Here is a 57,671-nt window from a genome sequence, read left to right as displayed (position 1 = left end):
ACATTAAGAATAAGCCAATGAAAGTGATATGAGTAAACCATAATGAGAATCGTTTCATGTTTGCAATGTGCTTGATCATGTTATAATATGGGTAGGAACTAAAGGAGAAGTTCATTCCCCTTTAGCTTAGCTCTCATCGGCGTATACGTTGGCGTTGTCTCTTTGGTCGGAGCCGCTTGCGTATACGCTTTTTCTTTTTGCTTGTCCCATTCTTCAGGTTTCTTATCTTCTCAACTATTGTTAGACTGTTGATTGTAAGAACCGTTAAAGATATGAGGAAAGCAACTATGATACCCACTTTCTCAAGCACTATGTACACCTCCTTTCCTATGACTCTATTATAACATAATCCATGATTTTTATATACATATTTTTTATATTTGTTGTAAGTTATTTATGTGTTGATGGATGGTATTAAGATGCCTTGTGTGCTGTTTGATTGGGAAGAAATACAATTGGATTGGGAATTGATTAAGGATGCTTAGAGACGTGTTATATTGGTTCTGAGAGCGTGTAAGTGTGTTTAGATTAGATTGGATGATGAGTGTTGTGTATATATGATGTGGGAATCGGATGAGGTTAGTGTAGAGTGATTAGATTAGTGTAGGATATATGATTGGGTAAGATATGGTTATGTATAGTGATTAGGATAAAATAAATATGTCTTCGATCCCCTCGGATTCGTTATAAATACGATTATTTTTAATGAATGGTTATTCATTTTTAAATTGAAAAACAATTTATTTTTTTAAAATTAATTCTTGTGTTTGGCCTGGAATTATGTTAGCACTGTTGTAGGCCTACCAAAGTCATCAAATGCACGTATAATGTTCCTTATAAACGTATTACAATACCAATATATGGGGGTATATTTACATCTAATGGTAAAATTAAGGGAACGGATGTACCCATAGCACTTCCATTTCCACACCCTATCCAAATTTTCATTTTCCTAATTCCACCTCAAAATCACCCTTTTTCACATCGTAATCGCTATCGTAAAAGCCTTTTATATCAACGTTTTCCCCTTTTCAAATTACCTCGTTTTCATCAATATTTAGATAAATCAGCCACTTCCCCCCTACTCTCACTTATGTTTTACGATCGTTTATCCCCTAATCACCATTCGATACAGCAAATCCCCTTATGTTTACTGGCTTTTTAAACTCTTTAATATTTTTTACGATAAGCATGTTTTTAGATTACGATAATCCCCCTTCTCTAAATGCTTCAGAATTCACCTCTATAACCTGGAGCTATTAACACACTAGCGAAAAAACAATAGACAAATACAAATAATATGTATATAATAAATCCATAAGTGAGGAGGTGAGATAATGCAAAAGGATTCAGAGAAAGTAACGTACATGTTTAGTAATTTAATTGGATTTTTAGAGACTGCTATTATTGAAGGAACTGCTTCACAAGAAGAAAACACTCTTTATGAGGACTATAAACTATTTGGAACAATCGATAAAAAGAGCTATACATACAAAAATCTTGTACATAAGTATCTAAAAAGCGATTATTAAATCAAAAAATATGCATAAAAGTAATAAGGGGAGAATTTATTGAAAGGAAAAAAAGACGGCCTAAATAAACAAGTACATATTTACAGTATTGACACTTCTGCTTTTTATAATGATCAAGAAAACAAATTACATAACAAGATTTTAAAATCATATAGGTACAGAGATCATCTCAGAAAACTTGAACATGTTGATAAAAAACATAAGAAGTACATAACGCAAAGGATTATTTCCTTAAAAGAAAAGCTTTATAACGCCTTTAACGATCATAATCAAATAAGAACACTTAGAACAGATTCTCTGAAAGATAATAATGTGATTTCATTATTTGATTCAGTCTTAACTCGAACGCTGGGAATCAAAGAAAACTCTCTCTCTGAAGAGATCATGGTTGTCCAAACTTATCACTTTCAAATTTTAAGGGACATTATTGATAAAGGATTCATACATAACAATGAGAAATACGTTTATTTCACTAGCAGTGCCGGTCAAATAAGAACAAAAAAATCTTGTTTTATCAAACAAAGCACCTTAGATAAGTATCAAAATGCTTTAACTTGTGGTCTTAGTGTGGAGCATATCAATGCTCAAGGTGGAAGCAGCATAAACAAATGGAATAGCTACATGGCCTTATCGAATAGCGCCAGCAGTCCATGGGAAATTGATATTGATAAAGCAATTGTCGTAAATGACTTAGAAACAAATGTTTCCAGCCTAGTTGATTATATTGACCGGGATACATATGAAATCACACGTAAGATTATGGATATTCCTATAGAACATACAGATGGTTGTGGAATGATGCTCCCTAGTATGAGTCAAAAAAGCTTTATGGTCAGATTACCTTGGGTTAAGGGTCTACTTGTTCCATTTGACTTTAGAAAGTTTGCTGAAAAACACAGTTCATTTATAGTTAAAGACGTCTACGGTAAAGAATGGGACATTATTAAAGATGATATCCAAATAATTTTTACGAAAAGCCAGTTTAAGATGTGGAAGTACTATGATTCTTGGGATGATTATCGCTATAAATTTAAAAAGTATGGATGTTTAGGAGCTAAATTAAATGAAGAAGATCCATCTGTTGAGGGAAAACTGACTTACCAGATGCTACAAACACTCACTGATATCACAGATGAGGAATTAAAACAAATCAGCTCAAAGACTGTTAGTGAGATTACTCAATTAGGCACTGATAAAGAAACAATGATGAAAGTTTTAGGGGCTACCGAGAAAAATAAACATAAGACAAGCCTTCAAGAAGCTCTACTAATATATCCTGAGCTGCTAAATGATGACCACACCAAAGAAATCATTAAGAATAAGAAGAAGAGTATGATTAAGGACGCCAAATCAGGGAAATTACTTGTCAGTGACGCCAGGTATACATATTTATGTCCTGATCTATACGCTTTTTGTGAAAGATTGTTTCTTGGAATTGAGAATCCGAAAGGACTCCTCACCGGAAGCGATGTCCATTGTTCTTTATATGATGAAGGGTATATTGATATCCTCCGCTCTCCTCACCTATACAGAGAGCATGGAGTTAGGTGGAACAAAAAAGATGAGGAATATGAAAAGTGGTTTATTACCCCAGGTGTTTATACCAGTATTCATGATCCGATATCGAAACTGCTGCAGTTTGACAATGACGGGGATAAGGCCTTAATTATTTCTGATGAGCTGATCGTCAATATTGCCAAGCGTAATATGGAGAACATCGTTCCTTTGTATTATGAAATGTCAGTAGCCCAGAAACAAGAGATTAATAGCAGAAACATCTATGAAGCACTAACTCTTGCTTATGGAATCAATATCGGGGAGTACAGTAACAACATCACTAAGATATGGAACAGTGACAATATAAACCTGGACGTGATCAAATGGTTATGCATGGAGAATAACTTTACTATCGATTAAATTTATAGTCGCGTCGCATAGCGATATGCGGATGAAAAGTCAGTGAACCTAGAAAACTAGGGTGTGCATTCAGCGAAAAGTAGCGATAGGAAATGATCGTTAATGAGTGTGCTAACAGGGGAATTCTAATTAATACATTTTACATTTTGAACAATGATATTTAAAACAAGGGGGTGACAAAGTGAAGTTTATAAATGAGGATGAGCATAAATATTTGAGTGGGATATATAAGATTGAGCAGATAAGCACCGGCTTAATATATGTGGGGAAAACTAAGATGAAATTTATTAAGCGTTACTGGCATCACACTTGGAAGCTGAAAAACAATTCGCACTGTAATCGACATTTGCAGAATAATTGGAATAAATATGGAGAAAACGATTTCCAATTCCATGTTTTACAAACAGTTGATCCAAACTCAGATATGAACGAATTAGAAACTCACTACATAAATGAACTAGGTGCCTATTTAAATGGCTTTAACATGACCACCGGCGGAGAGGGCAAGAGTAATTGTAAGATGTCTGACTCCACCAAAAAGATTATTGGGGAAAAGAATAGGATTAATAACATCGGAAGAAAGCTTAGTGATGAGACTAAAGCCAAAATGAGTAAGGCGAGAATTGGCAGAAAGCTCTCTCCGCAGCATAAGGAAAAGCTTTTACAATCTAGAATGAATAAAAGGCATTCGCCAGAATCTAGATTAAAGATGCGTCAGTCTCATTTAGGGTCAAAAAATAAATCCTCAAAAATAAATGAAACGAAAGCACACGAGATAAAAGTTCGATTGATTAATGGGGAAAAGATGTCTGAAGTATCAAAATCAATGCGTGTTTCCTACCCCATCGTTAAATCAATATTACAGTGTAAAGTATGGAATCATATTCATGTTACTGGGTGGGACGACTTTATTCTTAAATACAAAAGCAAGAAGAAAAGCACTCTTACTCCAGAAGAAGTATTTTGTATAAGAGAACTTCTTAAAAAAGGGTTATCAGCACCCCATGTTGCAAAAATGTGTAACATAAAACCCAATGTTGTTTATGGAATTAAACAAGGAAGAACCTATAAAAATGTGAAATGAATGTAGAATGTATTATATGAAAACCCTGTGCCAAGCGTTTACATCATGCTGAGAAGTACTTGTAAATGAAGGTGCAACGACCATCCTTTATGGAGTAATAATAAGGTGAAATTCCTTATTATGAAGCGCTGACCATCTGTCTAGTACAGATGATGATATGGTCTATTCCCTAATAAATATCGGGAAACCGAGGGTATCAAAGTTCGCAAAAACCTTATTCATGCCCACCCGCCCTGATCATGTTGATGAGCAAATCAAAGACTACATAAAAAATAAAGTGCCCCACTTCTTCATCAATGCAAAGGATAAAGAAGAACATAGCGTAGAATCGATTAATGAAAGTACAGTAAATAAGTTAGACTCAATTATTCCTAATGAACGAATCAACTTTAACGCAGTTGCAGGAAAATTTGATTACCGTTTCTTACTTCGAAATAAAAAAGTGAAACTTGATGAAACGGTTATCAATGAGTACAAACGTCTTGACCGAAACAAAAAGTGGCTCATGAATAATGAAGAAATTAAACCAGGAGAAAAGCTATACGTCTATAAGATTATCAAACAAAGATTAATGGAAATACATAACGATGAGCAACTTATTACAGATGTTTTAGTTAAGTACCTATATAAAAAGAAGAGTAAATTCAAATCGACTTTGTGGGAGTGCTTTGGCGAACATATATTGGAAAATTTAAAGATTAACTTAAGGAATTTTAAGGCTTGTGGGAATTGCGGAAAAATGTTCAGTCCCTCTTCTAATAAATCTAAATACTGTAACAATTGCTCAAAAAAAATGATCTTAGATAAACATAAACGCTACAATAAAAAAAGATAACGACCAATAGAAAGTGCCTTGAGCCTTACTCCCCCAAGGGATACAGCATTTCTCGGCAAAAAAAGATCAACAAAAAAGCACCTTGAACCCTTGGTACGACTGGGCTGAAAGCCCCTTTTGAGATAATCGCCATAAGGGAGAAAGAAAGCTAATTTCCACATAAAAGGGCGAGTAAGTCTCCCATTTTTTCAAAAAACCACAAACGTTACCGTAATTATACTTTAACACAAAAATAAACGAAATCACTAGGAGGATTTAAAACATGAACAAAACAGAATTTGTTGGAGCAGTTGCAGAAAAATTAGGTGTTACTAAGAAAGAAGCTACTCCTAAAGTTGAAGCAGTATTTAATGTCATCGTTGAAACACTAACAAAAGGTGAATCAATTAAGGTTCCTGGAGTTGGAACATTTGAAGTTCGTGAACGTGCAGCTCGTAAAGGGAGAAATCCCCAGACAGGAGAGGAAATTGATATTCCGGCTACAAAAGCACCTGCATTTAAGCCGGCAAAAGCACTTAAAGACGCAGTCAAAGCTAAATAATCAGTTAATGAGGACGACAGGAAAGGCTACCTGCACGCTTTGTCACAAAGAGCTTATGCTCCTAAAAGAGGCAGAGTTAGAAGTTATGGAGGAAATTGTCGACCTCCCCTCTTTTCGCTTATCTTCATCTCCGGGTTAATTAATTATAGTTTTTTTTGATGGCATGGGGGTGCCGTCAATAATTAGTTGATTACTGATATTTGGGATATCAGTTCTCGACTAATATTCATTTATGAAGATACAGACTAATCAAATGAATATTAGTGGAGATTTCTCTCCAGTGTTGACTAGCTTTTATTGATTAAACAATATCTACTCCCTTGTTTTCTGTATCATTCTGACACAAAACTGCGGCTGGTCATTGCAGTTAGTCGGATAATAGTCATTTATGAGGGTGCGAGGTTAACTCGAATGTCTGTATCTTAAGGAGACAGGTAAATGGCTATTATCGGGCTAAACATGTCGGTAAGACCTTTGCTACTCAAGTTTTTTATGTAGGGTGAATCCCATCACAGTCTGTCTTACTATGGGTGACATGTAGCCTGGATATTAATTGCGGTGTATTGCTTCGGCTTGCACTTAGGGAAGGGTAGATGCGTCTCCCTTCCCTTTAAATAATGCCCTTGTAAGCTTTGATGCTTATTATGCGGTCAACAAAATTTTTCCGGGTAAACGAGGCTTTGAAATTACATACCCTCGTAAAATAAGTGATATGGTTTTGGGCGCTTGATCACCGCTCTCATTTCACAGAAAAGGATTATTTTCGGTCTTGCCTTTTCATTTTCACTTAGGAACATATTCGTTACTTTTCCTTCAAGAAACTTACCTTTCCCATGCACATACCTCCTTACACGGGTCAGAGAAAACTGTGCAAAATAAATGGTGAGCGCTTGAGACGCTTTGTTTCTCAATAAGGCGTGTAACCTGACAAGAGAGACTGAAAATGCCATTGAGAAGGCTTGTAATGGGTCTTTCCTTCTCATTCTTGGTGTTTCGCCACCATAATGTGTCGAGGTTTAGAGTTAGTATTTCATTGTCTGATCGAGAGTAGCCGATTAATCCCGCGTGGGGGACACTAAAGATACCGCGATACGTCCAGCTTTGGGATTCCTTCCAAAGCCGCTACTAATAAAGGCTTCACTGTGAATTCAGAGATTTTACACAGTTCTTAAATGAATTAGCTCATTTGCCAGGCGTAGAAGGAGCCAGATGGTTTTCGCACAGCGATTACCGGTTTATATGCTCATGTACCATGATGTACAAGGAGTTCCTGAAGACGTTATTATGGCGTCTTTTGATATTTCGACTTACTTATAGTTTGTCGACTGCAAAGGTTTCAGTCGCTGAACCCGTAATCAGCGTAACCCCTGTCGATCTGAAGGGCTTGCGTCCCAACGTTAGCTACTGACGTAGGTGAAACGGGGTTAGAATGTAATCAGAACAAGGTCATCTAAATCGTTAGAAGGCCTTTTTGTGCTTGCGTTTTACTGATCAGCCGGAATGTGCTTCCGAGCCTTCCGGTACGCAAGTTATCAATAATCTCCTTCGGGCGTTTCCCCAACGCCTATCCGACTTATCTTTTCATCTCCTTTATACCCCCTTTTCGGACGTTACCGATGCTTCGGATCATCGGGCTTCCGAAGGAGCTTATTGTACGTAAAAAACAAATATTGGAGGAATTTAATTTGGCTAAAGGTAAAAAAGAATACTCTTTTAAAAAGTGCACTGTAAACGTTGATGAAGATCAAATTATTGAGTATAAAAATGATGGCATACACATTCACTCATTATCTAAGTACTTAAGAGAAATTGAAAGCAAAACAGAACCGATTGATTTCACTTTAAAAAGCGACAGTGAAGTTGTACCTCAAGAAACTGAAGGACTCTCTGAGTAGGTGGTGACTGAATGACAGCTATTTTAAACCCTGTGTTGCACCGTGAAAAGGAAGAATCCTTTACTGACTACCACATCCGACTTTTTAAAAATAAAGATACTTATCACATTGATACTAAAACCATTGCCACTCTCTTAAACAAAGATCAAGGTACAAATTATGATGAGAGTAAATGGCGCAAGGATTATAAGCAATATGAACGATGGAATGATTACATAATGTCCAAGAATTTGGATGAAGAAATCCTAAGGAAATACGAAGAAGTGCGACTTCAATCTGAAAAGGAAAAGATTAGAACTCGTGATCAAAAAAGAGAATACAGAAAAAGTATAGCGAATCAAGCTCGCTTTGAAAAAATCAAGGATGATGTAGTCCAAGCTATTGTTAATTTAGAATCAAAAAGACCTCTACGTTTCACTTTCCCCCTCCCTGCTGCTGCTGAAAAGCATGGGCTTGCTTTATTCAGTGACTGGCACTTCGGAATGGAAATCGATAACCGCATCAATAAGTTCAATAAAGAAATATTCGATGAACGAGTTGAGCATCTCACAAACAAAGTAATTGAGTATGGAAAGAAGAATCATGTCTCCACATTACACGTTGCAAATCTTGGTGATTTAATTGGAGGTCTTATACATGTTTCAACAAGAGTTCAGGCTAATGAAGATGCTGTAGAGCAAATTAAATATGTGTCAGAAACGCTTGCTGAGGTGCTAGCTATGTTGGCCAGCGAGTTTCAAGAAATTAAGTTTTACAATGTAGCTGGTAATCACGGTCGTCTCTCCCCTTCTAAGAATGATGTGGGAATAAAAGAAAACTTTGAATACCTCATTAATTGGTACCTCGAAGCTAGATTAAGAGATATTAAAAACATTTCCATTGAACCGGAACAAGATGGTTTTATCCCCGCTAAAATCAACAATCATGAAGTCGTATTTGTCCACGGTCACTATGATCGTGTTGATCAATGCGTAACCCGCCTACCTCAATTACTTGGCTATATCCCTTCTTACATATTCGGTGGTCATATTCATCACAACTTTGAAAAGGAATATGGCAGCACAACAGTTGTTGTAAACGGAGCGCTAGTTGGCGCTGATGATTATGCGATGCAGGGTCGCTTTGGAACGAAACCGTCTCAAAAGTTCATGGTCTTTGATGATGACGGTGTTGAAGCTACATACATTATTCGTTTTAAAAATGAAAACTAAAGGAGGAATCTGCTTGGATTTAGCAATGCATGAAGTGTATAACCTTCACTTGTATGATAGAAAAACTGAGGAATCTTTAGTTGATTTAACAACACTTCAAGATGTTGAAATTTTTTATAGTGATGAACATGAAACGTATTTGATTTTTGCAAAGAATGCTCTGCTAAATTTTGAGGCACTTAAATTTTTAGGTGATTATAAAGCTCCTACCTCCTTTGAATCAAAGTTGGGAAAGAAACAATATATTTCTGTTTTAACTGAGACGCCTAAGCATGAATTCAAACTATTGGCTGAAACTGTCGGTTCTCGCCCTGAGTCATCAGAGGCCCATAGAGTTACCTTAGAATTTAACAATGTAGAAATTATTTCTAGGGCTGAATTAAAAGGTGTTAACGGAGAAGTATCGGGTTTAGACTTGATTTTTAAAGTGAACCCAGTTGATAAAGAATTTTTTAAAATTCACTATTGATAAAACTTTAATTTTATTCAGATTGGAGTAGTGCAAGTGGCTGATTACAAAGAAGTTTACGAGTCTTTCTGGAAGCAAATCATTGAAGATGAAACAGGAAACATTAACAAAGATCAACTAATGAAAGAGCTATGTGATTATAAGTATCTATTGGAATCTATTCCTGCTGTTTATGAAGAAGTGACTTGTAATTCTGTAAGTAAGCCATTTGTTGATCCTAAATATGTTATTGAATCTCATAGAGATGCCTTTATAAATAAAAGAATTGCCCTAGATGATTTAAGAAATATGAGTGTGGTAGCAAAACACTATTCACCTTACGAGACAGTTGTAAGCCTAGGAGCTATTGAAGGTTTATTAAAGTAATACAAAAAAAACGATTGAGGATGAAGAAAAAAATGACGAATGAAGACTTTAAATATCTGAATAAGCACTTAGAAACACTTGCCCAACTCAAGCAGTCTGGATACAAATGTGATAAAGAGATATCTACTGTTATTAATAAATTACATAAACTAATGGGACTTGCATCAAAATCAAAAGTTAATTTTTACACTTTAGGTAGCAATGTTGAAAATGAAAACATTGCTGACAATAAAATTGGCGTAGATTTTCCAAAAGGAAATAGGTTGTTAATCGTCGATCCCCAGACAGACTATACTACAGTTTTACTTGTTAATGTTAAAGACTCCAAATTTGAAAACATTAAAAGAAGAATAGCCCCTCAGACATTCGGATATCAAGCAGACCTATTAGTTCAGATTTTAAAAGAAAAACGCCCTGACAAACTGTTGATTGATACATGTGGAATTGGTAAAGGGTTAATGGACATGGTGATTGAAAAGTTAAAAACACAAGATATCGAAATGTCTCCCAGTGGTGATTTGACCTATAGTTAAACACCTTTTTAGAACGCCCAGCGAAGATTGCGGTACTCCCCTTCCGCTCTATTGCTGGGCGTTTCGTAAAATGTGTTTACATAAACTTTATGGAGGTGAAATATGTCTGCTGAAAAAATAAAATGCTCATGCTGCGGCAAAGAACAAAATGCCAATCAATATTATATATCGGAATCTCCTTTCAATTCTGCAACAGGCAAACTGTCAGTATGTAAGAGCTGTCTCCAAAATGAATTCCAAAAAGACAAAGATAACTTAAAGAATGTTCAAAACATCTTAAGAATGATTGACCGTCCTTTTGTTTACGACTTGTGGGTTTCCGCTGTTAATGAATCAGAGTCCAAGAAAAAATCAGCTGGAAATGTGTTGGGTACGTATATGAAAAATATCGGAATGAAAGATTACAAGTCAAAAACTTGGGCAGACAGTGAGTTTGACTTTGAAGAGGAACAAGAATACACAACACAATTGTTACTAGCTAAAAGTACAGAAGATATATCTAAGGATGACATAGATGAATTAATGCAATTCTGGGGTCGTGGTCTTGATGTTGAAGATTACATTTGGCTTCAGAATGAGTACATTGACTTCACAAATAGGTATGAATGTGATTCTAAAGGAATGGAACTTCTTATAAATGAAATATGTTTGACTCGGCTAGATATCCGTAAACGGCGTGAAAATGGTGAAAAAGTCGATCAGCAGCAAAAAACTCTTCAAGATTTACTTGGATCAAGTAATTTAAAACCAGTTCAAGAAACTGGAGCAAGTGGAGTTGAACAAGAGTCTTTTGGCACTCTGATCAAAAAATATGAGAATGAGAGACCTATTCCTGAGCCAGAGCCTAGATGGAAAGATCCTGATAAAATCGGGAAATACATTAAGGTATTTTTCCTTGGGCATCTGTCCCGAATGCTTGGTTTGAAAAATCAATATTCAGAGGAATATTGGGAAGAAATGAATAAGCATACTGTTGAAGAACCTGTTGAAGAAGAAGAGGATCGAGAAAATGACCTCACATAAAAATTTTACAACAGATCGCAACAAGCACAGTCGAGGAATCAATATCTTTAAAAAGGGAAACAACTTTAAAAAGAAATCAAAATCTGAACGGTTAATGGATGGTATCGGCGCATGGACTTCTTTCTATAGAGCAAACCCACATCGGTTTGTAAAAGAATACTTGGGTATTACACTTAAATTGTTTCAATGTATTTTAATTTACATGATGGTACATAACCATTATTTTATGTACTTGGCCAGTCGTGGGCAGGGTAAAACTTGGTTAACCTCTGTATATTGCTGTGTGCAAGCCATACTCTTCCCAGGTACTAAAATAGTTATCGCATCGGGCACAAAGGGACAAGCTCGTGAAGTCATAGAGAAAATTGATGACTTACGCAAAGAATCACCTAATTTAAGGCGAGAAATTGAAGATTTAAAAACCTCAACAAATGATGCTAAAGTGGAGTTTCATAATGGCAGCTGGATTAAAATCGTAGCCTCAAATGATGGCGCCCGCTCCAAGCGTGCAAACCTCCTTATTGTAGATGAATTCAGAATGGTTGATTTTGAAATCATCAGTAAAGTACTTCGAAAATTCCTGACAGCTCCCCGTTCTCCTAAATATCTCGAAAAAGAAGAATACGCTCACTTAAAAGAACGAAACAAAGAAATTTACTTGTCTTCCTGCTGGTACAAGGTTCATTGGTCATTTAACAGATTCATAACTTACTATAATGCCATGATGAAAGGATCAAAATATTTTGTGTGCGGTCTCCCTTATCAGATCGCAATTAAAGAAGGCCTTTTGGATAAAGATCAGGTTAGAGATGAAATGGCCGAAGAAGATTTTGATCCTATCGGTTGGTCTATGGAAATGGAAGCTCTCTGGTTTGGTGAATCTGAAAAAGCTTATTTTAAATTTGAAGACATTGAAAAGAACCGCAAGCTTGCTTCCCCCCTCTTCCCCCCTGACTATTACAGTCTGATCAAGGATTCCAACTTCAAATATGAAGGCAAGAAACCAGGAGAAATTAGGCTGGTAAGCAATGATATCGCTGGAATGGCCGGTAAGGATAATGACGCCAGTGTTTACACTGTATTCAGACTGATCCCAAACTCCAATGGATATGATCGTCATATTGTATACATGGAGAGCATCGTAGGCGGTCACACAGGAACTCAAGCAACAAGAATTCGACAAATATACGAAGATTATGATTGCGATTATATTGTATTAGATACTCAAAGTATCGGACTTGGTGTGTATGATGCATTATGCCAGCCTCTTTATGATAAAGAACGTGCAAAAGAATATGAGCCATTTTCATGTATTAACGATGAAAGAATGGCTGAGCGTTGTACTTATCAAAATGCCGAAAAAGTAATTTATAGCATTAAAGGTAATGCACAATTGAACAGCGAAATTGCGGTATTACTAAAAGATGGATTCAAACGAGGAAAAATCAAAATTCCTATCAACGAAAATGAAGGAAAAGAATACCTGAAAAGATTTAAAGGCTATGAAGGGTTATCTCCTGAAGTTAAAGGAAAATTCCTTTCAAGCTATGCACAGATTACTCTTCTGATAAATGAAATGATCAACTTAGAAGCTGAGTATAGCGATAACGGACAAGTTAAGCTTAAAGAGCCAAAGAGCAAACGAAAAGACAGATATAGCTCAGTGGCTTATGGCAACTACATTGCCACAGTATTAGAAAGACAGTTAAACAAACAAACTGAATATGACGTTGAAGACGAACTAGTTTATTTTTAAAAGAAATGAGGTGAAACATGGTAACCTTAAATAAAGTTGACATTGAGTCTGAAGAGTATAAGCAAATGCTGAATGACTATTCAACTTATACTTCTACATTTGCTTCCGGCTTTATCTCAAATATGTTTTCCAATGGAATTGTTACGGAAATTGAGGCCGAACAATTAAAGAATTATTTTTCTAGCCCCGATGAATTTCAAGAAGAAATTGAAGATCTTGCGGAGTATTTTTATATTTCGACTGCAGAGATACACCAATTGTTCGAATTGATTGAAGCCCTCCCTACCCTCAACTATAAAATTGACTCCTTTAATAAAGTTAAGTCTTCAGATAAGCACATTTCTCTTTTGAATAAATCCTTACATAAGGTCAAACATAAAAGACTTACTAGGGATCTGTTAAAACAGGTAGCTACAGCTGGCACTCTTGTTGGTATATGGCTTGGGGATGCTAAGAACCCCTATCCGTTTATTTTTGATGAGATTAAATATGTATTCCCCTCATTTAGAAGAAATGGGGACTGGGTATGTGTTGTTGACATGGAGCTGTTCACTAAGTATAAAGATGATCACAGAAATGAATTGTTAAAAAGCCTCTCCCCTTATATTAAACAAAGCGATTATGAAAACTTCATGAAAGATCGAGAGAAATATCGATATAAGGAACTGCCACAAGAAAGAACTTTTCCACTACGCACAGGAACTCTAAAAAGAAATCAAGGATTGGGAACATCTTGGGTTACCCCAGGTTTATATGATGTTCTCCATAAAAAGAAGCTTAAGGATGTTGAAAGATCCATCGCAAATAAAATTATTAACGCTGTTGCAGTTCTAACGATTGGAACAGATAAAGGCAATGGCGAATACACAAACATGAAGCTGCCTAAAGCAGTTAAACAAAAAATTCATGGTGGAGTTAAAGCAGCTTTAGAAAAGAACCAAAAAGATGGAGTAACTGTAGTATCAATCCCAGACTATGCCGATATCAACTTTCCTGATGTTAAAGCAGATGGATTAGATGGAGCAAAATTTGACCATATCAATAGCGATATTCAATCTGCTTACGGCTTATCCGGCTCCCTTTTAAATGGTGATGGGGGTAACTATGCAACGTCGTCGTTAAACTTGGATACATTTTATAAGCGTATTGGAGTTTTAATGGAGGATATTGAGCAAGAGGTTTATCAAAAGTTATTCAACCTTGTTTTGCCTGCTGCCCAAAAAGACAACTACTATATGAATTACGATAAGGACAAGCCGCTCACTCTCAAAGAAAAAATGGATATCTTAATTAAATTAAATGATAAGGGCTGGTCTATTAAGCACGTAGTTGACAATTTGGCAGGAGTGTCTTGGGAAAGTTACCTTGAACAAACTCTATATGAAACTGAAGAGCTGAAACTCCAAGAAAAAATTAGACCTTATCAAACTTCATATACCTTCACTGGGAATGAAGTTGGCCGCCCAAATGAAGGTAATAAAAACAACGACAACACAGTGAAGTCAGCTACATCCAACGGTAATGACAATCCTATTTAAAACTTCACTTTTGAAGGGAGGTGAAATTATTTGACAAAGAAGCAAAAGAAAAAACTATGCCAACTTCAATTGAATGAGATTAAAACATCAGATGACCCAACAAAGTTGTCATGTAGCTTTGTCATTTTTGATTTCGATGTCTCTCACAATAATGCAGTAATTTCTAAGGATGTTGCTCTTGAAGCTGCTTCAACAATTATTAATAAACCAATTGTTGCAAAATATTACGAGGTTGATGAATTAAATACTTCTACAGATGCATTGGGAACTCATGAAGCTTATCTAGACACAGACAAGCACGGAGAACTTGAAGTAAAAAGAGATACTGCCCCAATCGGTGTCTTTACATCCGAGGGATACATAACTGAAATTGAAACCCCAGATGGTAAAAAAGAAGTATTGGCAGCAGATGCAATACTTTGGAGCTCTCGATTTAAAGATGCATGTGAACTTTTACTTGAATGGTATGGTAGAGGCATCAACATTAATACAAGTTGTGAGATCCTTTATTCAAATTACACTGTGCAAGATGGTATCGAACACCTACAGTCCCCCATCTATTTCGAAGGTCATGCAATTTTAAATTCAGAGAAACGTGGAGAGCATGACATTGTCCTCCCCGCCTACGATTCTTCCAAACTTCTAAGCTTTAATGAACTTCAACGATTTGAAAGATTAGTGGCTCAAGCAGCTACAAGACAAAATAATGAGGAAGGTGAAAAAATGAATAAGTTTAGAAAAGTGTTTGAATTGTCTCACTCTGACGTTCGGACGCTTCTATATAGCCAATTAGATCCAACCCTTGATAAAGAATCAGATTCATTTATTGCAGATGTATATGATACGTATTTCATCGTAAACGTGTATAGCTGGTCAGATGAAAATAGCTATGACAAATACTTTAAGTTCAATTACACAAGAACAGGCGATACTGTTTCAATTGATTTTGACAGTAAAACTGAGGTATTCATGACTCGCAACTGGGAGGAAGTTGTTCCTGAACCTATTCAATCACAACTTAACCAGAAAGATGAACAAATTAAAGATTTAACGAAACAAGTAAATCAAATCAATAAGGATAAGGTAGGAATTGAACAGCAATTCAACACTGCCAGTGAAAAGCTTGTGCAATTAAATTCTGAAGTGGAACAATTGAAGCCTTATAAAGAAAAACACGAGAAAACTTTATTAGAGCAAAAACTAAGTGAGAAAAATGAATTCTATAAAGCGAAATTTGAAGCTTTAAATGCTGAGGAAAAATTCAGTACAGAAGAAGTACAAAACCTTATCCATGCTTCCATTAAACAAGGTGAAGAAGGAGAAAAAGCTGTATTACAACTTAACACAATGTTAGTTGATTTAGTTAGTGTTCCTGCTGAAACTAATACAACCATTAGAGAATTTTCTAGCAAACGGGAAAATTTAATCCCTAATGATGACTCTTTTGAATCCCGCTTTTCACAATAAATTTTAAAATCGGAGGAATAAAATATGGCTACAAGATTACAAAAAGCCCTTACTGAAGTAGGGAATCATACTACTGGAAACTTGAATTCTTTAAAAATTAAAACAGTTGCTCACGGTGCAAAAGTAACTGGATCAGATATTGACAACTTTATGCTTGTTGAACTTGGATTTGATGCTGAGGGAAACCGTACAGCTTCGAAGTTATCAGATAAAACAAAAAAATCATATTTAATTGCATCTCCTGAAGCACGCTATCTTGGTGAATCAATGAGAGATTTTTATAACGGTGTAGGAGAGCATGCTCGAATTGTTATCCTTGAGCCAGCTTATACCCGTTTTGATGTTTCTGCATTTTCATTTAATACAGGAGTGACTGAGGTTAAACAAGGTCAAGTAGCTCACTTTGATATTGCTACTCAAAAGTATATTCTTAGTGATCCTGCTTCCCCTCATGAGGATTATGCTGATTCTTCTGCTAAGTTCCTCGTTGTAAATAATGAAGATGACCTTGTTTACACAATGGGACAAAAACTTGTTCGCCTTGAAGTAATCGAGGCCTAATACATAACAAATAAATTTCAATAAAAGGAGTATTTTAAATGAAATTAGATACTGTGAAAATCAAAGGCTTGTTTAGCCGTGTATTAAATAACAAAATGGACGGTACAGACCAAGCTGATATCCAAACTTACATTAAGAAAGTATTTGGTGATGGCGGTACTACACCTGACCCTTCCATGCTCCATCAATTTAATAACCTTGTCGTTGAACAAGCTGATGAAATTGCGAAACCAAAAGTAACACAGCTCCTCTCCCTTCTGGCCAATGTCCAACAAGAAAAACGAGGCAATATTAAAGAAATTAAAATTCCAAAAAAGAATAAGGCAAAAGTCATTTGGTCTGCTACAGGCTCTGGTGTTGATTTGGTTCGTGTTGAAGGACAAGAAACAGTTCCTGCTGTTCCGAAAACTATGTCAACAGGTTTCTATTATGAACCCCTAGATCTCGTAACAGATTCAATTGTTTACTTCAATAAATTGGTGAATGATATCGCAGATGCTAAAGTCCGTTTGTACCTCGATAAAATTCATCAATTAACTGCAAGCGCAATTACAGCTGGTAAAATCCCTGCAAAAAATGTTCAAACAGGCTCAAACCTTACTCTTCAGCAATACAACAAAGTAGCTTCCGTGCTTCAACGTTATGGTGGAAAACCAATCTTCGTCGCTGACACTCTTCTCATTGACTACTTCGCATTCCAACAAGGAACAGACTCTACGTTTAAGAACTTCTTAACAGAAGAAGTAAAAGGAGAGCTCCTTACTGCTCTAAATCCAACAACTATCGGCAGAACAACTGCTGTTAACCTCACTAACCCATTTACAGATGATACAAATAGTAAAGTCGAACTTCCTGTCAACAAAGGTTATATGTTTGCCGGCGGCGTTTCTCAAAAACCATTTTCTGTTGTTGAGTATGGCGGACTGCGTCAATTGACAGAACAAGATATCGAAGATGAAAGAATCAAAATGAAAATTGTTCAAGATGCTTCTGTTAACCTTCTTTTTGGAGAAGCAATCGGAATTATTGAAGAACAAGCTGCAGTATCTATCTAAATCAAAATATGAGGATTTTTTAGGAGGATATTAATTTGACTGAAAAAATTAAGTTAGCACGATACAGAAGTACGTCTTATTTTGTTGGGTATACCGGCGATGGCGGACATAAACAATACACTTGGGCTGGAAGTAAAAATGGGAAGGCTGATATTAAAGAAGTTCCAAAAGAAGTTGTTGAATGGCTCACAATGAACAGCGTTTGTTTCGATAAAGGTGAATTAGTTATTGTTGAAGATAATGATACCACCAAAGAAATTAAAGATTCTATTGTTGAGTCGGAGGCTTATGAAAATAACATCCATACCAAAGAAGAAATTGAAAAGATGATTAAATCAGGAAATATTGCTCAACTAAAAAATAAGCTCGATAAAATCACAGTGGATTCTGAGAAACAATTTATTATTGACGTTGCTTCAGAATTTAGCGATGACATTGCTGCAGGCAAATTAAAAGTTTTGGCTGATTGGATGGGAGTCGCTGATCCTTCCCTTCTCTTTGACTAAGAGGAGGGATTTTTATGACATCTTATGATCAAATATGGGAAACCTTTTTAAACAACTGCGAGACGTCCGATTTTGATGTTCCTCAAGAAGAAGAGGACATTTATAAATCAATTCGAAATGCAATCCTTCATTTCAATAACCGGCTTAGAGACAATTTAAAAGCTGATAATTCAACTGAAACTGTTAATCGAGAATTATCTGAGGATGATCTTCTTATTCTTGCACACTTCTTGAGATACATCTTCTTGTTAAATAAAAAGACCTTGTTTGAGAATACGTGGCAGCCCTTCACTAATGATGTGGGGATCAAGAACTTTGGTACGCAACTCAATTCACTTAAACAAAGTGTAATGGATCAGAAAGACGAAATTGAGCGCTTGATATTGAACACTGCGGTGGATTATCTATGAGTACAATTAAAGTTAAATCGGCACATAAAGATGGACAAATAAAGCTCGAGGACTTAGAAGTCTTTTGCAGTAAACTGTGTAAGAGAAACAATTCAGTCCTCTTCAAATTGGAGAAATACCTTAATAAAAAGCTGCTAAGTGATCCTGAACTCACAGAAATCAGAGACACTATTTTAACAGTAAGTGGTGAATTAAGCAGACTTAGGGATAACTTAGTAACAGACGGTGATTCGAATGAAGGACTACAGTAATTACCACAAGGTTAACATTAATAATAAACTTCTTCATGATGGTAAGCTTATTTTCCAACAAGGCCTCAAGGGGTTTGAATCTGAAAAAGTCAAAATTGATGGAATCGAAAAAACAGTAATGATCACCTCTAAGTACTCTAGTGGCGATGGTTCTGCAAGATATATATTAGGTGAAATTGCTGACATTTATCGTGGCGGAGTTGTTAAGTTTAATGATGAAACATGGCTCATCACCTCCCACCCTCTCAGTAATAAGATTTACAAAAAGGCTGAGATAAAAATATGTGGAACATCATTTTTTCTTACTTCAGAAGACAAGCTAATCGATACTGGCAAAATTAACGAAATCACTGGTAAGCCAATTTATGAAAAAGTACCTGGTGAAAAAACTGAAGTTCCCTGCATATTTGAAAGGACAACTTCAATAAATGGCACTGAATTGGCGGTAAATCTTCCAGATGGTCAAGCAAACATTACAATTCCTTATCTTGTTCATGAAAAATTAAAAATCGGACTTACCCTCACCTTCTTTGGCGAAGATTATCAAGTCGATGATATAGACTATTCTAAAGTTTATGGAGACCACGGAACAATAAAATTGGTTGCCAAAAAGAAAGTTGGTGAAAAGACATGAGCATGACTGTTGAACAGATGACAAAAGTCTTCAGATTAGTTATGGATGATGTTGAACTGAATCGGCTCTTGTATTACAAAACTGATCCTCTCTCCACTTCTCATCCAGATGTTCAATCACTCGAAAATTATTATGACTCCACAAATGACTCTCCCGCTATAATCAATACCATATTCAAGCGAGCACCTAAAACAGATGATCTATCGGATTCACCATTATGTAGGATGTGTATTTATTTAGGGAATGCATTGCCTAAGCCGACAAACCAAAGCTTTATGTTGTTAAATCAAGAATTGATGATCGATGTATACACACACATTAATACATTTGAGATATCTGAGTATCGAAGTTTGAAAATCATCGACAGGGTTTCAAAATTGTTTTTCAATAAAAATATTGCTGGTTTTGGTGTAACAGTAGATTATAGACGTTTGCTTATTAGTAATCCTCCTGACGGATACCTGGGCTACAAGATGATCTTTACTTTTGGAGCAAGCAAATGAATGAGTTAAAGGATTTCTTTTTCTTGGGAAAACCGATCCAGACTGAAATAGGAGAGATTGATTTCATCCGCTTAAAAGATTATCCTCTCTACACCAAAGAACTAAGCATGTTGAGGATGAATAAGAAAAGTCTTATTAAAGAATATTCAAGGTTTAATGAGGATGGCTCGCTTGACCCATTTATTATTGAAATGAAAAAGAGAGATCTTTATGAAATTGTACATTCGGTACTCCCTGATTTTCACGAGGCTTATTTCAAAGTTTTTTCAAAAGTATTGATAAACAAGGATTCCCTATCGTTGATTGGAAAACATAATTTTCCCCGTCTCCGAAAACTAATACTAGACATGCATTGTATCACTGAAGACAAGGTCGTTGACAATGATGAACTTCAGGAGTTCCATGATATAAGTAAATCACTCAAGCAACAAGATTCTCAAAGTGATTTAAAGGATATAGTAAGCTGTGTTGCTGCATTTAACGGATACACATATGAAGAAATATCTGAAATGACTATGTATCAACTATATTTGTCGTTCTACAGGATGGCTGAAGTAATGAATTATAACACAACCACACTTTTTGCTACTGTCTCTCCTGATGTAAAAGTGAGTGATTGGAGCAGTCACATTAATCTTTACAAGGAAGAGTCTTATCACCTAAGCACTAAAGATGCTAAAAATATCGAGCAATTATTCGGAGGCTAATTAACTTTAGTCTCTTTTTATTTTTATTTAGGAGGAAACAATTTGGCAAAACAAACAGTAATCCATGAAGTTGGAAAAATTACAGCTAAACGTCTGAGCGATAATAAGGTTATTGCTTCAGGTGTTACACAAATGACTCAGTTTTCCCAACAAGTTCAACAAGACTTTTTAAAAGGCGGATGGGGTAACCGAGACCTGTATGTTATTAATTCAAGTAAAGAAGTATCGGGTAATGTCCGAAATGCTTTCTTTGATCTTGATTTCATGGCAATGCAGCAAGGTGTAAAAATTGAAAACGAAACAATTTCTGTGTGGGAAGATGAAAGCTTAACAGTTAGTGATACTGGTACGGTTACCCTTTCATATCTCCCATTGTCTAAAGTTTCATTAACTAACGAAGATGGAGATCAAATTGAAGTTGACGCTGCATCTAAAACAGTTACTGTGCCTGATACCTTTGCAACCAAGGGGGAAGCTTTAGCAGTTCATTATCAAATTGAAGTTGAAGCCGAGACTGTTGAAATTAACGGTGAAAAATTCTCTGAGAATTACTACTTTGAAATTCACACAATTGAATACGATCCTAAGACTTCAAAAATCTACAGTGACCTTTATATTCAGCTCCCTAAAGTATACTTCTCTGGTGAAGCAGATATGTCGTTTGAAGCAGGAAATGCATACACTCCGGAAATCGGCTATCGAGCCCTTGCTGATAATAACGGAAAAATTGGTAACTTTGCTCGTGTAAAACGTAAAGCTGATGGGACAAAGGGCGTTGCCACTAGTGATGAAGGAACTGGCTCATCTCAAAGCTCAGACCTGGGCGGAACAACTGAATAATTAAGGAGGCGTTTATTATTGCTTTTTTAAATCAGGACGGTGATAAATACACCTCTGCAAAAGATGATGGGACAGGTAATCCCATAACTGCTGTATCAATTGAACGTTCCACTGTCCCTTTGGAGGTTGGTCTTAATAATGACCAGCCTCTAAATGTTAATGTGGCCAACACATCACTTGATGTAAATATAACTAATACGGCTTCTGTTCCTGTTTTGGTTAAAAACACTGCAGCAATTAAAACCCAAGTTCAAAAATCCTATTCTGAATTAGTTGTTACTGATGCTGATACCGTAGCTACAGGTGCAACTAAGTCTTATACAGTTGATCTAATCGATTCACTTGGTGTTTTCAGAACTTATGGTGTTGCTATGTACACAACTCAAACAGACAGCTCAAACAGCAAAGTTTTAGCAAGTATTTATTCCGTACCGAAAAACATCCCATTTTATTCTGCAACTACATCAGGTAATGATAATTCTGTTTTATTCAACAGCATTGCCTTTGTTCAGAATTACCCTTTGCAAAAACAATTAACTTTCACTGCCCCAAAAATACATCTGACCGTTAAAGCAGCCGGTACAGTTGATCTAACTGGGTTAAAAATCGTTGTTTGGGGGATGGAATAATGACATTTGATGAAGTATGTGGTCTGTTCAAACAATTTGATGGCTTGGAACAAAAATTCCTATTGCTATCAGATGGGTCCTATATCAGTGTTGATGATTTCAAGCAACGCTTTGAAGGCGACTTCAATGAGTACGAACCTTTAAGTTCGCTTCAGTCATCCCCTTCTTCTACCCCAGCTTGGGAAGGTATATGGAATAAGCTACAAGAGGATGGGCTTTTTGAATAAGTCCTCCCCTCTTATTTTTCTAGATAAAAGACAGTTTTTATTCAAATTAAGGAGGTGGAGTTGTTGACAGAAACGACTGAAAATGTCGTAATCACGATTCCGGACAAAACTTCATTTACTTTTCATGAAACAACAACTGCCCCATCTGAAGGCGAAGTATTTGTAGTGAGTCATTTTCGGGAACTTACTGTTAAGATCTCTGGCTCCTCAACTTCACGGGAAGTTAAGTTTTATGCTATTGATGAAAATGGAGAAAAAACAGAATTAGGTGGAACAAATAAAACCGGTTTTCAGTTAGGTGTCGGTTCTCAGGGAACTAACGAGTACTGGGATTTTGATATAGCCGGTCTACATAAATTTATGGTCGAGGTTATTTCAGTTAGTGGCAGTTTGACAGTGAAAGGAATTGCGGTGAGTTAATGGGTAACAGTTTATTCATAGGACAACTTAAACAAAATAATATACAAATCAATAACTTAAAAGACTCTCTTTCACGAACTGAAAAGCATATGACAGATCATGAAGAAGCTTTAACAACAAAAGTAAATGAATTTATGGAGAAACAAAATCACGAGTTAAAATCACACACTGAGAATACTGAAAATCCTCATCAGGTCACAAAAAAGCAGGTTGGACTTGGAAATGTTGATGATATTCAGCAAGCTAGTAAAGAAGAATTCGATTCGCATATAAAAAACAACTCAAATCCTCATAATGTCACTGCAACACAAATAGGACTCGATAAGGTTATTAATGAAAAACAAGCTACAAAAGTGGAATTTGATCTTCATACTGAGGATGTAGTAAGACATGTGACATCTACTGAAAGAAACAAGTGGAACTCATCTGAAAGCAATGCAAAGGCATATACTGACACACACGAAAACAGGAAAGACAATCCTCACGACGTAACAAAAGCTCAGGTTGGTTTAGATAAGGTGGACAACGTACAACAAGCATCCAAGCTTGATTTTGATCAGCATAGTTTAGACAACATTCGTCATGTTACACAGGCAGATAGGAACAAATGGAATGGTGCACAGTTAGTAAAGCTAACTGATGATTCAGGTAGCGTCAGTATTATTTCAGATCCTAATGTGTTAGTAACAAGTGGTTTTTATGAAGTTAGTAATTCAACGGCAATGCCTGATAAAAATTTTTATAAAGTACTCCATCTCTCTTCTTCTGCTAACACAGCTTCACAAATAGCTGTAACCAATAGAGAGGGTACAATTTATACAAGGGTAAAGATATCTGGAGCATGGTCGTCATGGACTAGGATTATTACCGATGGAGGCACTTGGCAAACTCCCCCGTTATTTAATGGATGGACACAATATACGGTATCAGATAGTGAACATCCTCTTCAATTCTCAAAAGATTCACTGGGAGTAGTAGCAGTACGAGGAGCTATTAAAGGTGGACTGTTAGGATCAACTGTTACAGCCTTTACTTTACCGGAAGGTTTTCGTCCTCCATATCCTTTTTACCATTTAGGAACAGCATCCAGTTCGGGGGCAGGCGGAACACCGCAATTCTTTCGATCTGTGTTTAACGTAGACGGAACAGTTTGCATACAAAGTTGCTCCAATACTGAAAACCCAAACAGTTTCATGTCATTTTCGGCTAGATTCTCAACAAAAGGGGGACTTTTATGATAATGCTTTTTAAATACGATACAGATTACAATTATATACCAGGTGCAGAAATATTTATCGAAGAGGGATTAGCTATACCGAAGAGTTTCACGGATGTGCGGCCGACTGACGGTTTCTATAAAGCGAAGTTCGACCCTGGCAAACAAATTTGGTTTGAGTCAGCAACACAAGAATATATAGACAGCCTTCAACCCCCTCCTCCTAAGCCGTCGGAATTAGATAAAATGAAAAAACAGTTATCTGATCTTACCTTTAAGCTTTTAGTGAACGGTGTTGTCAAATGAACAGTTGGTTTGACACAATAAAAGATTATTATGACGATGATTTGTGGACTCCGGAAATGGTAAAACAAATGGTTCCTCTTGGGATTTTAACTTCGGATGAGTATGAAGCAATCACTGGGGAAAAATATGAATTATAAAGACATAAATATGAAATAAGTTACACTACTAATCACTTCCGTGTATTGTATCCCTATGAAAAGTATGGTATATTAGCCCAATGAAGAAAATTACCTATATAATCATATTATTCACACTTCTTTTATCAAGCGGTTGTTCTATACATGAAGCATCCGGTAAAACTCCGGATTATCGTCCTTTAGTTATTGCCCATAGGGGAGCTTCGGATTTAGAGCCCGAACATACACTTTCATCTTACAAAAAAGCTATAAAGGATAAAGCTGATTACATTGAAATTGATCTAGAAGAAACGAAGGACGGACAGTTAGTTGCAATCCATGATGATAGTGTCGACAGAACGACAAATGGGACAGGGTATATTAGAGACCTGACTCTTTCTCAAATAAAAAATCTTAATCTTGCTAAGGGAGAAAAGATTCAAACTATTGAAGAAATAATAAAGACCTTTAAACTTTCAACTAAATACTACATTGAAACAAGAGAAAACAAAAATGGTCAGATTACTATGGAGAAGCAGTTAGTTAAGATTCTAAAAAAATATAATCTAATAGATCGAAACAAAGTCATCATCGAATCCTTTAGCGAAAAAAGTTTAAAAAAGATACACTCATTGGATAGTAACATTCCAATAACTAGGTTAATCCGAACACAAGAAGTAAGAGACATTGACGACAAAACCCTCAAAAACATAAGTAAATATGCTTCTACAATTGGCATTAAAGCAAAATTAGCTAACCCTAATATACTCAAAAAGGCTCATAAACATGACCTAAAGCTTCACGTTTACTTTACCAATAGTGATAAAAGCAATAATGAAGATAAACTTATTAAATCATGTTATAAGATTAAGGTAGATGGTGTATTTACAAATAATCCAGCTAGTGCAATAAGTAAATTACCCAAACAAACAAAATAAGGTTTTAAGCAGACATCTCTTCCCTGAGGTGTCTGTTTTCATTTAACGGATATTAAAGGAGGAAATAAAATGGCATCAAAAAAGTTGAACTTGGGATTAATCGAGGAAAGCGTCAGTAAATATGACAAGAAAGAAAAAGTCCAATTAACTGATGAGGCGCATGTGTTTATTTATCCATACTTCTCCCCTTCTCGGTTAACAAAAATGTTAGCCGGATTGATTTCTGATCAAGATGAAGCTAAAGAAGCAGGAATCAAATCTTTTAAGGATATAAATCCAGTTCAATGGACTTTCTTTTCACTTATAAAAGAATTTACGGACTTGGGGATTCCAAATGACATTAAAAATAAAGTTAAGTGGTATCTTAAACTTGTAGATTCAGAGTACTTCCCTTTAATTATCAATAGCTTTCCTAAAGAGAGCTTAGAAAAACTGGGTAAAGCCACTGTTATGCTGCAACAAAACATAGATGAGTTATCAAAAAAATCTCAGGAAGAAGCAAATAATCTTATCCTTCAGAAGGTCGAAGAAATTGAAGGCAGTGCTGCCCCACAATGATGGCGAGAAACATTAAGGAAATTAAGGTTAAGATTGAACAAGCTGCAATTCAGTCTATACATAAAGCTTCCTCTAACGTTAAGCAAGTCATGACGAAAACAGGTCAAGATCATGTTGAAGAAGATGTTTACGGCACCTATAGCCCCCTGCTTTATGAACGTACAGGAAAGCTTAAAGACGCTTTTATAACCACCAACGAGAGTAAGGGGGTATCTTTGGATAATATTAGAGAAGATGATGGGAAAGATGTTGCTACAGTCATTGAAACCGGACATGGTTATACATACCCTGATTCATATGGATATGGCTACGGTAAACCTCGTCCTGTTATGAAGAATACTGCCGAGACTCTAAAAGATGGACGGTTAACAGTGGCATTAAAAAGAGATTTAAAAGCAGACGGAATTAAAACGTACTAATGGTGGTGAATTAATGACCAAATCAATTGAAAAGAATATGCTCAGATCTCGAGCAATAAAGCTTCCTGAGGTCACGGAATCAATGTGGGAGCAAGTTGACGAGGAACATAGAAACTTAGTTCAAGAGTTTTTAGATGCTCACTCGTTTAGAGATAAAACACGAAAACAATATTACTCCTCCCTTCGTCAATTCTTTTGGTGGGTACATACCTCTCTTAACGGCAAAAAACTTTATAAGATCTCAAAACGTGATTTCATTAGGTATCAAAGTTTCTTAAAAAATCGCGGAATGTCTTCCAGTGGGATTGCATTAAAAAAAGCTGGTGTATCATCATTAAACAACTATATTGAAAATGTTGTTGCAGAAGATGATGAGAATTATGAGAAATTCAGAAACTTCACCCGTGGACTCCCAGCTATTCCAAAAACCACAACATATGAAAAAGTAAAGGTTACATATGATGATTATAAACTGATGATGGACGCCCTAAAAGAGGACGAAAATTATTTGGGGATGGCATGGCTTGCTACTGCCTTTAATGTTGGCGGGCGAAGAGCAGAACTCATACAGCTAAAAACAGAAATATTAGATTATCCTATCCCCGAAGGTCAGTCATATGTGATGAGTCATAAGGTATTCGGAAAAGGTAAAGGTGAAGGAAAGCCTCTTGAGTACATGATTAACACAGAAGCATTGGAGTACCTTCGATTGTGGCATGAAAAACGCGGTTATGATCATGAATACCTCTTCACTACTCAGTATGGCGGAGAACCTAAACAGATGTCAGAGTCTTGGGCTGATTATTTTTGCTCGGACGTTTTATCAGACATTCTTGGTCGGCGTATTAACCCTCACCTCTTCAAAGCTTCATGCATCACTTATCTCCTAGAAGTTAAGAAAATCAAAATTGAATTGATAAGCAAATATGTAGCTCATCATGAAGATGTCTCAACAACAATCAAACATTATGATTTACGGGATTTTGAAGAAGAAAAGAATCAAATATTTGTTTAGTTAAAATCCCTCTTTTATTCAGAATCAAAATCCTTCCTCTTGAGGGATTTTGCTTATGTATGAAACTTAATTTAAACAATTAATAAGAACAAAAAATACCCCTTGATAAAGGGGTATAATTCGTAAAATTGAGCTATCTTCTAGAGTAATTTCCAGTTGAGCTTGTAAGTGCATAAATAAAGGCTAGTATTAAAATAAATCCACTAACAACTCCTGAAAATTTCCCTAAAAACATTTGCACAAGTGTTATTAATCCTATAACGCCTGCAATAGAAATAGAAAATGGGAATATAGATTCTCTCCATTCTCCGTATCTCAAGGATACTGCTCCTTGTTTAAAGGATAAAAAGACAGTTAGTCCTGTATATGCCAATGATAAAATAAATGTAATCAAAGGTGCTACATAAAATGTAGGGTCTATTTGAGTGTTATCTAAGAACTCTCGAGCAGTCTTTACAGAACTTATGGTGAAATGAAAATATAGGAAGATTATATATAAAACCAAGTTGCCACTTACAAGATAAAAAAGATTTTTGTTACTCAATAATAACCATTCCTTCCCTTTTATGATTTAAGAACCTCTGTTTGCATTATAACATTTAGCACCTATAAAATAAAAGAATTTTACTTATATTTCTGCATTTTTTGACACTTGCGATAATAGTTTTGCAGGATAATATACTCACTACATATCTCACCTGTTCTAAACTTTTGGAAACCATGGTATAATGCAGGAAAATGGTTCCGGTGGTGGTTGAATGATCTGGGCAATTATTGTTTTGTTAATAATAGCTGCTTTCTTTATAATTGGGGATTTTGGTGTAGATAAACAAAAGGAAATAGAAAAACAAAATTTAGAGAAAATAATTTCCGCAGGAAATTACCCAAAGGATTATAAATCATATTTAACCCCAGATAAAAATAAAAAGCTGACTTTGGTTGAATCCGAAAATAAGTTTGTTATTCATCATTTCAATGAAATATTGGCAATTGAAGAAAAATCAATCCCATTTAGCAAAATAATCGAAGCTGAGATAGCCATTGATGATCAATCCGTAACAAGAATTTCTAGAGGTAGTCAAATGACTGGAGCCGTTATCGGAGGACTTGCTGCAGGAGGTATTGGGGCTCTCGTTGGAGGGTTATCTTCAGACAGAACTGAGTCCAAATATTTTAGAAAGATTGATCTTAAGTTAAAGCTTGATGATTTCTCTAACCCCATAACTAAAATAGAATTCTTACCAAGGAAAACTGATACTGGCTTACAAAACACTAAAGGATATAAACAAGATGATCAAAAAGTTAAGGAAGCTTTATCGAATGTTGAAATTTGGCAAGGGATTATGGAAATAGCTATACGTAAAGGGAGTAGAGTCACTCAATAGCTGAGTGGCTTTTTTATTTTCCTCCCTCCCCTACTGAAAGGAAGTGATTCTTACTTGAGTCAAAACCTCAAAATCATATTAACCCCGCAAGCTGATACCTCATCAAAAACTGTCGACCAGTTAAATCAGCAAATCAAATCTTTAGAAAAGAAGCTTAACTCCCTCAAACTCAACACAAATATTGATTCTACAACCTTAAAAGCTCTGCAAGAATTCTCTTCTGCTGTAGATGCGTATCAAAAAAATCTAAAATCCTATAATCAAACAGTAAAAGAAACGTCCACAGTAATTAAGAATGCTGATGGATCAGTTGAAAAGCTCACCCAGCAATACAAGAAAAACGGTGAGATTCTTCAACGTGAAACTAAAATAATTAATAATCGCAATGCTGCTCTAAGGCAAGAAACTCAAGAAGTTAACAAACTCGCTCAAGCCACTGAAAAATTAGGTCAAGTACAAAAAAAGACCGAACAAAAGAACTTACAAGGCCAAACCACAAAGGTTGTACAGAAAAACCGTAACGGTTTTGAAGACATTGTTTATACGACTGACCCTAAAACTAATGCAACTTCTTCAAGAACCACAACCAATTACGATCAACAAAGGAAAGCAATTGAACAACTAAACCAAAGCCTAGAAAAGTTAAGAGAAAAAGGATTAGTCTCTTCCCAGGCGCTCTCTCGACTTTCCACTTCAATTAACGGTGCTCAAACTGCTGCTCAAATTGATCAAATTGCAAATCGTATTAAACGACTTGATGATTCCTCTACCGCTAAAGCAAAAACAAAAGAACTTGAGCATCAAGTTCAATTATATCAACGTCAAGCGCAAATAAATGTTCAAAACCTCAATACTCGTTACGGCAGTTCACTTAGTACCGCTAACTCCTCTGCCCTTCAGAATTATCTCAACTCAGTTAACCAACTTACGGCAAGAACTCCTAATTTAAGAACACAAATGCAGAATCTAAATATGCAGTTCAGAGAAGTATCTGCGAATGCATCATCTGCTTCTTCTAATGTTTCAGGCTTTGGAGAACAATTAGCACAATCATTTAGTCGTATGCCCGCATATTTTCTGAGTGGGACGATGTTCTATTCAGGGGTTCAAGCATTAAAGTCAATGGTGGAACAAGTCATTCAAATCGATACTTTAATGACAGACATTAGACGAGTCATGGACTTACCTGATTACAAATTTAATGAACTACTGCAATCCTCAATTGATCTTGGTGATCAGCTATCTAATAAAATTTCGGATATCCTTGAAATCACTGGTTCATTTGGACGAATGGGCTTTAGTGAATCTGAACTTGGAGATGTAACTAAAACCGCTCAGGTCTTACAGAACATTTCTGATTTGAATCCTAACGATACTGTTAACACCTTAACAACTGCAATGCTTAACTTTAATGTAGCAGCCGGTGATTCTATATCAATTGCAGATAAGTTAAATGAAGTCGATAACAACTATGCAGTTAGTACCTTAGACCTTGCAAACAGTATTAGAAAAGCCGGCTCTACAGCCTCTACTTTCGGTGTTGAATTAAACGACTTGATTGGTTACACAACAGCAATTGCCAGTACTACTCGTGAGTCAGGAAATGTTGTAGGTAACTCACTAAAGACCATTTTTGCTCGTATTGGCAATAACCAAAGTTCAATCAAGGCATTAGAAGAGATTGGTATCTCAGTTAAAACAGCTGGCGGTGAAGCTAAGTCTTCGAGCGAATTAATTGAGGAACTCGCTGAGAAATGGGATACGTTAAGTGATGCTCAGAAACAAAATACATCAATAGGCGTTGCGGGTATTTACCAGTTATCTCGTTTTAACGCAATGATGAATAACTTCTCCATTGCCCAAAGTGCTGCGAATACTGCTGCTAATTCAGTCGGCAGTTCATGGAAAGAGCAACAAAAATATGCCGATAGCTTGCAAGCAAGAGTTAATCGTTTATCCAATGCTTTTACAGAAATGTCTGTGGCATCAGGTGAAGCGTTAATATCTGATAGTATCGTAGTGTTCGCTGATGCGTTAAAAAGTTTAATGCAATTAAGTGCCCAAGTAACCAAGTCCGTTGGATTACTTCCGCAAGTATTTGGAGCAGCGACAGCTGCAGTAATATTATTTAACTCTTCACTTCGTGCAAGTGCTATAACTTCAGGTACTGCAATGGGTGCAGCTCTAAAAAATCTTATCCTTAACTTTAATACTTTTACGGTTGGAGTGACAGCAGCTTCAGCCAAAACAGCAATTTGGAGTAAAATCACAACTGCTTTTTCAACTTCACTAACAAGCTTAAAAAAGGCAGCAATGACTACAGGAGCTTTCTTAGCTGGCAGCTTCCTCCCTATGGCAGCAATGATGGCTTTTGGTGTTGTTATTGAGAAGCTAATATCCTCATATTCAAAATTAAAACAAGCCCGCGAAGACTTTGAACAAGCTAAAATCACAAGTATTGAAGCCATTACAACTAATAAAGACACAACTGATCAATTAATTGCTCAATATAAAGATCTTCAAAAAGCAAAAGAATCAGGTACCTTAAGTTCTGAAAAAGAACAGGAGTATCTTCAGGTCACGCAACAATTAGCTCAAACGTTTCCTAATTTAGTTGCTGGTTACGACTCACAAGGGCAAGCAATAATTAAAAATAATGATGCTCTACAAGATGCCATCAAATATACACAAGAACTAGCTGACCTCAATAAGAAAGATATTCAAACGGGTGCTAAAGATACTTTTTCTGATAGTTTGAAAGAAATTAAGGATCTTCAGGCTGAAGTTGATCAATATAAAAAGATGGCTGATACATACTCAAAAGGTAAGGGTTTTTGGTCATTCTTTGAAAATCCTTTTGCAGATGACAGCTCAATTAAAAATCAAGGTGTTAAAGCTGAACAAGAGGCTCTTCGTGTTGAACAATCACTCTCTAGCTCACAGTCAAAAATCCGTGAGCAAGTTTCCAAAACAGTCGAAGCATTTAACTCCGTAAAAATTAACCCTCAGCTTACCAAGGAAGTCAATGATGCATTTAACAAAATTGATTTCAGCAAAATGGATGCATCGCAGTTAGAGTCCTTTTCTATCAATGTGTCTCAATATATGGATAAGATACAAAAGGCTCTACAATCTGGAAATCAGACCGACTTTTCTAAAGCCTCTCAAGGTCTTGAAAACCTCATAAGTCAATATGTAAATGGTTCTGATAAGGCAAATGGTCTTGTACTCTCTTATGGGGATCTTAAGGATGCTATTGACTCAACAAACAATTCAGCCGAATCAGCTAAAGTAACATGGGATGAAAATGGAGAAGGTATAGATGCTTTAGGAGAATCTGTTGGCACCCTATCTGACAAACTTAAAGATGCCAAAGGTGACTTTGAAGAAATTAGTTCCATTATTAGTGACCTTGTTGATTCTAAACAAAATGATTTAGCAATTTCCGCACTGCAAAACGATGCTTATGATGCCATGGCTGATAACATCTCCCCTTTAAATGAATTGCTTGAGAAAATGGCTGAAGGTAAAAGTTTATCAGCTTCGGAAGCTATGAAGTTAATCCAGAAAGAAAACGATCTTGCAGACGCTATTTCAATTGAAAATGGCGTTGTGAAAATAAACAGAGATGCAGTTGTTAAGCTACGTGACGCCAAGCTAAAAGCATACAATGACATGCAGCAGTCTGTTAAGCAGGATCTAATAAATCAAGCTAATGCTTTAAACAAGAAGATTAATATGTATAAATCTGAAGTTAAAGCAATCAAAACTGTTCAAGATGCTTATAATTTGAAATCAGATCTTGAAAAACAAAAACAGAAAATTCTTGAGGAAATGAAAAAAGGTAATGGCGGAGCAATTCAATACCTTCCTAAAACCCAAGAAGATTTAAATCAAGTTACTGACATTACTGATCAACTTGATGAACTTGATAAATTAGCTGATTTAGCCTCCTCTTCTCTATCAGAGACTGGTACATCAATGGAAGATATGTCTTCATCTGCAGAAAAAGCTTCTGAAGAAGTAAAAACTTCCATGTATGTTGTTGATAAATACAAGGAAGCATTAGAAAAAGTTAATGCTGAGATTGACAAGTACAACAAGCAGGTCAATGATTATCCAAAATACTCTCAGAAATATCGAGATGCAATTAAGAAAGAAATTAAAGCACTTCAGCAAAAGAAAAAGCTTATGCAGGAACAAGCTAAGCTGCTTAAAGATCAAATTAAATCCGGTAACATTACTCAATACGGTATTGTAACCTCTACAACTTCTTCTGGCGGAACCCTCTCCTCAACTGGTGGATCATATTCAGGAAAGTATTCAAGCTACATTAATTCAGCAGCTAGTAAATACAATGTTGATCCTGCCCTTATTGCAGCTGTAATTCAGCAAGAATCAGGGTTTAATGCTAAAGCACGATCTGGTGTAGGTGCCATGGGATTAATGCAACTGATGCCAGCAACAGCAAAAAGCCTGGGAGTAAATAACGCATACGATCCTTATCAAAATGTTATGGGTGGAACAAAGTACCTCGCCCAACAGCTTGAAAAGTTTGGCGGTAATGTTGAAAAAGCATTGGCTGCATATAATGCTGGGCCTGGTAACGTAATTAAATATGGTGGTATCCCTCCTTTTAAAGAAACACAGAATTACGTCAAGAAGATCATGTCCAACTACAGCAAATCCCTCTCCTCTGCCACTTCTTCAATCGCCAGCTATTATACAAATAATAGCGCTTTTAGGGTAAGCTCCAAATATGGACAGCAGGAATCCGGTCTCCGCTCCTCCCCACACAAAGGAACTGATTTTGCTGCAAAAGCAGGTACAGCAATTAAATCTCTTCAAAGTGGTAAAGTCCAAATTGCTGGCTACAGTAAAACTGCAGGTAACTGGGTTGTTATTAAACAGGATGATGGAACAGTTGCCAAGTACATGCACATGCTTAACACTCCTTCTGTTAAAACAGGTCAATCAGTTAAAGCCGGTCAAACTATTGGTAAAGTTGGTAGCACAGGGAACTCGACTGGGAACCACCTTCATTTACAGATCGAACAAAATGGAAAAACAATCGATCCTGAAAAGTACATGCAAGGTATTGGAACATCTATTTCAGATGCGTCACAAGCTGAGGCAGAACGGCAACAAGGGATAGCCCAGGCTAAATCTGATCTTCTCTCCCTTCAAGGAGATATAGATTCAGTCAATGATCAGATTCAAGAACTTCAGTATGAACTAGTTCAATCCAAACTCGATGAGTTTGATAAAAGAATTGGGGATTTTGATGTTCGGATAGCTAAAGATGAATCAATGGCTAACCGATACACTTCTGACAGCAAGGAATTCCGCAAATACACCTCTGATCAGAAAAAAGCTGTTGCAGAACAAGCTAAAATCCAACAACAAAAAGTTAATTGGATTCAAAAAGAAATAAAAACAAATAAAGCATTAAACTCCGCTCAACGTGCCCAGCTTCAAGAAGAGCTTAAACAAGCCAAGCTAGATTTAATTTCTGTTCAAGATCAGGTTCGTGAGCTACAGAAGCAACTTGTCCAATCTAAAGTTGATGAGACGCTTAAGTCAATTGAAAAGTCATCTTCTAAAACCCAAGGGAAAATTAAAGATGTTGATAATAAAATTTCAATGACTGAAGAAGATGAGGACAAGGTTAAGTACTATAGCAAGCAGATAAAGCTCATTCAGCAACAACAAAAGGAAGCCAAAAAATATATCAAACAGCTTGAAGAGCAAAAGAAAGCTGCGAAAGGTTTCCCTGACATCCAGGAACAGATCACTGAAGAAATCGAAAACTGGAAAGATAAACAGAAAGATTTTAACCTTGAGCTTTATAACACCAAGAAGTCGATCAAGGATATCTATAAATCATTGGCTGATGAAGTTGTATCCATCTACAAAGAGATGTACGAAAAAATGCGGGATATTGAGTTAGAAGCCCATCAGAAAGCGACACAAGATAAGATTGATGAGATCGACAAAGAAGACGAAGAAGCTAAATATCAAAAGGAATTGAAGGAGAAAAACCAAGCAATACAGGAAACAAAAGATAAGATCAGTAAACTTTCCATGGACGACTCCTCTGAGGCTAAATCGCAAGTCAAAGACCTAGAGAAACAACTTCAAGAACAACAGGAAGCTTTGGATGAGTATATAAAAGATCGTAGCAACACAAAACGGAAAGAAGCCCTTCAAGATCAGCTTGATAAAGATGAAGAATCAATTAACAACAAGTACGATGACCTGGTAAATGATGAACGAGCATTCAAAAAGCTTGAAGATAAGCTTATGGATGGTAAAATCACTGATATCGCTAAACAGCTTAATGAATTCACCAAGTTCATTAACGAGAATATGAAGTCGATTGGGAAAAGTATTTCCAATAACTTGATTGATAAGCTTAAGGACGCTGCCAGTGCATTAAATACCGTTACAACTGGAAATACAACAGGTAAAAAGGTGTCATCATTTGCTTCTGGTGGATATACAGGCACAGGACTTGGAGCAGGAAAGCTTGCATTCTTACATGACAAGGAACTTATTTTAAACAAGACAGATACTGAAAACATGCTGGAAGCTGTGAAACAAGTTCGTCAAACGTCCACTGACAATTCAGTAAAGACTACCTCTAAATGGGGTCAACCTGGTAAAATTTCAGATGTTTTAAGTAAGAGTATTTCTCTTGTTACACCAGCAATGAACGCTGCAGTTGCTAGTCAAACAAGTCTAACTAAAGGCTTAATTCCAACTCTTAAGAACTTCTCGACACCTACTGTAACCCCTTCTACACCTCAAGGAAATACATCAAACAATCAGAACTCATTCACAATTAATGTAACAGAAGCTAGTAATGCTAAAGAAACTGCAAGCTTAGTGTACAAACAATTAGCAAATGGTCTTAAAAATACTGGACTGAATTTCAACATAACATGAGTCGGCTAAAGCCGGCTCTTTTTATATTGGGGGTGAAAAATTGATTAGACAGAGCCAATATTTCCTGTTTGACAACGAAAAGTCCATTGACTACGGAGTGGAAAACGTTAATACAGAGTCTGGGTTAGTTGAGGAATCTTTTTTGGGTTCACGATCAGTTAATGAAACTTATGTAAAAGGAAGATCAGAGCCGTACACTGAAGGTGTCAAAAGAGAAGCAAAACAATTTCCTTTAAACTTTTATGTTGGTGAAAATTATGATGAGAAAAAAATAAGAGCAATTAAGCGCTGGCTAGATGTTGATGATTACAAGCCCTTAGCTTTCAGTGAAAATTTAGACATTGTGTATTATGCAATGCCCGTAGATACCAGTGATCTAGTCCATAATGCGGCTAGACATGGATATGTTCGTTTGACAATGAAATGCAACTCCCCTTATGCATATAGTCGAAACACAAGTACTCATTCCTTTGATATATCATCAGGAATGAAAATCATTGAACTCCATAACAAAGGCGATGTTGCGATTTACCCTACTGTTGAAATTCTTAAAATTGGCGACGGCGATGTAAAAATCGAGAACCTGAGTGATTATACTGATCCCTTTATATTCAGCAATCTAAAAGACAGAGAAATTGTTAAAGTGAATGGCTTCAAAGAAATTATTGAGTCGTCTTTATATGGGAATGAAAGATATGATGATTTTAATGACAATTATATTAGATTGGATTACGGGAAAAATCGATTAAAAGTGACCGGAAAATGCAAACTGAGATTCACTTTCAGATTTAAGTATCGGTAAGAAGGTGGAAAATTGATAACTATTCGCAAGGATACAGAAATAAAAAACATACGTTTATCCCTTGCTAAGCCAGATAAGACTAAAATAGCCAACATTGATGAAGTTCTGAATCCAACTGTAACTTTAAATCATGGAAGCAGCGTTCACGAACTCTCCTTTTCTATTCCGCTTAATGCCACCTATGATGGGGTCATTAAAAGAAATCATGTTGTAGATTTACTAAAACCCTGGTACCTAATTAAAACAGAGTTCTATGGGCTTGCGATTTGGTTTATTATCACTAAAAGAATCAAGTCTTTTAGCAGTGAAATGGATACTGTACAAGTTGAGTGCAGATCTCTTCAACATGAATTGAGCAGAATAAGCGTTCTTAAATATGAGGAGACATCTAAAAACCTCCAGGAAGTAGTTGCAGACTGTTTAAAAAATACTAGTTGGACGGTTGGATATATAGATACTCTCTTTAACATAAAACGAAGACAGTTTGATGTATCATCAACTAACAAGCTTGATTTTTTATATTCAATCTGTGAGAAGTTCGATGCAGTTCCAGTTTTTGATACAGTAAAAGAAACTGTAAGCTTCTATAAAGAATCTGACATTTCCAAATACAAAGGACTTAAACTTAACCCTCGAAAATATATGATTAGCATGGACGATTCGGATGATGCAGACGAATTAATTACAAGGCTATATGCTACTGGAAAAGATGGTATCGGTATTAATTCAGTGAACCCAACTGGACAATCCTACATTGATGACTTTTCTTATTTTCTCTTCCCCTTTCAACGTGACGAACAACGAAATGTAATTTCCCACAGTGCATATATGCCAGATGAACTTTGTCATGCAATTCTTGATTATAATGATCTTGTTAATAGCGAAGGAAATGCGTTTAATAAACTTCTCACCCAAAAGAACGAAGCTGAAACTGGTTTAACCGAATTGAATAATGAGCTTTACACACTTGATCTAGAAGTCCAAAAGTTATTAGATCGAATTGAAGTTGCGAAGAAAGCTGGAGATGACACAAGTCAACTAAAAGCTCAACTTGCCGTAAAGCAGAAAGCAGTTGCAGAAAAGAAAAACCAAATTGCTACGATTGAATCAACAATTTCTCAAATATCTGCTTCAATTTCTAAGCTTAAAGAAAAGCTTTCTTTTGAGAACAATTTTAGTGAAAATCAGCAAAAACTGCTCTCACGTTTCACTTCGACAACTGAGTGGTCAAATGACAGCATCTATGATGAGAATGAACTTTATGATGATGCCAACGAAGAACTCGAAAGTCGTAATACACCGCCAGTGAATGTAACACTCGATATTGTAAACTTTTTTAACTGTATTAGTGAAAAACATAACTGGGATAGGTTCAGTTTAGGAGACATAGTACGAGTTCAACAGAGTGATTTAAATACCGATATTAAAGCCATTCTTTCAGCAATAACAATTGATTTTGAACAATCAAATATTAGTGTCACAGTTACAAATGGAAAAAGAGTTCAATCTGATTTTGAGAAAGTCATTAAGACCGTTTACAGAACAAACAAAATAAGTACTGAATTAAACAAAAGAAAGATTGAATGGGACAAAGTAACTGAAAACTTCAATATTCGAAATGACAGAATTTCTGTACCGCCAGCCCCTCCTGCCATTGCTTCTGATGGCACTGCAATTACCCACAAGGTAAATGATAACGGTTCAGTTGATATTACCATTCAGTGGGACTATGTTAATTCCGATGAGGACAAATACAACATTGATGGATTTGAGGTTTACTTACACGGTAGTGATGACAATGAGGAGTACACATTTGGCTCTGTGCAAGCTAGTGAGAACTTACAAAATGTTAAATATGACAGACGTACAGCCACTTTTACCGGATTACCTTCAAATATGTACTACACTATTGGTGTCCAAGCATATCGAAGAGTAGATGCAGATATAGATATAAATCAGATTCTTCTTTCAGATATAGTTAAATCAAGCCATCCTTCTGAAAACCCCTACCTCCCTTCTCCTTCAATTGAAGTAAAAGGAAGCCTTAGTGGAAAAGTTAACGGTCTCTATACAATCTCCACGGAAGCTAAGCCAGAAGATCCAGAAACAGGGACAATTTGGATTGACCCAAAGACTAATAAACAGGAACTGTTTAACGGAGAGGAATGGATTGTCTCATCTGCAGGATCAGCAGACTCCTTGAATGGTTTTCCTGCTTCTACATCAACTTCCCCAAACTCAATCCCCGTTCGAAATGAATCAGGGATAATTAGTGGTTCAATAGATGGTAATGCAGAGATGTTAGGTGGACGGGCAGCATCTGATTATGTATTAGTTGAAGATATCCTCACTCCCCCAAAGTTTGCAAAGGGTTCTTATATAGGTGACGGTACTCCAAGTAAAGCAATCCCACTCACCTTTACTCCCGATTTGGTAAAAATAACTCCAATTTCAACCGAGGACAGTCAACTTGTTATTGAAAGCACTTTGGGCGGTTATACCTATCAGGTAACTTCAACCGGATTATCCTTAAAAGGCGGAGATACAGGTTACGGCGCTTTAGGCAACTTCATGTTTATTACAGGAGCAGATAGCAATTTTAGGGGCAATAAATTAAACGTTAAATATATCTGGGAAGCTTATCAACAAAATTAACGGAGGTGATTAAACTGGCGGATTTTGCTGAATTATACAATGACCCGATACTAAGTAAAAAGAGAATAGGTTCAGTTGAAGACCCGTACCTAACTTACAATGAAACATTGACAATATTTAATGGAAGAGCACTCCTAACTGAGATTCCGAACAGAGAATTTCGTGTTGAAGTTACTGGGGACAATAAGGAATGGCGAGAGATTGAAGATGGAGAACTTGACGACAACTATTTTAAGGTTGATTACCTTATGGGAGTTGTCTTTTTTAATGCTTCAAACGAAGGAAAATCACTAACATTCAATTACAGTGGCGAAGGTGCTTCCTTCTTCCCCGCCTCTCGAATTTGGATAAAGCGTCAAGGGAATATGGTAATCGAAACTCTTCAAGGACTTATTGATGAAGCAGAAGATGCAATAATTCGAATGAACGAAAGAATTGCTGAATGTGAACGAGTAACAAAACGCTGCGTAGAAATAACTAAGTGGTGTCGGGAACTTACTTCGGAGTATGAATACGTAGTTGAAAATACCAAGAAGATATATAAACCTTCTGTTTACACGTATGCAGACATTATCTCAACTTATCCAAATCCTCTCATTGGTTGGACTGTTGCAGTTAAAGAAACGAAAACTGTTTACAGATGGGATGGCTTTGACTGGATTGACATAGGTACATCTGAAGTCTACGAAGGATTTACAGTATTGCTAAGTACTACTGAACCTTATAGCACAAATTATGTATGGTATCAAGATGAAGAATTAGCGTTAGAAAACAAAAAAATTGTAGTGTCAAACGTTGCTCCAGGATCAGGAGAAGTTTGGTATGAAATTGACTAAAGGGGGCTCAGATGAGTCTCCTTTTTATATGGAGGGTAAATAAATGGGATTTAAACGTTACGACAATAAGCTAGGTCAATACGTTCCTATGTCGATTGAGATACTAAAATCAGATGGAATTTCTTATACTGCGCCACAAATTAAACAAACCATTGATGATATCTATAGCGATATCACTAAAGTGACAAAGACTGTGGAAACAGCTATTGAGGACAATACAAAAGAAATAACTGAAAAATATAACGAACTTTATAATAAACTGAGCAATCAACCGACTGTAAGTGTTATTGACTTCGGTGCTGATCCAACCGGAAAGATAGATTCTGCACCAATGTTTCAAAAAGCTTTAGACTTGGCCAAAAATGGTGACGGTGTTCATGTTTATGTACCAAATGGATGTACATTTAAACTCGGAGCCCCTCTTATCTTATGGGGAAACACATTGATAAAAGCGCATGGGGCAACTTTACTCAATTATTATGGTTCATATATGGGAGTTAATGGCGATGGCACTGTTGAATATACAGGCTATGATGGAAATGGAAACATTATTATTGACGGCGGCGTCTGGGATTGTCGTGGCACACATATTGACAGAGGAACTAATGCTTTCTCTTTTGGTCATGGACGTAATATTTATGTAAAAAATGCAATTATTAAAGATGTTCGTAGCTACCACGGAATTGAGTTTAATGCTTGTGAGCTTTTTGCAGCTATTGATTGTACTTTTTTAGGATTTATTGATCCTGATGGAACTAGATTTTTCTCAGAAGCAATTCAGATTGACCTAGCTCAGCGATCAGGTGTTTTTGGAGCATTTGGAAAATATGATTTCACTGTATGTAAAGATGGCTATATAACCGGATGCTATTTTGGAGCTTCAGGTACACCTGGGACTCAGGCATGGCCACGGGGGGTTGGCTCTCATTCATCAACAATTGGATACTGGCATGAGAACATTACTGTTTCCCGAAACACGTTTGAGGGCACAACTGGGTGGGCTATCAGAGGATACAATTGGAATGTTGCCAATATTACAGGTAATACCCTAAGAAATTGTCAGTTTGGGATCACCGTAAGTGCTATTGACCCATCAAACCCTAGCCATACAATGAATGATAAGTTTGAACAATTATCCAAATCTCAAGAATTTAGAGATATAACTATTCAAAACAATAGGATATACAATACAACTAAAAATGAAGCAATTTATGTCCGTGGCTTTTACAACCATGAAGGCATTGTTCGGAATATAGTAGTAACCGGCAATATTATTAACACAGTAGGAGGTTCCAATGAAGCAGGAATTAGACTAGATGCCGTAAGGGGCGGTGTAGTTTCTGCAAATATGATTTCCTACACATCTGGTGACGGTATACGTCTTAATGATTGCGTCGGTATTAATGTATCAGGTGCAAATCAAATAAGTTTTGTTGGTAAGGACGGAATCGCTGCATTCGGTAGCTGCTCAGACCTCATGATAAGTAGTAACATCATTCGCAGACCCCGCCGTTATGGAGTTGAACAGTCTCATGTTTATTTTTCTATTGTAAGCAATAATTTAATAACTGGAGCTGGACATGGAGAAAATGGATCATATGAATCTATTAGAATAGCAAACGGATCAAAGCGAATCATGGTCACAGGTAATATGTGCCGTTCAATATCAACAATTACTAACCTTGCTAGAGCAGGAATTTATATAACAAGTTCAGTAAGAGAAGTTATGCGATACGGAAATGATTGTCGTGGCAATTGGGCTATCAGTGGAATCGTGGATAATTCATCTGATTCAAAAACAGATGCTAAAGACGTTTATTAAGGGGGTGTATCAATTGATATTAAAAATGGGCAATGAAAAGATGAAAGTTGCTTCTGCCTTCCTATCAGATGACGAACAAACTGTATCGGCATTTGACGAGAACAGTAAAAGGCTTGTACTTCTTGAGGGTGTTAATTTTGAGAATGTTTGGCTAGAAGATGATCAGGGACAACGAATTGAATTCCCCAAGAAACCAGATGCTAATCAAGAAATTAAATCGCTTAAAAAACAGCTACAAACTCTCACTGAATCTCTATTGGAACTTAGAAAGAGTGCGTCACAAAACAGTAATGAAGATATTAGTCAACAAGAGGTAACTGATGCTAAGTCTGAAATGAATATGTAACCAGTATTTCGATAAGGAGGTGGTTATGTTCTAGATAAAATATAGATTTTATTCAAAATACATACTTGAAAGACAGAGATAACAAGAGCATACGTGAGATAAAGAGAGATTGGGTTTAGTCCCCTTCTCTCTTTTTTGTGCTCAAATTTAATTATTAGGAGAGATGTTTTTATGACAATTCAAGCGAGACAAATGCTGGTACCATCAAGTAAATATACAATTAAATGTCCTTATGCAATGACAGCTGAATATATCACATTCCATAATACAGCCAATGATGCATCAGCAAATAATGAAATTAGCTATATGAGAAATAATAACGCAACAGTATCATATCATTTCGCTGTAGATGATAAAGAAGTTGTTCAAGGACTTCCTACAAACCGGAATGCATGGCACTGCGGTGATGGAGACCACGGTACAGGAAACCGCAAATCAATTGGTGTGGAAGTTTGTTACTCTAAATCAGGTGGGGAACGTTACAGAAAAGCAGAAGCTCTTGCAATCAAGTTTATTGCACAACTACTCAAAGAACGTGGCTGGGGAGTTGAGCGAGTTAAGAAACATCAAGAGTGGTCAGGTAAATATTGCCCTCACCGTGTTTTAGATGAAGGTCGTTGGGATGAAGTTAAAACTGCAATTGCTACTGAATTAAAAGCTCTCGGTGGTAAATCAACTACTCCAACTAAACCAACAACCTCCTCCCCTTCCTCTTCATCAGCAGTAAGTGGTTCACTAAAATCAAAAGTTGACGGTCTTCGTTTCTATTCAAAACCATCTTGGGAAGATAAAGATGTTGTCGGCACAGTAAATAAAGGCATTGGATTTCCTACAGTTGTTGAGAAAGTTAAAGTCGGATCTGCGTATCAATATAAAGTTAAGAGCTCTAAAGGTGCTACATATTACATCACTGCTTCTGACAAATATGTTGATGTTACAGGAACAATTAAAACTTCTTCCTCTGCCCCAAAAACAACATCAACTTCTTCAAGCTCCTCATCTATTAAATCCGTGGGAAAAATCAAAATTGTCGGTGTATCAAGCGCAGCAATCGTAATGGACAAACCAGATCGAAATAGTTCTAAAAATATTGGCACAGTTAAGCTTGGAAGCACTATTTCAATTTCTGGTTCAGTTAAAGGTAAAAACAATTCCAAAGGTTACTGGGAAGTTATTTATAACGGTAAACGTGGATACATCTCAGGACAGTTCGGTTCAAAAATCTAATTATATTCAATTATCTCGGAGGGTATTTGTTGATCTAATGTATCAGTGACTATCCTCTAAATTTTAGGAGGTGATGTAATGTCACCTTTCTATATTCATTAAAGGTTGGTGACAAATGGATAACTTTGAGCAAAGCACCATTTCAAGATTAAGTGCACTAGAAGAAAAAGCAAAACACACTAATAACAAGATTGATTCTCTTGAAGAAAGAACAAATGTTATCGGTCGTATAGCTACGCTTGTTGAGCAACAAGTCGAAATTAATAAAGACTCTCAAGCACAATCAAGAGAACAGTTCAGTACTCTTAACGAAATGAGCAACAGTTTAAAAAATCTAAGCAAATCGTATGAAAAACTGGACAATCGAGTTGAAATATTGGAACGCTCTGATTCTACTCGCAAAATTGATCCCTCACAATTTACAAAAGACCTTGTATTCAAGGTGCTGCCAAGTGTAATTGCCACTATTATCGGTGCATGGTTGCTCATACATTTTGGCCTTAAATAAAAATGAACAGGAGACGATTAAATGACTAAAATCAACTGGAAAGTTAGACTTAAAAAGAAAACATTCCTTGTCGCAATTTTCTCTGCAACGCTTTTATTCGTACAAGCTATTGCCTCTGCTTTTGGATACGACTTAACTGTATTTGGCGACAATTTGACAGAGAAATTTAATGCACTTCTAACTTTTTTAACAGCGATGGGGATCATTGTTGACCCTACAACTCAAGGTATTTCTGATAGTGAACAAGCAATGGATTACGATTCACCGAGATAAACCCCATACCCTTCTCTTGATTGAGGAGGGTATTTTTTTCGTTTTGTCGTAATGAAAAAATTGCAGAAAACTTTACATCCTTTTACAATTTTTTCAATGACTATGTTATGATTGTTTTCGAGAGATTTTTGAAATTTTCAGAAAGAGGGGTTTAAATGAGTAAGATAGCTTCTGAAGTTGTCGCTACTACACTGAATGACTGGTACATTGCTATAAAAAAACAAAAGGTTGATGAATCAATAAAATATTATTCAGAGATAAAGAAACTTTTTGATGAAATGGAAGAAGATCAAGAAGTTCTTGCGTATTATAGTCTATTAGAAGAAAGACATAAAATGTTGCTGCATTCTTCACGAGGAGAACCTTTACAAAAACACACCTATTTTACTGAAGACAATCAAAACTTCATTAAAAAAACAAATGATAAATTAGAATACAACTTTTATTTATTTGAAGCAATGTATGAGGCATACAACAAAAACTATGATCGAGCAATCAACTTATATGGATTAGCTGAGAAAAAGCTTGCAGAAATTCCAGATGAAATTGAAGCAGCTGAATTTTACTCTAAAGTCTCTTACTTATATACTCTTGTTAAACAAAGCATTGTGGCACAACACTATATAAAAAATGCAATTTCAATATATAAGCGACACCCTGATTATAAATGCAAACTAGCTACATCAACAATGATTGCAGCTGCAAACTATGCTGATATGAAACGATTTGAGGAAGCAGAAAAATATTATTTAGAAGCAATTGATATTGCAAAAGAAACAAAAGATGAATTTTTAAAAGCTCAATTATATCACAACCTCAGTATCGTTTATTCTGATTGGAACAAACCTGATAAATGCATTAAATCTCTTGAAAAAGCAATAGGAAATGAATCTTGGTTAAATTCTATTTATTATATAAATTCTTTATTCATGATGATTAAAGAACTCTTTAAAATTGACGAAAAAATGAAAGCCATTAATTTTTACAATAAAGCACAGGAAAGACTCATATTAATGGAGAATAAAGTATACGAAGCCAAAATTAGCATCTTATACAACCTTTATTGTGGGGAATTAAAAAATAATTTCAATAACTGTATTAGTAATATTGAGTTTTTAAAACAACAAAATGAACTTGAAAGTGTAGATGAATTGTCTTACATAGCTGCAAAAAGGTTTGAATCAATAGGTGCTTTTGAAGAAGCAACCAGCTTTTTCAATGCGAAAATTTGGGCTGAACAGAAAATGAATCAGGTGGAGGGAATCTTATGAAAAAACTTGTGCTTTGCGTATCTATTTTAGCTGTAATTTTAAGTGGAGTAGCTTTAACGCAATTGAGTACAGATTCACCATCTAACATCCAGGTAGCTGAAAGGCCTGTCGGAGGTTAAAAAAGGTTGATTAATTTATTTAGCCCTACTCAAACATTTGAGTGGGCTTTTATTTTATGATTTATGTCCACCAGTCAGCCCTGCTCTGTGAAGCGCAGTGCCAGCAGATGTATAAGAAACTGCTCTAAGAATCGCTTTCGATCCGTATTTACTTCTAATCCCATCCATTACAAACCCAAGTTTCCTTCTCTTTTCATTATCCACTTCAAATAAACTCAACTGTTGATTAACCTCATCCTCAATATTTGATAACGTAACTGAGATACTTCTTACTGTTTTACCCGAGTAAAACTTATCAAACAGCTTCAAGCAACATCTATATATGTCCATCGTGATATTTGTGGGAAGATCTATTGTTTTGGCTCGGTGAAATCCACCACCAAGATCATCCTTACTGTATCCAATACCCAGGCTGATTGTTCGACCAGCTTTGTTGTGTGTACGTGCCCTTCTTGCGACTTCCTCGCAAATTTCCAAAAGAACAGCCTTAATCTCTTCTCTCCTTATATAATCCCTCAGTAAAATCTGACTCTTACCAAAACTAATCTGCCCTTGCATCAAAGGAGCTCCTATTTCTGATAAATCGATTCCATGAGCATGATAATACAACTGGTTTCCCATTATTCCGAACTTCTTTTCAAGCAGCTCTAAAGGAAATTTAGCTAACTGACCTACAGTTGATATTCCCATCCGATTTAGGTTTCTTTCCATCCTCCCTCCTATCCCCCACATTTTAGACAAAGGGCGAACCTTCCAGAGTTTATTTGGTACATCTTCATATCTCCAACGTGCAATGCCACTCTTTGTTTTCTTACTCTCCAGGTCAAGTGCAAGCTTACTGAGTAGCATATTGTCTCCAATACCAACTGTGCACATCAAACCAAATTCTCTCCACATGCTGCTTTGGATTGCTTTGGCCATTTCTTCAGGATCTTCTTTTCCTGCATCTAAAAAAGATTCATCAATTGAATACGTGTGGACACATTTCTCAGGAACAAATCTGTAAAACAGCTTTGTAATTTCAGTTGAAACTCTGATGAAAAGCTTCATTTGTGGATTTACAATGTGTATTCTTGGATCTTCAGGTATCTCAAATAGTCTCGATCCTGTTTTGATTCCAAAATCTTTTTTAAGTGCAGGAGATGCAGCTAACACTACACTTCCCTGTCTCTCCGTATTTCCTACAACTGCAAGGTAGCATGTTAAAGGATTAAGTCCCATTGTTACAGCCGATACAGAAGCATAGAAGGATTTCATATCGACACAAAGTATATTCTTACGTGGAAATTGTGAGTAATCAATCATTGTATGTAACTCCTATGATGTTATTCATGTTGATATATACTGTTTTGTCATGCTGATCTTTTACATGAAGCCTGTGTTGTTCAAAATTAATGTAATGGACTCTGCCGTTGACATTTTCAACGAATCCATTGTTAAAGAGTTTGAATTTCAACTCTTTATTAAATTCAAGTGCCTCAGAGACGAGAAGATCCATCTCTTCAATTTGTTGGTCATCTAAGGATGGTTTTTCAATTTTTGATACATCAATCAAATCTTGTTTAAGTTGTGTTAAATGTTCTGGAAGCATCATTGATGTCCATTTGATTGTTCCTCGATCCCTAAGCATATCGACTCACTCCTTTATTGATCTAATATTAACAGAACAAACGTTCTTTATTCAAGATAAACCAGAACAAAAGTTCGATGTAAATGTTGGTAATAAAATATAAAGGTCAATGATGATTTGCGTAGTATTAATAAAGGAGGGATTCTTTTCCATGAAGGAGAGTGTAATGGTTAATGAAGAAGAGGCTAATCGGATTTTTGGTCTTAGTTCCTGCTTTGATTATGTCGGGTATTACTTTAATCGAAGCAAATAAAAAGTCCCCTTTGGAAGTAATTGATAATATTCGGGATGAATTTGGTATATTCAGTGTGCAAATTGGTCAAACAGATCCGGCAATTACAATTGGCATGGATCAAACCAAAAGTGAAGCAAAGCTCCGTGAGTATTTAAAAGATAATCTGTCTAGAGAAGCAAAGGAAAAATATAAGATCTATATATTAAAAGATGATATTAATAAATTGGAGAAAGAACATCGAGAGCATTTGAATGCAAATAACCCCAATAAGTAAAATGCCCAGCTCTTTATTTAAGCTGGGCATTGTTTTCATTATTTAAATAGAATTTCTATAAGCATTAATTGCTTCATTTCGTAATAGCATATTATCTTTATTAACCATGCCTAAGTTATAAGCTTTTTTGATAACATCTAATACCTGCGAATCCATTGTAGAAAGGTTTCCGCCTGCAGTAAATCTCAATTTCCAGTCTTCTAAAGACTTATTCAAATCAAGCGTACTTTTTTTATTCTCGGGTTTAACAATCTCATTTTTCTCAAGTTTTTCGCAAAACTCGTTAAAACCTATGGAAGATTGCTGAGTATTATTCTGACCATATCCTTCTGTTGCCAAGCTACAAAAAGCTAAGAATTTTGGATCTTTAGTTACATCATAATTAGAAGTGCTAATCACCTGGGTCACTCTCTTTCAAAATCAATTTTTTGACTGTAAACAAAAGTGGTACCTGAGCTCAATGCTTTAATCTGTATAGAGTTATCTTGAAGTGCGTCCATGGGAATCTCAAAATATTTATCCCAGCCTATTACCACCTTATTTTGACCAAGGATAGCATCAGATTTAAACATTTTAGCTGTGCCGTTATACAACAGATTCTTACCGTCTTTGCCTGTGATAACTGTTAACTTGGTATAACCCATAAAACGAGCTTTCACATATAATTTATTCCCCTTCAAAACGTTTGGCGCTTTGGTTTGACTAGAAGTGATATTATCCCAAGCAAAATCGTTTCCGTCTGATGTAATCCCTGTAATTTGTAGATAGTAGAGTGGTAATGCTTCTGCCGCTTTTGCTTTTGATGAATCAGTGAAAGCGAAAGCAACAACTGCTAGAAGAGCAAGCAGTACATATGTAATTCTCTTCTTCATTTCCTAAATCCTCCTTGGTACAAGTTTACATGTTAAATATCGTCAATTGAAGGAAATTGTTTAATATTTGAAATAAAAAAAGAACCTGCTTTATGCAAGTTCTTTTAACAGTGGTAACTTATTATGGATATGTCAAGACAAGGACATTTATCTGTTGTATAATTAAACCTGTACATAAGTTTCCCAACCAAGGGACATTGCTCACCTTCCATATGTCAAAAGACGGAAGAGGTGAGAAGTTTGACTGTTTACCAATCATTAATGATTATGATCAACTTTTGCGGTTTAATATTGAATACCGTCTTATTGATAACTAATATGATGATTTTTTTAATAACCAGTCAAAAAAGAACGTAGCACCCCAAACTTTCCCACGGTTCTAGGGTGCCTTGTCTTCCCAATTGTGTTAATGAGCAAGTCCTTTGATGAACTTGTGTACCAGGGTGTGTGCAGCACCCTGATTTTTTACTTTTTAGATTACTGACAATCATATCTCTTACAGTTTTGATTATAACACATTAAATGAAACCATTGAAATGATTTGCAAAACTTTTGTTTTATGGATAAAACCATTATTTTATTGGAATCCAGTACTTTATCGATGCACAAGTGATATTATCCATGATTCAGTTCAAATTCTTCTCTTGTCATTCCAAAGCAAAAACCATCATAATAGGCACCTTTAGTGAAAATGATCTTTCTTAGTTGTCCCTCTTTCATGAAACCTAATTTTTCATGTAATCGTATGGATGGATTATTAAAAGAATAAACAGTTGTATTTACTTTTTGATAAGCAAGTTCCAAAAAGAAAAAGCGAAGAACCATCAAGATCATTTCTTTGGCAAATCCTTTTCCCCTATATGGCTCGAATACAGCCAAATAATAACCGAAGGTACCATTTTTCCTATCACAGTCAAAGGTTTCAATTATACCTACTATATTATTATCACTATCAACTGCAATAAAACGGAATTCATCTTTTTCTAATTGTTCTTCTACCCATTCTCTCATGTTATTAGCAGAACGAGGAAAATGTAGCGAGTCCATATTTCGCAGAATTTCATCATCTAACGAATCAAATAAAACGATATCTTCAGGTTGAATTGCTCGCAGTGTAAGATTCTCCCCTGTCCAATAACTAACTGCCATTTTAACTTTCCCTCCAGTTATTTCCATACGCTTTCTTAACTGCTTAGTAAGTCATCATCTAATTCAATATACAGAATTCCATCATCTTCTTTATCAGCTTCAATTGGTTCATCAACTAAACTGAAGACAAACTCCTCAAACGAATTGGCAATTAAGAAAAAGTCTTTGTCGGGATGACTTAATTCATGATCCCAAAACAATATTTTTCCATTATCGATATCCATGCATATTTCATTCCCGCCTGCAGAGCTTGCGATAGGAATAATATTTCTAGGAAAGCGATCAGAATATGTATCGATTGCTTTCTGAAGACTGTTATGATCGTTCGCTAAACCATAAAAACCTTCTAACAATTGTGTATCATCGCCCTTGCCCATCCAAGGATCTTTCTCTAAAGGTTTATAGCAAACGTCATACTCAATCTCATCTGTTGTTTTTTTACTTTCTAAATAACCTCCTCCATATTTCTTCAAAAAGTCCTTATAATCTGAAGGTAATTGATTGCCTATGTTCAATTCAAGCTCTTTGAGTTGTTCATTTGTATTAATGCTAGGATCTGTTTTTGCATCAATTGAAAACTCTTTCAACTTTTGTTTGATATTATTGAAGCTCATATTAATCCCCTCCGCATTGCACATCTTTAGCAATGAACAATTGCAATACTTTTGTTTAATAGATTATTCAATTTCTATGCCATCATATGCATCGCCTAGTGATACATAATCATCCCTTAACCAATACCAATGTTTACCCTTATTTTCAAGCAGTCGCTGTATTAAATCTGTAAATGAACTTGCTATCACCTGTGTTTCGCCGACTATTCCATGTCGATCAAAAAAACTGTCATAGCATTTTCCTTTTCGCTGATCGTTTAAGTCAATTGTTAGGTATTCTCCTTTTCCATCCGTGCAAACAATATACCACTCGGATGAAATGTCTTCTTCACAGAGCTCCCCAACAATAATGGGATTAGCTAATTCAAACTCAGCTGGTCGTACTATGTATATTGGATAATCCGCATTTTCATATAAAACTGCTCCACCACATTGTTCATAAAATTCACTGATATCTTTTGGTAGTTGATGCTTCTCGTCTATTACTGGGAGACCATCAGCTTCAAACAGCCGACAGTCTGATGTGGAAGCAATCTTCTTGATTAACATATCAATGCTCAAGTCCGCACCTACTTTCTAAAGTTGTATTGATTAAATGCGTTATAATATTGCTGTCTAGCTTCTTTAGGAACATTAGCAGCATCAAACATCTTCTCAGTAAGTTCTTGTATTTCTCTGGGGGATACTTCTTTCCAGTTTACTTTGCCGCCAACTTTCTTCCCTGTTTTTTCGAACAACCATTCTCTATATACTTTCTTGGTAGCGTTGTGTTGTTCCTTAGTTAAAGCTACTGTTGGTGTGTTACTCCCTCTACTCACATAATTCGGAACATTGTGTTTAGCCCATACGTCCATTACACCGTGATGATTCTCTAAAGGACTGTTACTTGGTCTATAATCAACGACATCGAAAGGTTTTACTTCTTTATCTGACCCTTTAGCAAAACTCATTAGCTGATTTTTTAAGTTTTCTCCATCCACTACATTGTATGGCACGTCCCCTGCCATAGCAAGATCGTACTTAGGGTTATAAGGCAGCAAATCTGGAATCTTGACGTCCTTAATTTTCTCCCCTGCTTGACTAGCTTTATTTATTACCTTGCCTGCTGCATCAGCTTTGTTAATGGCTCCTGCACCTTTTGTTCCGACAACAGCTGCAGCCACTGAGCCAATTGCATACGTTACCCATCTTGACCTTGAATAGGCATCTCCATTCACCATATCCTTTTGATATGACTCTTCAATTGCAGCAGATATTGCATCATATGTTTTAACTGGATGAATAACTGCATTGCCAAGCGCTGACAATGTTTCTCCTGGATCGGTGATGAAGTCCCATAAGCCGGTTACAGTGTCTTTGCCAACGTCATATAAGCCTACCCCTACACCTTTTACGATGTCCCAGGTGATTTCTCCTGCTCCTTCTAGCTGCTTTGCTTGTTCAATTTGCACTGCAAGCTGTACTTGAGCTGGCTCCAGATTCTCGTACCCTACTTTCTTAGCAATCTCTAAATATTCATCAGGATCAGACACACCGTCATTAAGTTTCTTTTTCAATTCCTTAATTTCTCGTTCTTTTGCTTCTTCTTTCTTCACGGTTAAATAAGCTTCTGAATGCTGCTCAATATCGCCTTTTTTCTTATGTATGTCACTTTCTCTATACGCTTTGGCGTTATAGTGAATCGGTGTGGCGTTCTTCCCTTTGCCTGTTGATTCCTGCAGCTTTTTAAAATCTTGCTGGATGAATTGTTCATTTGGTTCAGTCTCAGCGTACTCTGTTTTTAAATCCTCATCAAGCTTGTTTATCTTATCGATTGTTTTTTCACGTTTGTCATCTGCAGAAGAAAGTTTGTCTTTGAAGTCTTCTGTTGAGAATATTTCAAGTGGAAGAATATCATTGATGTCGTTTAAAATGTCTTTCATTGCTTTTTTCTGTTCAGACATAATGGATTTTGATTTTGTGTATGCATTTACAAGTTCATGTTCTAAGAAGGATTCTTCTATGTATGCATCAGACATCTTAGCGTCTTCAAGTTTTGCAGAAATGCTGCTTAAGAAAGCAATTTTCATATCGATAAGATCAATCCATTGATCTGTAACGCCGACATGGTCATGATAAAATGCTTTAATGTTGTCTGCACCCTTACCTGAAAACTCGCTGTCGTCTAGGTCAGCTACAGCTTTAAACGCTTTTTTGAGCTTCACCATTTGCGACCTTAGTTCCTTATACTCTTTGGTTCTTTTATCCGCTTCAGAGAGCAATGAATCAGCTTCAAATACCTTCATTTCATTCTCCTTTCAAGCCTACTCTATGTAAATTTTACCACAATCATTTGCTTGAATAACAGAAAAAGACAGCCAGAACTGACTGTCTTATACATCGTGCGATCGTGTTCTATAATAATTTTCTGCGGTATAGTATCGCCAATCCCAAAAAGGTTCCCCATTGGCTAATATATACCGGTCTAAAAATATTTCAAAGTTTAAATTTAATGGATTATATTCTAAACCACTTTCATATACATAGAGATAGTTAGGATCACCTTGATTAATTTTATCTTTATCAATCATTAAATGGCATTCTTCTAATAAGTAGCCAATTGGAATACCATTGATCCCCTCAAACAAAGCCTCATATTTTAATTCTTCTTCAATCTCTTCAAGGCTAAATAAATAAAGTCCTCCACCTATATTCTCCCCATCAGAAAGAATTTCAAAAATTTTCGCACCGTTATGCAGTGTCATGAACTTCTGATAATCCTCTGGAAGGGAAAGCTGGTGTTTAGCCTCAAAGCTTTGAATGTCATTCAGGGTTGCTTTGTCCGGTGAAAATGTAACAAGGAACTCCATGATATCACCTTCTGAACAAAACAATTGAATGGCTCCTTTTTCATCTAAAAGACTTTTCAAGCCATTTACCGTCTTATGAACAAAGTTAGTCAAATAAATCACCCCATATTTAAATCAAAGGGATGTTTCGGCATCTCTTTTTGGATTTCTTTCTATTCATATTGGTAAAAGTAATAATGTTAACAAATATGATTCAAAACTGGTTTTAAAGGTTCCTAAAGAGTTAATGACTTATTTTAAAAACCTGATTAAGTCAATGAATAATTGGGAAGAAGAGATATTCAACTATTTCAATTCTCCCATTACAAACGCCTATACGGAATCCTTGAATTGTTTGATTAAGACAAGGAGCCAATATTAGCCATGGTTATTCATTTGAAGCTCTTAGAGCAAAAATATTGTTTACACAAGGTTATCGTAAAGTAAAAAAGAAATTCAAAGAAGTTGAAGCTACTTTCGGAAAATTGTGACCTGATCAATTCCCAAATTGGGGTCAAATAGGCTATGAATGGGTTTATGAAGAAAACTATGGTGCTGACTTTTCCATACTGACTAAAGCAATGGAGGATGGTTATTTTTAACCCTCTTTTTACACTTTTTCAGATTACCCATTTTTTATCCTTGGTATGAATTTGTTACAAACTCTTTTGCTTTATTAGCAACAGCTTCCCAAGTGGCCGCAGCATTATCAAGATCCGTAGAAAGCTTATTGATATCCTCATTCTCAAACCCTTGTGCGAGTGAATAAAATTGATTTGCTATAGAATGCCAGTTTCCTTCAGTTTGTTCTATAAACTCCAGAGACCTTTCTGCCTGGTATATTACATTATGCAAGTCTATATTGATGCCGTGAAACAGACTTAAAACTTTTACAACTAATGCAACTTGTGCATCTACACCGTTTAAATTCTGAAAATTATCAATTCGTTGTTTAAACATTTGAACATCAGAATACTCTAACATTTCGGATACTATATACCCGATTAAAGGGCCTAACTCAGAGCTGAATTTTACTTTCTCATTTATCTCATGCTCTTCAAGACTTTCACCCAACAATTTTTTAAATTGCATGAATATATTCAATAAATCATGTATCTCGCTCTCATCATTGTATTGTGAATCTAAATAAGTCATTACTTCTTCAAAAGAATTGTTCAATTGTGTAACACCTATGAAGTTGTTACCTCCTTGAAGAAAGGAATTTAGTAGATTTTGAACATCTTTCATAGATTGTTGATTTTCATCGAGCTCTCTCATAAGTATAAGACAGACCTCATGAAAATCTTGAATAGCATCTTGTCTATCTTGATCATTGCTTGCAGTTGTAATTGCCTTTAAACCTGGTTGTAATGCTTCGTTTATCAATTCCGAAGTGGTAGACCCAACATTGTATATATCATTAGCCATTTTATTAACACAGCTTAATAATTTCTCCAACCACCAGTCACACAACTTTTTATATTCGTTATAAACATCATATAATTTCTGAAAATCTTGAGGTATTTCAACGTTTTTCGGTAAGTTCAAATAAGTTTTCATCTCATCATTGCTCACAGGCAAACCCGTTCCAGTAAGAATATTAGCTTGAGTTTTTGCCCAATATCCAGTAGATATTAGCCCATCTCTTCCTAATAAAAGATCCTGTGGTCCATATTGGGATGTTGCATCTAAAAGATTATCATATTTCATTTCTTGACCCGCCCTTTCATATCATCTAGAGTTTATATATTTAATATAACAAAAAAACTACCAAATTATTTTATTTTTTCAATTTTTTATTCGATAAAAAAGTAAGACGGGAATCATTTTGTAGAGCAGATTGAAAATGAAAATGCAGCTAAACTAATTACAATGACAGTCGCCAGTTTTATTCCATCACAAGACAAAATTTAAGGAATAATTTAATTCACAAAAATAGGATACAGGATTATAATTATTGATGGTTTACCGATATAAATAGAGAACAAACATTCTAAAAGGGGAAATGAAGTTGAAGAAAGTATTATTAGGTTTTGCAGCATTCACTTTGAGCTTATCGTTGGCAGCCTGCAGCTCAAATGATTCTGAAAAAGTAAGCACAGAAAAAGAAACACCACAAGCGTCTACGGATGTGGAAAAGAAAACAGAACAAAAGGAATCTACTAAAGAAAAAACTGCTGACAAGTCTAAGGAAAAAGACAAAAAGGAATTGGTCGATGTTACTCTAGATAGAGCTGTTGATGGTGACACAATTAAAGTTACCTACAACGGAAATGTAGACACAGTACGCTACTTGCTCATAGACACACCTGAAACAAAGAAACCAAATTCTTGTGTTCAACCATATGGTGAGGATGCGTCAAAACGAAATAAAGAATTGGTCAACAGTGGTAAGCTGCAGCTTGAATTTGACAAAGGTGATCGCAGAGATAAATACGGAAGACTATTAGCTTATGTTTATGTGGATGGCAAATCTGTTCAGGAAACATTACTAAAAGAAGGATTGGCCAGAGTAGCATATGTATATGAGCCAAATACGAAATACATAGACCAATTTAAGAAAGACGAGCAGGAAGCAAAATCGGAGAAGCTTTCAATTTGGAGTAAGAATGGATATGTGACTGACCGAGGATTTAATGGCTGTGTTAAAGAGAAAACCACTGCAGTTAAAAAAGCAACAACATCCAAACCGGCAGCTAAACAGCCTACTACTCCAAAGGCATCAAGTGAAACTTCGACTACAACTGAAAAAGAAGCTTCTTCAGAGACAACTGGAGAAACAGAAACATTTAAAAATTGCACAGAGTTAAGAAAGAAATATCCGAATGGAGTGCCTAGCTCCCACCCTGCTTACCAATCTAAAATGGACAGGGATCATGACAACTATGCTTGTGAACGATGAAAGGAGATAAGTGATGGGACAAAAATTTCATAAATTAAACTCTAAGTATGGAATCATAGATTATCCAATACTTTTAAAAGATCTTGAGTCCATCATTCAAGAATTCCCTAAATCAGAAAGAAAGTTTTATGAGTATGCAATTAAAGCTTTAAAAAAGGAAGTTGGGAAAAAGGAAAAGATTTTACATATGACTTCTGCAGATCCAAAGCTTACTAAATTTGGTTTTATGGTTATTACTGAAAAGAAACTTCTATTTGTCACTATGAAAGGCGGTATTTTCGGGGGTGCAGATACTGAAGTTGTTGAATTTAAAAGTATCAAAGAAGTTGACTTCGATATTGCTCCAAATCCCTTGGGAATGGCCACGATGCAATTGGGTATCCTCCATTTAAAAATCAAAGGTAAGCTTGGAATGAGTAGCAAGCGTACCATTAGAAATATTGATGAACATTCTCTTGATAAAATAGTAGCTATACTAAGAGAGCAAACAAAATAAAAAGCCCGTTTTTGGGCTTTTCTTTTTTTATATGGCTAAGTTAAAGATAAAGGTTGATTTATTATTATGGATAACGGAGTTTCTTATATTTTATGTAGTTTTAAATGGATTTCTAAGTTTACTTGGTTATTTATGTTAAACTAAATATAAAGAGATTGTAAAAACTTCCACTTAAATTAACGGGTCAGTTAGTTTAAGAAGATGAATAAAAAAACAACACCTTTCATCAAGGGGTCTTGCTAATTTAATTGTTGCAAACTTACAGAGTATCTAATAAGAGGTTATAGATAGGAGATGAACTAAATGAAAAAAATAGTTGAAAGTACAACTTTTCCAAGAACAAAACAGTCTATAACAGAAGATTTGAAAGCTTTAGGATTAAAGAAAGGGATGACCGTACTTGTACATTCCTCTTTATCATCTATAGGATGGGTAAATGGTGGAGCTGTTGCTGTGATTCAAGCATTAATAGATGTTGTTACTGAAGAAGGTACCATCGTGATGCCTTCTCAATCCGTGGAATTATCTGACCCAAAAGAATGGGGAAACCCTCCCGTACCTGAGGAGTGGTGGGATATTATTAGAGAAAGTATGCCAGCCTATAATTCTAACTATACCCCCACTACTAGAGGGATGGGGCAAATAGTAGAGTTATTCAGGTCTTATCCAGAAGTTAAAAGAAGTAATCACCCAAACTACTCCTTTGTAGCTTGGGGAAAACATAAAAACAAAATCCTTAATCAACATCCTTTAGAATTCGGACTGGGTGAACAATCACCTCTGGGGAAACTTTATATACGGGAATCATATGTATTACTATTAGGTGCTGATTTTGATAGTAGTACCTGTTTCCATCTTGCTGAGTACAGGATTCCTTATCAAAAAATTATAAACAGGGGTGCACCTATAATAGTAGAAGGTAAAAGAGTATGGAAAGAATATAAAGAACTTGAATTTAGAGAAGAACTATTTCAAGAAGTCGGTCAAGCGTTTGAAGCAGA

At 35.9% G+C, this 57,671-nt stretch carries 61 protein-coding genes and 3 pseudogenes (2 of these 64 only partly in view); 51 read left to right on the top strand and 13 right to left on the bottom strand.

Features of this window, described 5'->3' with window-relative positions:
- Both NYE22_RS10930 and NYE22_RS10925 read right to left on the bottom strand, forming a co-directional pair.
- A protein-coding gene (locus NYE22_RS10930) for a hypothetical protein (protein WP_342412594.1) crosses the window boundary here: on the bottom strand, positions 1–115 show its 5' end (the start). The gene continues 137 nt to the left of window position 1, outside the view; the window shows 115 of its 252 coding nt (coding positions 1–115); it begins with the start codon at positions 113–115; the stop codon falls past the left edge of the window.
- 18 nt (positions 116–133) lie between these two features.
- The gene (locus NYE22_RS10925; RefSeq protein WP_017696861.1) at positions 134–310 is read right to left on the bottom strand and encodes a hypothetical protein; all 177 of its coding nucleotides are present in this window, start codon (positions 308–310) and stop codon (positions 134–136) included.
- Between the two features lie 1,027 nt (positions 311–1,337).
- Between NYE22_RS10925 and NYE22_RS10920 the strand changes: the two genes are divergently transcribed.
- The 34 genes and pseudogenes from NYE22_RS10920 to NYE22_RS10755 all read left to right on the top strand — a co-directional run bounded on the left by NYE22_RS10920 (position 1,338) and on the right by NYE22_RS10755 (position 27,478).
- Positions 1,338–1,532 carry a hypothetical protein gene (locus NYE22_RS10920; RefSeq protein WP_004399291.1) on the top strand — a complete coding sequence of 65 codons (195 nt, stop codon included), beginning with the start codon at positions 1,338–1,340 and terminating at the stop codon, positions 1,530–1,532.
- Between the two features lie 39 nt (positions 1,533–1,571).
- Positions 1,572–3,446, top strand: a pseudogene (gene yonO, locus NYE22_RS10915) (DNA-directed RNA polymerase YonO); the annotation flags it as partial.
- A 184-nt stretch (positions 3,447–3,630) separates the two neighbouring features.
- The gene (locus NYE22_RS10910) at positions 3,631–4,533 is read left to right on the top strand and encodes a GIY-YIG nuclease family protein (RefSeq protein WP_003230984.1); all 903 of its coding nucleotides are present in this window, start codon (positions 3,631–3,633) and stop codon (positions 4,531–4,533) included.
- Positions 4,534–4,735: 202 nt separating this feature from the next.
- Positions 4,736–5,368: pseudogene (locus tag NYE22_RS10905) on the top strand (hypothetical protein); the annotation flags it as partial.
- A gap of 262 nt (positions 5,369–5,630) precedes the next feature.
- Complete coding sequence (locus NYE22_RS10900; RefSeq protein WP_042976245.1) at positions 5,631–5,909, top strand: HU family DNA-binding protein; 279 nt, start codon at positions 5,631–5,633, stop codon at positions 5,907–5,909.
- Between the two features lie 558 nt (positions 5,910–6,467).
- Positions 6,468–6,639: pseudogene (locus tag NYE22_RS10895) on the top strand (hypothetical protein).
- Positions 6,640–7,594: 955 nt separating this feature from the next.
- Positions 7,595–7,804, top strand: coding sequence for a YonK family protein (locus NYE22_RS10890; protein ID WP_068947519.1), 210 nt, complete (start codon positions 7,595–7,597; stop codon positions 7,802–7,804).
- An 11-nt stretch (positions 7,805–7,815) separates the two neighbouring features.
- Entirely contained in the window at positions 7,816–9,015 is a 1,200-nt protein-coding gene (locus NYE22_RS10885) for a metallophosphoesterase family protein (RefSeq protein ID WP_072692661.1), read from the top strand.
- A gap of 13 nt (positions 9,016–9,028) precedes the next feature.
- Positions 9,029–9,484 (top strand): hypothetical protein, encoded by a 456-nt coding sequence (locus NYE22_RS10880; RefSeq protein ID WP_072692662.1) that lies wholly within the window; start codon positions 9,029–9,031, stop codon positions 9,482–9,484.
- A 36-nt stretch (positions 9,485–9,520) separates the two neighbouring features.
- Positions 9,521–9,850, top strand: a complete 330-nt coding sequence (locus tag NYE22_RS10875; protein WP_061891090.1) for a hypothetical protein — start codon at positions 9,521–9,523, stop codon at positions 9,848–9,850.
- Positions 9,851–9,882: 32 nt separating this feature from the next.
- Positions 9,883–10,383: a hypothetical protein gene (locus NYE22_RS10870; protein WP_061891089.1), complete on the top strand. Its 501-nt coding sequence runs from the start codon at positions 9,883–9,885 to the stop codon at positions 10,381–10,383.
- 102 nt (positions 10,384–10,485) lie between these two features.
- On the top strand, positions 10,486–11,406 hold the full coding sequence (locus NYE22_RS10865) for a hypothetical protein (RefSeq protein ID WP_342412590.1): 921 nt from the start codon (positions 10,486–10,488) through the stop codon (positions 11,404–11,406).
- Entirely contained in the window at positions 11,393–13,162 is a 1,770-nt protein-coding gene (locus NYE22_RS10860) for a terminase large subunit (RefSeq protein ID WP_003230970.1), read from the top strand. The genes NYE22_RS10865 and NYE22_RS10860 overlap by 14 nt, the downstream gene beginning before the upstream one ends.
- A 17-nt stretch (positions 13,163–13,179) precedes the next feature.
- Positions 13,180–14,700: a hypothetical protein gene (locus NYE22_RS10855; RefSeq protein WP_342412588.1), complete on the top strand. Its 1,521-nt coding sequence runs from the start codon at positions 13,180–13,182 to the stop codon at positions 14,698–14,700.
- Between the two features lie 30 nt (positions 14,701–14,730).
- A complete protein-coding gene (locus NYE22_RS10850; RefSeq protein WP_099043138.1) occupies positions 14,731–16,167 on the top strand; it encodes a hypothetical protein in 1,437 nt (478 codons plus the stop codon).
- Positions 16,168–16,191: 24 nt separating this feature from the next.
- Positions 16,192–16,728, top strand: a complete 537-nt coding sequence (locus NYE22_RS10845; protein ID WP_019712260.1) for a hypothetical protein — start codon at positions 16,192–16,194, stop codon at positions 16,726–16,728.
- A 38-nt stretch (positions 16,729–16,766) separates the two neighbouring features.
- On the top strand, positions 16,767–17,783 hold the full coding sequence (locus NYE22_RS10840; protein WP_041337005.1) for a hypothetical protein: 1,017 nt from the start codon (positions 16,767–16,769) through the stop codon (positions 17,781–17,783).
- Positions 17,784–17,818: 35 nt separating this feature from the next.
- Positions 17,819–18,289 carry a hypothetical protein gene (locus NYE22_RS10835; protein WP_041352941.1) on the top strand — a complete coding sequence of 157 codons (471 nt, stop codon included), beginning with the start codon at positions 17,819–17,821 and terminating at the stop codon, positions 18,287–18,289.
- A gap of 14 nt (positions 18,290–18,303) precedes the next feature.
- A complete protein-coding gene (locus NYE22_RS10830) occupies positions 18,304–18,699 on the top strand; it encodes a hypothetical protein (protein ID WP_342412583.1) in 396 nt (131 codons plus the stop codon).
- Complete coding sequence (locus NYE22_RS10825) at positions 18,696–18,950, top strand: hypothetical protein (protein ID WP_342412580.1); 255 nt, start codon at positions 18,696–18,698, stop codon at positions 18,948–18,950. The genes NYE22_RS10830 and NYE22_RS10825 overlap by 4 nt, the downstream gene beginning before the upstream one ends.
- Positions 18,934–19,584, top strand: coding sequence for a hypothetical protein (locus tag NYE22_RS10820; protein ID WP_342412578.1), 651 nt, complete (start codon positions 18,934–18,936; stop codon positions 19,582–19,584). The genes NYE22_RS10825 and NYE22_RS10820 overlap by 17 nt, the downstream gene beginning before the upstream one ends.
- Positions 19,581–20,087, top strand: coding sequence for a hypothetical protein (locus NYE22_RS10815; RefSeq protein WP_342412576.1), 507 nt, complete (start codon positions 19,581–19,583; stop codon positions 20,085–20,087). The genes NYE22_RS10820 and NYE22_RS10815 overlap by 4 nt, the downstream gene beginning before the upstream one ends.
- The gene (locus tag NYE22_RS10810) at positions 20,084–20,794 is read left to right on the top strand and encodes a hypothetical protein (RefSeq protein ID WP_003230954.1); all 711 of its coding nucleotides are present in this window, start codon (positions 20,084–20,086) and stop codon (positions 20,792–20,794) included. The genes NYE22_RS10815 and NYE22_RS10810 overlap by 4 nt, the downstream gene beginning before the upstream one ends.
- A 42-nt stretch (positions 20,795–20,836) precedes the next feature.
- Positions 20,837–21,634 (top strand): hypothetical protein, encoded by a 798-nt coding sequence (locus NYE22_RS10805; protein WP_342412574.1) that lies wholly within the window; start codon positions 20,837–20,839, stop codon positions 21,632–21,634.
- 17 nt (positions 21,635–21,651) lie between these two features.
- Complete coding sequence (locus NYE22_RS10800; protein WP_342412775.1) at positions 21,652–22,263, top strand: hypothetical protein; 612 nt, start codon at positions 21,652–21,654, stop codon at positions 22,261–22,263.
- A complete protein-coding gene (locus tag NYE22_RS10795) occupies positions 22,263–22,490 on the top strand; it encodes a hypothetical protein (protein WP_009967521.1) in 228 nt (75 codons plus the stop codon). The genes NYE22_RS10800 and NYE22_RS10795 overlap by 1 nt, the downstream gene beginning before the upstream one ends.
- A gap of 63 nt (positions 22,491–22,553) precedes the next feature.
- Positions 22,554–22,910: a hypothetical protein gene (locus NYE22_RS10790; protein ID WP_243572757.1), complete on the top strand. Its 357-nt coding sequence runs from the start codon at positions 22,554–22,556 to the stop codon at positions 22,908–22,910.
- Entirely contained in the window at positions 22,910–24,148 is a 1,239-nt protein-coding gene (locus NYE22_RS10785) for a hypothetical protein (RefSeq protein WP_306644881.1), read from the top strand. The genes NYE22_RS10790 and NYE22_RS10785 overlap by 1 nt, the downstream gene beginning before the upstream one ends.
- A complete protein-coding gene (locus tag NYE22_RS10780) occupies positions 24,145–24,432 on the top strand; it encodes a hypothetical protein (protein ID WP_243572755.1) in 288 nt (95 codons plus the stop codon). The genes NYE22_RS10785 and NYE22_RS10780 overlap by 4 nt, the downstream gene beginning before the upstream one ends.
- Entirely contained in the window at positions 24,429–24,569 is a 141-nt protein-coding gene (locus NYE22_RS10775; RefSeq protein WP_161986139.1) for an XkdX family protein, read from the top strand. The genes NYE22_RS10780 and NYE22_RS10775 overlap by 4 nt, the downstream gene beginning before the upstream one ends.
- An 80-nt stretch (positions 24,570–24,649) precedes the next feature.
- Entirely contained in the window at positions 24,650–25,486 is an 837-nt protein-coding gene (locus tag NYE22_RS10770) for a glycerophosphodiester phosphodiesterase family protein (RefSeq protein WP_342412563.1), read from the top strand.
- Positions 25,487–25,555: 69 nt separating this feature from the next.
- Positions 25,556–26,044 carry a hypothetical protein gene (locus NYE22_RS10765; protein WP_071580907.1) on the top strand — a complete coding sequence of 163 codons (489 nt, stop codon included), beginning with the start codon at positions 25,556–25,558 and terminating at the stop codon, positions 26,042–26,044.
- Positions 26,044–26,463, top strand: a complete 420-nt coding sequence (locus tag NYE22_RS10760; protein WP_342412774.1) for a hypothetical protein — start codon at positions 26,044–26,046, stop codon at positions 26,461–26,463. Before NYE22_RS10765 ends, NYE22_RS10760 begins: the two co-directional genes overlap by 1 nt.
- Before the next feature lie 13 nt (positions 26,464–26,476).
- A complete protein-coding gene (locus tag NYE22_RS10755; RefSeq protein ID WP_342412557.1) occupies positions 26,477–27,478 on the top strand; it encodes a site-specific integrase in 1,002 nt (333 codons plus the stop codon).
- A gap of 133 nt (positions 27,479–27,611) precedes the next feature.
- Here NYE22_RS10755 and NYE22_RS10750 read toward each other — a convergent pair whose 3' ends face one another.
- Positions 27,612–28,022 (bottom strand): hypothetical protein, encoded by a 411-nt coding sequence (locus NYE22_RS10750; RefSeq protein WP_342412556.1) that lies wholly within the window; start codon positions 28,020–28,022, stop codon positions 27,612–27,614.
- Positions 28,023–28,236: 214 nt separating this feature from the next.
- Between NYE22_RS10750 and NYE22_RS10745 the strand changes: the two genes are divergently transcribed.
- From NYE22_RS10745 to phrK, 12 genes are all read left to right on the top strand, one after another.
- Complete coding sequence (locus NYE22_RS10745) at positions 28,237–28,863, top strand: hypothetical protein (protein ID WP_041337015.1); 627 nt, start codon at positions 28,237–28,239, stop codon at positions 28,861–28,863.
- Positions 28,864–28,917: 54 nt separating this feature from the next.
- The gene (locus NYE22_RS10740) at positions 28,918–35,811 is read left to right on the top strand and encodes a phage tail tape measure protein (protein ID WP_342412552.1); all 6,894 of its coding nucleotides are present in this window, start codon (positions 28,918–28,920) and stop codon (positions 35,809–35,811) included.
- Between the two features lie 40 nt (positions 35,812–35,851).
- A complete protein-coding gene (locus tag NYE22_RS10735; protein WP_114523679.1) occupies positions 35,852–36,613 on the top strand; it encodes a distal tail protein Dit in 762 nt (253 codons plus the stop codon).
- Positions 36,614–36,625: 12 nt separating this feature from the next.
- Positions 36,626–39,268 carry a phage tail protein gene (locus NYE22_RS10730; protein WP_342412548.1) on the top strand — a complete coding sequence of 881 codons (2,643 nt, stop codon included), beginning with the start codon at positions 36,626–36,628 and terminating at the stop codon, positions 39,266–39,268.
- Between the two features lie 14 nt (positions 39,269–39,282).
- On the top strand, positions 39,283–40,104 hold the full coding sequence (locus NYE22_RS10725; RefSeq protein ID WP_316275184.1) for a hypothetical protein: 822 nt from the start codon (positions 39,283–39,285) through the stop codon (positions 40,102–40,104).
- A 43-nt stretch (positions 40,105–40,147) separates the two neighbouring features.
- Complete coding sequence (locus NYE22_RS10720) at positions 40,148–41,926, top strand: right-handed parallel beta-helix repeat-containing protein (protein ID WP_134982292.1); 1,779 nt, start codon at positions 40,148–40,150, stop codon at positions 41,924–41,926.
- A 13-nt stretch (positions 41,927–41,939) separates the two neighbouring features.
- Positions 41,940–42,272, top strand: coding sequence for a hypothetical protein (locus tag NYE22_RS10715; RefSeq protein ID WP_071581347.1), 333 nt, complete (start codon positions 41,940–41,942; stop codon positions 42,270–42,272).
- Between the two features lie 171 nt (positions 42,273–42,443).
- Positions 42,444–43,499 carry an N-acetylmuramoyl-L-alanine amidase family protein gene (locus NYE22_RS10710; protein ID WP_342412542.1) on the top strand — a complete coding sequence of 352 codons (1,056 nt, stop codon included), beginning with the start codon at positions 42,444–42,446 and terminating at the stop codon, positions 43,497–43,499.
- A gap of 115 nt (positions 43,500–43,614) precedes the next feature.
- Positions 43,615–44,007: a hypothetical protein gene (locus tag NYE22_RS10705; RefSeq protein ID WP_017696898.1), complete on the top strand. Its 393-nt coding sequence runs from the start codon at positions 43,615–43,617 to the stop codon at positions 44,005–44,007.
- A 21-nt stretch (positions 44,008–44,028) separates the two neighbouring features.
- A complete protein-coding gene (locus NYE22_RS10700) occupies positions 44,029–44,280 on the top strand; it encodes a phage holin (RefSeq protein WP_042976275.1) in 252 nt (83 codons plus the stop codon).
- A 155-nt stretch (positions 44,281–44,435) separates the two neighbouring features.
- Complete coding sequence (gene rapK, locus NYE22_RS10695; RefSeq protein WP_124048206.1) at positions 44,436–45,551, top strand: response regulator aspartate phosphatase RapK; 1,116 nt, start codon at positions 44,436–44,438, stop codon at positions 45,549–45,551.
- Complete coding sequence (phrK, locus tag NYE22_RS10690) at positions 45,548–45,670, top strand: phosphatase RapK inhibitor PhrK (RefSeq protein WP_004399440.1); 123 nt, start codon at positions 45,548–45,550, stop codon at positions 45,668–45,670. The genes rapK and phrK overlap by 4 nt, the downstream gene beginning before the upstream one ends.
- Before the next feature lie 54 nt (positions 45,671–45,724).
- Here phrK and NYE22_RS10685 read toward each other — a convergent pair whose 3' ends face one another.
- Both NYE22_RS10685 and NYE22_RS10680 read right to left on the bottom strand, forming a co-directional pair.
- Positions 45,725–46,975: a UV damage repair protein UvrX gene (locus NYE22_RS10685; protein WP_342412538.1), complete on the bottom strand. Its 1,251-nt coding sequence runs from the start codon at positions 46,973–46,975 to the stop codon at positions 45,725–45,727.
- On the bottom strand, positions 46,968–47,300 hold the full coding sequence (locus NYE22_RS10680; RefSeq protein ID WP_069322722.1) for a YolD-like family protein: 333 nt from the start codon (positions 47,298–47,300) through the stop codon (positions 46,968–46,970). Before NYE22_RS10680 ends, NYE22_RS10685 begins: the two co-directional genes overlap by 8 nt.
- Before the next feature lie 173 nt (positions 47,301–47,473).
- On the opposite strand from NYE22_RS10680, the gene NYE22_RS10675 reads away from it, so the two are divergent.
- The gene (locus NYE22_RS10675) at positions 47,474–47,809 is read left to right on the top strand and encodes a hypothetical protein (protein ID WP_019712875.1); all 336 of its coding nucleotides are present in this window, start codon (positions 47,474–47,476) and stop codon (positions 47,807–47,809) included.
- A gap of 42 nt (positions 47,810–47,851) precedes the next feature.
- Here the strand turns inward: NYE22_RS10675 and NYE22_RS10670 are convergent, their stop codons facing one another.
- The 7 genes from NYE22_RS10670 to NYE22_RS10640 form a co-directional block, all read right to left on the bottom strand.
- Positions 47,852–48,208 carry a hypothetical protein gene (locus tag NYE22_RS10670; protein ID WP_072566416.1) on the bottom strand — a complete coding sequence of 119 codons (357 nt, stop codon included), beginning with the start codon at positions 48,206–48,208 and terminating at the stop codon, positions 47,852–47,854.
- Positions 48,209–48,213: 5 nt separating this feature from the next.
- Positions 48,214–48,681 (bottom strand): YolA family protein, encoded by a 468-nt coding sequence (locus NYE22_RS10665; protein WP_103032196.1) that lies wholly within the window; start codon positions 48,679–48,681, stop codon positions 48,214–48,216.
- A 615-nt stretch (positions 48,682–49,296) separates the two neighbouring features.
- Entirely contained in the window at positions 49,297–49,830 is a 534-nt protein-coding gene (locus NYE22_RS10660; protein ID WP_326243147.1) for a GNAT family protein, read from the bottom strand.
- Positions 49,831–49,865: 35 nt separating this feature from the next.
- Positions 49,866–50,444 (bottom strand): SMI1/KNR4 family protein, encoded by a 579-nt coding sequence (locus NYE22_RS10655; protein ID WP_326243148.1) that lies wholly within the window; start codon positions 50,442–50,444, stop codon positions 49,866–49,868.
- A 63-nt stretch (positions 50,445–50,507) separates the two neighbouring features.
- Positions 50,508–51,005 (bottom strand): SMI1/KNR4 family protein, encoded by a 498-nt coding sequence (locus tag NYE22_RS10650; RefSeq protein WP_003246188.1) that lies wholly within the window; start codon positions 51,003–51,005, stop codon positions 50,508–50,510.
- Positions 51,006–51,013: 8 nt separating this feature from the next.
- On the bottom strand, positions 51,014–52,729 hold the full coding sequence (locus NYE22_RS10645; protein ID WP_342412528.1) for a ribonuclease YeeF family protein: 1,716 nt from the start codon (positions 52,727–52,729) through the stop codon (positions 51,014–51,016).
- Between the two features lie 87 nt (positions 52,730–52,816).
- A complete protein-coding gene (locus NYE22_RS10640; protein ID WP_342412527.1) occupies positions 52,817–53,386 on the bottom strand; it encodes an SMI1/KNR4 family protein in 570 nt (189 codons plus the stop codon).
- 133 nt (positions 53,387–53,519) lie between these two features.
- On the opposite strand from NYE22_RS10640, the gene NYE22_RS10635 reads away from it, so the two are divergent.
- On the top strand, positions 53,520–53,654 hold the full coding sequence (locus NYE22_RS10635; RefSeq protein WP_234047931.1) for a transposase: 135 nt from the start codon (positions 53,520–53,522) through the stop codon (positions 53,652–53,654).
- Between the two features lie 254 nt (positions 53,655–53,908).
- Here the strand turns inward: NYE22_RS10635 and NYE22_RS10630 are convergent, their stop codons facing one another.
- Positions 53,909–54,982, bottom strand: a complete 1,074-nt coding sequence (locus NYE22_RS10630) for a toxin (protein WP_326243150.1) — start codon at positions 54,980–54,982, stop codon at positions 53,909–53,911.
- A 301-nt stretch (positions 54,983–55,283) separates the two neighbouring features.
- Between NYE22_RS10630 and yokF the strand changes: the two genes are divergently transcribed.
- The 3 genes from yokF to aacD all read left to right on the top strand — a co-directional run.
- Positions 55,284–56,174 carry an endonuclease YokF gene (yokF, locus tag NYE22_RS10625; RefSeq protein ID WP_326243151.1) on the top strand — a complete coding sequence of 297 codons (891 nt, stop codon included), beginning with the start codon at positions 55,284–55,286 and terminating at the stop codon, positions 56,172–56,174.
- Positions 56,175–56,187: 13 nt separating this feature from the next.
- Positions 56,188–56,670 (top strand): PH domain-containing protein, encoded by a 483-nt coding sequence (locus NYE22_RS10620; RefSeq protein WP_032725953.1) that lies wholly within the window; start codon positions 56,188–56,190, stop codon positions 56,668–56,670.
- Positions 56,671–56,973: 303 nt separating this feature from the next.
- Positions 56,974–57,671 carry the 5' portion of an aminoglycoside N3'-acetyltransferase gene (aacD, locus tag NYE22_RS10615; protein WP_004399070.1) on the top strand. 121 nt of this gene lie beyond the right edge of the window, so 698 of the gene's 819 nt are visible here — the first part of the coding sequence; it begins with the start codon at positions 56,974–56,976; its stop codon lies beyond the right edge, outside the window.

Source organism: Bacillus sp. FSL K6-1560, from assembly GCF_038592935.1.
Classification (GTDB): domain Bacteria; phylum Bacillota; class Bacilli; order Bacillales; family Bacillaceae; genus Bacillus; species Bacillus subtilis.
This window is presented reverse-complemented; position numbering and strand designations above follow the sequence as displayed.

What these genes read in the sequence shown, in the direction of transcription:
- NYE22_RS10920 (WP_004399291.1), top strand. Translation starts at nt 1,338, where the DNA reads ATGCAAAAGGATTCAGAGAAAGTAACGTACATGTTTAGTAATTTAATT.
- NYE22_RS10900 (WP_042976245.1), top strand. Translation starts at nt 5,631, where the DNA reads ATGAACAAAACAGAATTTGTTGGAGCAGTTGCAGAAAAATTAGGTGTT.
- NYE22_RS10885 (WP_072692661.1), top strand. Translation starts at nt 7,816, where the DNA reads ATGACAGCTATTTTAAACCCTGTGTTGCACCGTGAAAAGGAAGAATCC.
- NYE22_RS10870 (WP_061891089.1), top strand. Translation starts at nt 9,883, where the DNA reads ATGACGAATGAAGACTTTAAATATCTGAATAAGCACTTAGAAACACTT.
- NYE22_RS10865 (WP_342412590.1), top strand. Translation starts at nt 10,486, where the DNA reads ATGTCTGCTGAAAAAATAAAATGCTCATGCTGCGGCAAAGAACAAAAT.
- NYE22_RS10860 (WP_003230970.1), top strand. Translation starts at nt 11,393, where the DNA reads ATGACCTCACATAAAAATTTTACAACAGATCGCAACAAGCACAGTCGA.
- NYE22_RS10855 (WP_342412588.1), top strand. Translation starts at nt 13,180, where the DNA reads ATGGTAACCTTAAATAAAGTTGACATTGAGTCTGAAGAGTATAAGCAA.
- NYE22_RS10845 (WP_019712260.1), top strand. Translation starts at nt 16,192, where the DNA reads ATGGCTACAAGATTACAAAAAGCCCTTACTGAAGTAGGGAATCATACT.
- NYE22_RS10840 (WP_041337005.1), top strand. Translation starts at nt 16,767, where the DNA reads ATGAAATTAGATACTGTGAAAATCAAAGGCTTGTTTAGCCGTGTATTA.
- NYE22_RS10830 (WP_342412583.1), top strand. Translation starts at nt 18,304, where the DNA reads ATGACATCTTATGATCAAATATGGGAAACCTTTTTAAACAACTGCGAG.
- NYE22_RS10825 (WP_342412580.1), top strand. Translation starts at nt 18,696, where the DNA reads ATGAGTACAATTAAAGTTAAATCGGCACATAAAGATGGACAAATAAAG.
- NYE22_RS10820 (WP_342412578.1), top strand. Translation starts at nt 18,934, where the DNA reads ATGAAGGACTACAGTAATTACCACAAGGTTAACATTAATAATAAACTT.
- NYE22_RS10815 (WP_342412576.1), top strand. Translation starts at nt 19,581, where the DNA reads ATGAGCATGACTGTTGAACAGATGACAAAAGTCTTCAGATTAGTTATG.
- NYE22_RS10810 (WP_003230954.1), top strand. Translation starts at nt 20,084, where the DNA reads ATGAATGAGTTAAAGGATTTCTTTTTCTTGGGAAAACCGATCCAGACT.
- NYE22_RS10795 (WP_009967521.1), top strand. Translation starts at nt 22,263, where the DNA reads ATGACATTTGATGAAGTATGTGGTCTGTTCAAACAATTTGATGGCTTG.
- NYE22_RS10785 (WP_306644881.1), top strand. Translation starts at nt 22,910, where the DNA reads ATGGGTAACAGTTTATTCATAGGACAACTTAAACAAAATAATATACAA.
- NYE22_RS10780 (WP_243572755.1), top strand. Translation starts at nt 24,145, where the DNA reads ATGATAATGCTTTTTAAATACGATACAGATTACAATTATATACCAGGT.
- NYE22_RS10775 (WP_161986139.1), top strand. Translation starts at nt 24,429, where the DNA reads ATGAACAGTTGGTTTGACACAATAAAAGATTATTATGACGATGATTTG.
- NYE22_RS10770 (WP_342412563.1), top strand. Translation starts at nt 24,650, where the DNA reads ATGAAGAAAATTACCTATATAATCATATTATTCACACTTCTTTTATCA.
- NYE22_RS10765 (WP_071580907.1), top strand. Translation starts at nt 25,556, where the DNA reads ATGGCATCAAAAAAGTTGAACTTGGGATTAATCGAGGAAAGCGTCAGT.
- NYE22_RS10760 (WP_342412774.1), top strand. Translation starts at nt 26,044, where the DNA reads ATGGCGAGAAACATTAAGGAAATTAAGGTTAAGATTGAACAAGCTGCA.
- NYE22_RS10755 (WP_342412557.1), top strand. Translation starts at nt 26,477, where the DNA reads ATGACCAAATCAATTGAAAAGAATATGCTCAGATCTCGAGCAATAAAG.
- NYE22_RS10745 (WP_041337015.1), top strand. Translation starts at nt 28,237, where the DNA reads ATGATCTGGGCAATTATTGTTTTGTTAATAATAGCTGCTTTCTTTATA.
- NYE22_RS10720 (WP_134982292.1), top strand. Translation starts at nt 40,148, where the DNA reads ATGGGATTTAAACGTTACGACAATAAGCTAGGTCAATACGTTCCTATG.
- NYE22_RS10710 (WP_342412542.1), top strand. Translation starts at nt 42,444, where the DNA reads ATGACAATTCAAGCGAGACAAATGCTGGTACCATCAAGTAAATATACA.
- NYE22_RS10705 (WP_017696898.1), top strand. Translation starts at nt 43,615, where the DNA reads ATGGATAACTTTGAGCAAAGCACCATTTCAAGATTAAGTGCACTAGAA.
- NYE22_RS10700 (WP_042976275.1), top strand. Translation starts at nt 44,029, where the DNA reads ATGACTAAAATCAACTGGAAAGTTAGACTTAAAAAGAAAACATTCCTT.
- rapK (WP_124048206.1), top strand. Translation starts at nt 44,436, where the DNA reads ATGAGTAAGATAGCTTCTGAAGTTGTCGCTACTACACTGAATGACTGG.
- phrK (WP_004399440.1), top strand. Translation starts at nt 45,548, where the DNA reads ATGAAAAAACTTGTGCTTTGCGTATCTATTTTAGCTGTAATTTTAAGT.
- NYE22_RS10685 (WP_342412538.1), bottom strand. Translation starts at nt 46,975, where the DNA reads ATGATTGATTACTCACAATTTCCACGTAAGAATATACTTTGTGTCGAT.
- NYE22_RS10680 (WP_069322722.1), bottom strand. Translation starts at nt 47,300, where the DNA reads ATGCTTAGGGATCGAGGAACAATCAAATGGACATCAATGATGCTTCCA.
- NYE22_RS10675 (WP_019712875.1), top strand. Translation starts at nt 47,474, where the DNA reads ATGAAGAAGAGGCTAATCGGATTTTTGGTCTTAGTTCCTGCTTTGATT.
- NYE22_RS10665 (WP_103032196.1), bottom strand. Translation starts at nt 48,681, where the DNA reads ATGAAGAAGAGAATTACATATGTACTGCTTGCTCTTCTAGCAGTTGTT.
- NYE22_RS10660 (WP_326243147.1), bottom strand. Translation starts at nt 49,830, where the DNA reads ATGGCAGTTAGTTATTGGACAGGGGAGAATCTTACACTGCGAGCAATT.
- NYE22_RS10655 (WP_326243148.1), bottom strand. Translation starts at nt 50,444, where the DNA reads ATGAGCTTCAATAATATCAAACAAAAGTTGAAAGAGTTTTCAATTGAT.
- NYE22_RS10645 (WP_342412528.1), bottom strand. Translation starts at nt 52,729, where the DNA reads ATGAAGGTATTTGAAGCTGATTCATTGCTCTCTGAAGCGGATAAAAGA.
- NYE22_RS10635 (WP_234047931.1), top strand. Translation starts at nt 53,520, where the DNA reads ATGACTTATTTTAAAAACCTGATTAAGTCAATGAATAATTGGGAAGAA.
- NYE22_RS10630 (WP_326243150.1), bottom strand. Translation starts at nt 54,982, where the DNA reads ATGAAATATGATAATCTTTTAGATGCAACATCCCAATATGGACCACAG.
- NYE22_RS10620 (WP_032725953.1), top strand. Translation starts at nt 56,188, where the DNA reads ATGGGACAAAAATTTCATAAATTAAACTCTAAGTATGGAATCATAGAT.